We start from the raw sequence: 55,523 nt of genomic DNA, 5'->3' as shown, positions 1-55,523 counted from the left end.
CTTCGGCGGCGTGCTGTTCTTCGGCCCGCTCCTGATGATCCTGTTCCGGAAGAAGTATCCCCGCTGGTGGTTCGACTGGAACCTGGAGCTGCAACGGTTCGCCAACCGGGTGACCGTCTACTTCGTCCTGATGGACGACCGCTACCCGGCCACCGACGACCAGCAGTCGGTGCGGCTCGACTACCTCTATCCGGGCGGGACGCTCAACCGGTTCCTGCCGATCGTCAAGTGGCTGCTCGCGATCCCGCACTACGTCGTGCTGTTCTTCCTGCACATCGGCGCGGTGGTGGCGGTCGTGGTCACCTGGTTCGCGATCCTGTTCACGGGCCGCTATCCGCGGGCGCTGTTCGACTACGTCGAGGGCGTGCTGCGCTGGCAGAACCGGGTCACGGCGTACGCGTTCACCCTGGTCACGGACCGCTACCCGCCGTTCCGCCTGGCCCCGTGATCGTCGGCGCCAGGCGGAACAGCTTCGTCTAGAGGATCTCCGTGACCGTGCCCGCGGCGACGGTGCGGCCGCCCTCGCGGACCGCGAACCCGAGCCCGACGTGCATGGCCACCGGCCGGCTCAGCTCCACGGTCAGGTCGACCGTGTCACCGGGCAGGACCATGGTGACCCCCTCCCCCAGCTCGATCGCCCCGGCCACGTCGGTGGTCCGGAAGTAGAACTGGGGCCGGTAGTTGGCGAAGAACGGCGTGTGCCGCCCTCCCTCGGCCGCGGTCAGCGCGTGCAGCCGCGCGGTGAACCGGGTGTGCGGCGTGACCGAACCCGGCGCCGCCACCACCTGACCGCGCTGGATCTGGTCGCGCTTGACGCCGCGGAGCAGGATCGCCGCGTTGTCCCCGGCCTCGGCCGTGGCCAGCGACTTGCCGAACGTCTCGAGCCCGGTCGCCACGGTCTGGAACGTGTCGCCGAGCCCGACGACCTCGACCGGGTCGCCGACCTTCAGCCGGCCGGCCTCGATCGCGCCGGTCACCACCGTGCCCCGCCCGGAGATCGTGAGCACGTTCTCGATGGGCATCAGGAACGGCTCACCGACCGCCCGCGGCGGCACCGGGACGTACCGGTCGACCGCGTCGAGCAGCTCCACGACGGACGCCGTCCAGCGTGGGTCGCCCTCGAGCGCGCCGAGTGCGGAGACCGGCACGACCGGCAGCTCGTCGCCCGGGAAGCCGTATTCCGAGAGCAGCTCCCGGACCTCGAGCTCGACCAGGTCGAGCAGCTCGGGGTCGTCGACGGCGTCGGCCTTGTTGAGCGCCACCACCAGGTGCGGCACGCCGACCCGGCGGGCGAGCAGCACGTGCTCCCGGGTCTGCGGCATCGCCCCGTCGAGGGCCGACACGACCAGGATCGCGCCGTCCACCTGCGCCGCGCCCGTGATCATGTTCTTCACGTAGTCGGCGTGGCCGGGCATGTCGACGTGCGCGTAGTGCCGCGTCGCCGTCTCGTACTCGACGTGGGCGATGTTGATGGTGATGCCCCGGACGATCTCCTCCCGAGCACGGTCGATGCCGTCGAAGGCCACGAACCGGTTGGTTGCCGGGTCGGCCTCGGCGAGCACCTTCGTGATCGCGGCGGTCAGGGTCGTCTTCCCGTGGTCGACGTGCCCCATCGTCCCGATGTTGAGGTGGGGCTTGGTGCGGATGAACTGGCTCTTCGCCATGGTGGGTTCAGTCCTCCTGAACTGGATGCAAGGAGGCGGGTTCGGACGTGCGCGGGCGGGCGCCACCCCGCGTCGGGGCCGCGTCGTGCTCAGCGGGCCGTGATGACAGTGAAACTCCGCGCCAGAACCGGGCCGGGACCAACCTCTCCCCGCGGGTTCTGCTGCTGCGGGAGGAGGTCAGAGATCAGCGCCGTCGGCGGCACACCGCAGGAAGAAACCTGCGGGCCGCGCGGGGCTGCTCGTGAACATGACCATCACGGTACGGCTCAACCACGCGACCGTCGAACGTATTCCGCGCGGGTGTGGAGGTAGCGCTGCTGGGGTGGGCTCATGGTCTTCGTCGCCGCGGTCAGGTAGGCCGCGCGGGCCGCCTCGTGGTCGCCGGAGAGCTCCAGCAGGTGGGCGCGGGCCGTGTGCCAGCGGTGGTCCGCCGCCAGGCGGTCGTCCTCTCCCAGCGGGTCGAGCAGGGCCAGGCCGGCCCGCGGGCCGTGCACCATCGCCACCGCGACCGCGTGGTTGAGCGCCACCATCGGGTTGTCGCCCTGGGCCAGCAGGATCTCGTAGAGCAGCACGATCTGCGGCCAGTCGGTGTCCTGCGAGCGCGGTGCCTCGTCGTGGATGGCGGCGATCGCGGCCTGGATCTGGTACGGCCCGGCCTCGCCGCGCGGGAGCACCGCCGAGATCAGCGCGACCCCCTCGGCGATCCGGTCGCGGTCCCAGCGCGCGCGGTCCTGCTCCGCCATCGGCACCGGCGTCCCGTCGGGCGCGGTGCGGGCGAGGCGGCGGGCGTCGGTCAACAGCATCAGCGCGAGCAGGCCGGTCGCCTCCGCGTCGTCCGGCAGCAACCGGTGCACCAGGCGGGCCAGCCGGATCGCCTCCGTCGACAGCTCGACCCGTTGCAGCGTCGGGCCGGTCGTGCCGACGTACCCCTCGTTGAAGATCAGGTAGAGCACGCGCAGCACCGCGGCCAGGCGGGCGGCGCGCTCCCCCGGCGGCGGCAGGCCGAACGGCACCCCGCTGTCCTTGATGGACCTCTTGGCCCGGGTGATCCGCCGGGTCATCGTGTCCTCGGGCACCAGGAACGCCCGGGCCACCTCCGCCGTGGTCAGGCCGCCGACCGCGCGCAGGGTCAGCGCGATCTGCGACGCCGGTGACAGGGCCGGGTGGCAGCACATGAACAGCAGCACGAGCGAGTCGTCGGTGGCCGGGCCGGGCGCCGGGACCGGCCAGGCGGCCACGACGTCCTCGCGGCCGCGGCGGGCCTGGTCGGCGCGGAGCAGGTCGGTCAGCCGGCGCGCGGCGACGCGGATCAGCCATGCCCGGGGGTTGTCGGGCACGCCCTCGGCCGGCCACTGCCGCGCCGCCGCCAGCAACGCCTCCTGCACGGCGTCCTCGGCGGTGTCGAAATGCCCGAAGCGGCGGACGACCGCGCCGAGGACCTGCGGCGCCAGCGAGCGCAGCAGGTCCTCCTGCGAGCGGTCGAGCCTCACTCGCCGAACTCGGGTGCCCCGGCGATCGGCCGCACGTCGACGTACCACTCGTTGGCGAGCTGCGCGCCCGCCGGGTGCGGGGTGTCGGCCAGCTTCGCGGCGATCTCCGTGGCCCGGTCGAAGCTGTCGCACTCGACGATCGTGTAGCCGGCCAGGACCTCCTGCGTCTCCGCGTAGGGCCCGTCGGTGACCACCGGCACTCCGTCGCGCAGCGAGACGCGGCGCGTGTGGACCGGCGCGGCCAGGCCCTGCCCGTCGACGAACTCGCCGGACTCGACGAGCTCGTTGTTCCACTTGGTCATGAACTCGTGCAGTGCCGCCAGGTCCGCCGGGGTCCAGGCGTGCTCGCCGGAGCCGGTCAGCATGTCGAAGTCGCGCTGCGAGCCGGTCAGCATGATCATGTATTTCATCGTCGTCTCCTCGGTGCGCGGCGCCCGCTCGGCGCCTCTCACCCGGGACGTCGGCGGCGCCTTCCCGCTCCGGACATCCTCCCGCAAACAAAAGAGAGCGGAGGGCCGTCGACCGACCCTCCGCTCCCGTGTGGGACCTGCACCGACCCGAGGGGCTACCCCAGGCCGTTCTTCATCGCCGAGATCAGCTCGCCGTTGCTGGTGTCGCCGGACAGCTCCCAGAAGAAGCCGCCGCCGAGGCCCTGGCCGTTCGCGTACGACATCTTGCCGCCGATGGTTCCGGGCGTGTCGTAGCTCCACCAGTTGCTACCGCACTTGGCGTACGCCGTACCGGCGATCGTCCGGTTTGCCGGGCAGGTGTTCTTGAGGACCTTGTAGTCCTCGGTGCCCGGCTCGTAGGTGCCCTGCGCGGGACCCGTCGCGCTGCCACCGGGCGCCTCCTGCGTCACCCCGGTCCAGCCCTTGCCGTAGAAGCCGATGCCGAGCAGGAGCTTGCTGGACGGGATGCCCTTGCTCTTGAGCTTCTGGATCGCCGCGTCGGCGTAGAAGTTCGGCGTCGGGATGCCGGCGTACGAGGTCAGCGGCGAGTGCGGCGCGGTGGGACCCTGTGCCGCCCAGGTGCCGAAGTAGTCGTACGTCATGGGCATGAACCAGTTGACGCTGTTCGCCGCGCCCGCGTAGTCGGTCGCGTCGATCTTGCCGCCGGCGCTGCCGTCCGCGGTGATCGCGGCGGTCACGAGAGCCGACGGGCCGAACCGCGAGCGCAGCGCGGCCATCACGTTCTTGAAGGCGTTCGGCCCGCTGGCGTCGCAGGAGAGACCGCACGCGTTCGGGTACTCCCAGTCGATGTCGATGCCGTCGAACACGTCGGCCCAGCGCGGGTCCTCGACCATCTGGTAGCACGACTCGGCGAACGCGGCCGGGTTCTGCGCGGCCTGGGTGAAGCCGCCCGACCAGGTCCAGCCGCCGATCGAGTAGATCACCTTGAGGTGCGGGTACATCCGCTTGAGCTTGCGGAGCTGGTTGAAGTTGCCGCGCAGCGGCTGGTCCCAGGTGTCCGCGACACCGTCGACGCTGTCCGCGGTCGTGTAGGCCTTCTCGTAGTCGGCGTACGAGTCCCCGATCGAGCACCGCCCGCCCGTGGTGTTGCCGAACGCGTAGAGGATGTGCGTCAGCTTGGCCGCGGACCCGCTCGTGTGGATGTTCTTGACGTGGTAGTTGCGGGCGTAGACGCCCCACTCCGCGAAGTAGCCGATCAGCTTCTTGCCGCCGGTCGGCGGGTTGGTCGGCGGGTTCGTGGGGTTGTTGGTGGGCGGGTTGGTCGGGTTCCCCGTCGGCGGGTTCGTCGGGTTGCCCGTCGGCGGGTTGGTCGGCGTGGTGCCGGTCGAGCAGGACGCGCCGTTGATCGTGCAGTTCAGCGGCGCCCGGTAGGCCCCCGTGCCGACATAGCCCCAGCTCACCGAGGCGCCCGGCGCCAGCGGGCCCATCCAGCTCTTCTTGACGGCGACGTAGTGGTTGCCGGTCCGGGTGACGTCGGCGTCCCAGAAGCTGCTGACCGTGGTGCCGGCGGGCAGGTCGAACTCGATCCGCCAGGTCGACAGCGCGGCCGACGAGCCGTTGGCCACGGTCACCCGCACCTCGTGCCCGCCGCCCCAGTCCGAGGTGGAGGCGAACGACGCGGTGACGGTGCCGGCGCCGAACGCGGCGGCCACCGGCACGGCAGCGGCGACGACCGCCGCCGCTACGCCGGCCCACAGGGCCCGGCGCACCGAGGTTCTCATAGGGCGTCTCCTTATTATTAGGAAACTTTCCAAATAGATGTTGATGAGACGCTACCCACCGGCCAACACCTCGTCAAGATGTGCATACATCGATTTCTCAAAGGATCACGGTGATCCAGTAACGTCACCGCCATGACAGTGCTCGACACCGAGATCGGTGCCCTCTCCGGCGGACCCGCCGACCTGAAGCAGTACGCCGGCCAGCCCGTGCTGGTGGTCAACGTCGCCTCGAAATGCGGCCTGACCCCGCAGTACGCGGGGCTCCAGAAGCTCTACGACACCTACGCCGACCGCGGGCTGGTCGTGCTCGGCGTGCCGTGCAACCAGTTCCACGGCCAGGAGCCCGGCAGCGCCGAGGAGATCGCCGAGTTCTGCTCGGTCAACTACGGCGTCACCTTCCCGCTCACGGAGAAGGTCGACGTCAACGGGGCCGACCGGCACCCGTTCTACGCGTCCCTCGTGGACACCCCCGACGCCGACGGCCACACCGGCGACGTCCGCTGGAACTTCGAGAAGTTCCTCGTCGCGCCCGACGGCACGGTTGCGGCGCGATTCGGCCCGCAGGTCGCGCCGGAGGCACCGGAACTCGTCGCGGAGATCGAGCGCCACCTCCCCTGACGAGCGTGGGAGCGGTCCCGGTCATGAGATCGAGTCACGAGATCCGCTCGGGGGACGCCGTTCGGGGCGGGCCGTCGTGCCGACGGGGGACGCAGCGGTTGTCCGTCCGGACATGATCCGTGCATTGTCAGAATTTTCCACCTTTCAGGACTTGCGGTCCGGTCCGACTGACGGGACTCTGTTTCGCGTGCTGCGATCCTCGTCCGCAGGAGGAGATTTCATGATCTGTGCGCGTCCCGCCCCCCACGCGCTCCGCCGGTTGGCCGCCGCCGCCGGCGCCGTCCTCATCGGCGCCGGCCTGACGGCCGCGATCGCCAGCCCCGCTTCCGCCGAGGCCGGCGTCGGCTACGTGCGCCTGGCCCACCTCTCCCCCGACACCCCTCCGGTCGACGTCTATGTCGACGACGCCAGCGGCAAGATGAAGGGCCTCAAGTTCGACGCCGTGCCCTACGGCGTCATGTCCGACTACCTCGCGGTGCCGCCCGGCACCTACGCGGTCTCGATGCGCAAGGTCGCCGCCGACCCCAAGTCGCCACCGGTGCTGACCGAGGACGTCACGGTGACCGAGGGCAGCGCGCACACCGTCGCGGGCACCGGCCGGTTCGCCGAGCTCGGGCTCGCGGTGATCACCGACGACATCTCCGCGCCGCCGGCCGACCAGGCGAAGATCCGCGTGCTCCAGGCGTCCGTGAAGTCGCCGGTCCTGGACATCAAGACGACGGGCGGCCAGGAGGTCGGCGACGGTCTCAAGTTCGCCACCACCAGCGACTACCGCGGCGTCAAGCCCGGCAACTGGACCCTGGACCTCACGCCCGAGGGCGGCGCCGCCGCGACCAAGGCGCGCTGCGACCTGTCCGGCGGCACGACCTACTCGCTGCTCGTGCTCGACGGCAAGGACGGGCTGACCACCGACCTCAAGGTCGACGCCAAGGCCGGCGAGATCACGCCGCTCGGCGGCGTCGAGACCGGTGCCGGCGGCACCAGCGGCGGCGGCGCCGTGGCCCTGGTCGCCGGGCTCGGGCTCGTCGCGCTGGCCGGCCTCGTCGGCGCCGGCGCGCTCGGCCTGCGCCGCCGGGCCCGGCGCACCTGGTAGGCGGCATGGGCGAGGTCGGCGACCGGTCAGCTCCGGCGGTGGTCAGGCACCGCTGGCGCTGGGCGGCGCCGGCCCGCCGGGGCACCGCGTGGGGCCTGACCCTGACCGCGCTGACCCTGTGCGCGGCCGCCGGCACGACGCTCGGTCTGGCGGCGGGTGGCACCGGCGCCCCGGCGTCCGAGGCGCGCTGGCTCGCCCGGCACTGCGCCGACTGCCTGCGGCCCGTCGAGGTGGCCGCGGCGGTCGACCCGCTCGCCGCCCTGCCGCCACCGTCCGAGGTGCGCATCCCGCGGGTCGGCATCCGGTCCACGCTGGTCGGCCTCGACCTCGACGGCACGGGCGAGTTGGAGGCACCGGCCGACTACGGCAAGGCCGGCTGGTACGAGCGCGGCACGCGGCCCGGCGAGCGGGGCCCGGCGGTGATCGCCGGTCACGTCGACTCGCACCGCGGCCCGGCCGTCTTCTACCGCCTGCGCGACCTGCGCCCGGGCGACACCGTCGAGGTGCGGCGCGGCGACCTGTGGGTGCCGTTCCGGGTGGTGCACACCGACCGCTACCCCAAGGACAGTTTCCCCACCTCGAGCGTCTACGGCGCGACACCCGGCGCCGAGTTGCGGCTGATCACCTGTGGCGGCGAGTTCGACCGGGGCAAGCGGTCCTACCGCGACAACGTGGTGGTCTACGCGGTGGACGCGCGCGTGCCGTCGCTGCCGGAGTCCAAGGGCGACGGGCCCACCGCGTGGCAATGACGCACGCCGCTCGTTGACCATCTCGTGCTGCCCGACCTCACCCGCTTCGCCGTGCACCGGGAGGCGACCGACGTCGACCTCGACGGCACCGTCCTGCCCGGCCTGTGCGCGACGTTCTACCGCCGCGCGGCCGGGACACGGACCGAGTCCGTCGGCGTCTACCGCTACGCCGGGGTCGAGGTCTTCATGGCCTGGGGGTACGTGGACGAGGCGCACTGCCGGTTCACGGCGTACGCCGGCACGCACGGGTGGGGCGCACCGCGCCGGGGCTGCCCCTCCGTCGACGCGGTGCGCGACCAGTTGGCCACCCTGGGGCCGGTGCCCTCTCCCGACCGGAGCCATGTGTCGGCACCAGGGACCGCGAATCCCCGGTCATGGCCCCGGCGTTCCCCGGATGGGGCACCGGTCCCGGGCCCGGGCTAGTCGACCGGCGCGGCGGCGGGTTCCGCTACGGTCGGGCCCGCGTGGGCGGTGGCGAGCCGCCGCACGGTTACGAGCGAGAACAACGTCAGGGTGAGCGCGCCGGCCAGCGCGACGGCGTGCCAGACCGGGTCCAGGACCTGCGTGAACCCGAGCACCGCCACCGGTAGCTGGACGATCGCGACCAGCGCCACGAGGGCGGGCCGGCGGCCGGACCAGAGGTACGCGGTCCACAGCGGAGCCGTCACGACGCCGAGCGTCAGCACGTCGAGCGCAGCGTGCGCGTAGGGGTCGACGACGCCGGCGTGCGCGAAGGCGGAGGCCGGTGCGGCGATCCAGAGAGCCGCCGCGGTGGCGGCGACAACAGTGGCGAGACGTCGCATGGCCGTACCTCCCTGCAACCGGGGATTCACCATCTGTAATGACGGTAAGGCCCGGCAGCGGAGGTACGGAAGGCTCAGTGGCGTGAATGAATCACCACGAACGTGTGCTCAGGAGTTCTGTTCAGCGAGTTCACGCGCCCGGTCACGGGCCGCCTCGAGGGCCGCGAGCAGGGCCGCGCGGACGCCGTGGTTCTCCAGCTCGCGGATCGCCGAGATGGTGGTGCCGGCCGGCGACGTGACCGCCTCGCGGAGCTTGACCGGGTGTTCGCCGGAGTCGCGGAGCATCACCGCGGAGCCGATCGCGGTCTGCACGATCAGGTCGTGCGCCACCTGCCGCGGCAGGCCGAGCAGTATGCCGGCGTCGACCATCGCCTCGACCAGCAGGTAGAAGTAGGCCGGGCCGGAACCCGACAGCGCGGTCACCGCGTCCTGCTGCGACTCCGGCACCCGGATGGTCCGGCCGAGCGGCTTGAACATCTCCTCGGCGAGGGCCAGATGCGCGCCGTTCACGTGCGGGCCGGCGGAGATCGCGGTCATCGCCTCGTCGACCAGCGCCGGCGTATTGGTCATCACCCGCACGATCGGCACGCCGTCCTGGAGCCGCTTGGCGAAGAAGCTGGTCGGCAGGCCCGCGCAGAGCGAGATGACCAGCTTGTCGCCGGGCACCTTCGGGCCGATGTCGGCCAGCAGGGCGGAGGCGTCCTGCGGTTTCACCGAGATCGCCAGCACGTCGGCCTCGGCGACCGCGGTGAGGTTGTCGACGACGCGGACGCCGTACCGCTCGCGCAGCTCGGCGGCCCGTTCCGCGCGCCGCGAGGTGGCGAGCAGCCGGCCGACGGGCCAACCGGCACGCAACAACCCGGAGAGCATCAGCTCACCGATCTTGCCCGCGCCGATCACGGCGACCGTCTTGTCCGTCATGGCTGCCCGCCCCCTCGTGACGATGTCGGCTCAGCTGCCGAAGAACACCTCGGCCTCGGTGTAGCGCTCCAGCGGCACGGTCTTGAGCTCCTTGGTCGCCTCGACCAGCGGCACCCGGACCACGTCGGTGCCCTGGAGCGCGACCATCTTGCCCCAGTCGCCGTCGTTGACCGCGTCGATCGCGTGCAGGCCCAGCCGGGTCGCGAGGACCCGGTCGAACGCGGTCGGCGTGCCACCGCGCTGGATGTGGCCGAGGACGACCGTGCGGGCCTCCTTGCCGGTCTTCGCCTCGAGCTGCTCGGCCAGCCACTGGCCGATGCCACCCAGACGGACGTGGCCGAACGCGTCGAGCTCCTGGTTGTGCAGGACCATCTGGCCGTCGAGCGGCTGGGCGCCCTCGGCGACGACCACGATCGGCGCGTACTGGTGCTGGAAGCGCTTCTCGACGTAGCCCGCGACCTGCTCGATGTCGAAGTTGCGCTCCGGCAGCAGGATCACGTTGGCGCCGCCCGCGAGGCCGGCGTGCAGGGCGATCCAGCCGGCGTGGCGGCCCATGACCTCGACGACCAGCGTGCGGTGGTGACTCTCCGCAGTGGTGTGCAGGCGGTCGATGGCCTCCATCGCGATGTTGACCGCGGTGTCGAAGCCGAACGTGTAGTCGGTCGCGTTCAGGTCGTTGTCGATCGTCTTCGGCACGCCGACCACCTGCACGCCGAGGCCGTGCAGCTTGGTGGCGACGCCCAGGGTGTCCTCGCCGCCGATCGCGACCAGCGCGTCGACGCCCATGGCGCCCAGGTTGTTCTTGATCTGCTCGACGCCGTTCTCGATCTTGAACGGGTTCGTCCGGGACGAGCCGAGGATGGTGCCGCCGCGCGGGAGGATGCCGCGGACCTCGGGGATGCCCAGGGGCATCGTCAGGCCCTCCAGCGGACCGCGCCAGCCGTCCCGGAAGCCCACGAAGTCGTGGCCGTAGGTGGAGACGCCCTTGCGGACGACCGCCCGGATCACCGCGTTCAGACCGGGACAGTCCCCGCCGCCGGTAAGCACGCCGATTCGCATGATCTGCTCATCCTCCTGATCGCGATCCTCGCCCCAAAGGGCATATATGGCCAGAAAGCCCCAGGATCTGTGATCGGCGTCGTTGCCGGCCCGGGGCGGGCCGCCAACTGCGCACTGTAGTCGTCGGGCAAAACGGCTACCAGCGCGACCCACCCACCGCGAAGTGAACTGTCAGGGTCGGGCCGGTGCCCGCATGGCCTGCCAGCGGGCCAGGTTGTGCCGGGCGTCGGCGAGCGCGTCGTGCTGGTCGGCCGGTGCCGGCGGTAGCGGCGGTTTGCCCAGATCGTCCCAGAGCTGGCGGAGCTCCTTGGTGAACCGGGGAATCACCCGCGGCAACGCCGGCATCGCTCCCCAGAGCTGGGCCAGCACCACGTGGTCGTACGCGGCGTACCAGGCCCACAGCTCGAGGGAGCCGCCCGGGCCGCCGCCGCGCAACGGCTCCACCAGGAACTCGTAGAGGTCGTCGCGGATGCGCTCGCGCGACCGCCATGCCGGATCGGCCGGCGACGGCAGCTTGTCGAGCACGTTGCGGCGTACCCAGGGCACGGCCCGTGAGCCGTCGAACTCGGTCGACACGGCGTAGAACTCGCGCCCGTGCTCGTCGACCACGCCGATCGAGACGAGGTCGACCGTCAGGCCGTCCTCGATGAACTCACAGTCGTAGAAGTAGCGGTAGGTCATCGAACTACATCCTGGCCCATCGACCGTCCGGTTCGTTACCGTGCCCGGTCATGACCTTCTCGATCGTGGCGCGGTCGGCCGACGGGCACTCCCACGGCATCGCCGTCGCCAGCAAGTTCCTCGCCGTCGGCGCCGCCGTACCGGCCGCCGAGGCGCAGGTCGGAGCCGTGGCGACGCAGTCCTACGCCAACCTGGCCTACCGGCCGCAGGGGCTGGCGCTGCTGCGTACCGGCGTGGACGCGGCCGGCGTGGTCGCGGGCCTGACGGCCGCCGACGTCGGGCGGTCCCAGCGCCAGGTCGGCGTGGTCGGCGCGACCGGTGACGGCGCCACCTTCACCGGCGCCGACTGCCACGACTGGGCGGGCGGCGTCGCCGGTGACGGGTTCGCGATCCAGGGCAACATCCTGGTCGGCCCCGAGGTGGTCGACCGGATGCGGGAGGCGTGGCTGGCCGCGGACCCGTCCGCACCGCTGGCCCGGCGGCTGCTGGCCGCGCTGCGGGCCGGCGACGAGGCGGGCGGTGACAAGCGGGGCCGGCAGAGCGCGGCGCTGCTCGTGGTCGCCCGCGGCGAGGGCTACGGCGGCACCAGCGACGTCGTGGTCGACCTGCGGGTCGACGACCACGCCGAGCCGGTGCCCGAGATGACGCGGCTGCTCGACATGCACGAGCTGCTGTTCGGCAAGCCCGACCCGGCCACCCTGATGCCGCTGGACGGGCCGCTCGCGGCGGAGGTGCGCGGCCGGCTGGTCGCCGCGGGCCACGAGGGCGCCACCCTGGACGACGCGCTGGCGAGCTGGGCCGGGGTCGAGAACCTCGAGGAACGGATCGTGCCCGGGAAGATCGACCCGCTGGTGCTCGCGCACCTACGAGGGGTCTAGGGCCGGACGGGTGGCGGCCAGGGTCGCCCGCGACCCGTCGTCCCTGGGGTCGGCGGCGAGGCGGCGGGCCGCGGCGTCGGCCCGGGTCGCCCAGTGGAAGCGGAGCAGCACCGGCAGCGCCGCGTCGATCTCGTCACGGTGCACGGTGCCCGTCGCGGCGTACCCGTCGACGAGCTCCTCCGTGCCGAGGTCACCGGCGTGCGTGACCGCGGCGGCGAGGTCCGCGACCAGCGGCCCGTGTGCCGCGGGACCCCAGCTCACCACGCCGGTGCGGCCCGTCGCCGGGTCGAGGCGGAACGCGGCGGCCCACGGGCGGCCGTGCAGCACCCCGTAGGTGAGCCGGTCGGTGACGCACAGCCGGGTCAGCGCGGCGTAGGCGGCCGAGACCGCGGCGCGCACCCACGGCTCGACGTCGAGGTGCGGCGCCTCGGGGCGGACGCGGTGCCAGGGGGCGAGCCCGGCGTGCGCGAAGCCGTCCATGCCGGCGTGCAGCCGGGCCAGCGCGTCGCCCCACCACTGCTGGTCGATGGGGTCACCGGCGGCCAGCGGCCGGCCCGGCGGGCAACGGACCAGGGCGTACGCCGCTCCGTCGTGCTCGGACACGAAGGCACCGGACAGCGCGCGGACGGGCTCTCCCGCCGCGACGCCGCGACCGGCGAGATGACAGGCGGCGGTCAGGCCCGCCTCCAGCCGCATCCGCTTGCCGAGCGGCACCCGGGTGACCAGGTGACACGCCTCGGCGATGCGGGCCACCCAGGTGGTGGCCGCGGTGCCGCCGAGCGCCACCGGGTCGAGGCGGTCCGGCACGTGCTGCCATCCGCCGCGCAGGGCCGCGAGCGCGACCGCGTCGTCTGCCACGGCGGGGATTATCCGCCGCCGGGGGCCGCGCGGTCCGGGAAATGGGCGAACGGCCGGAAGAGACACCCCCCAGTGATCTCTTCCGACCGGTCCGCCCCGCGCCCCCCTGATGGGCCCGCCCCTCCCCCGTCCGGCCCCCACCAGCAGCGGGTCTGGCAGTCAGCCTGCCCGTTCGGACAACACGGGACTGTCACGGAAGCGATTTCAGGGGTGTACAGCACGCGACAGGAGCGACATGATCTGATGTGTTGACCGCGCCGGCTGAATGGGTCGGTCACTGGGATGTGTCCAAATAGCCGGGGAGGGGTCAGGGCCGTGGAGGGTCGCCTGCCAGATCCTGGCGACGCTCTGACCGGGGTCGAGCTGTTCGCCGGGCTCGAGCCTGAGGTGCGGCAACGCGTGATCGCCGCCGCCGTGCCCCGCACCTATCGCAAGGGTCAACTGCTGTTCGTCGAGAACGATCCGGGTGAGTCCCTGATCGTGTTGCGCCGGGGCGCCGTCGCCGTGTTCGTCACCGCGCCGACGGGCGAGCGGGCCGTGCTCTCCGTCGTCCGTCCACCCGGCACGCTCGGCGAGGTCTCGCTGCTGGACGCGTCGACCCGGTCGACCTCCGCCGAGGCGATCGAGGACTGCACCGCGCTGGCGCTGTCCCGCTCCGCGTTCATGGAGCTGGTGCACTCGAACCCGCGGATCCTCGACGCCGTGATGCGCTCGCTCGGCGCGCTGATCCGACGGCTCACCGAGCAGAACGCCGACCACGTCTTCCTCGACCTGCCCGGGCGGGTGGCCAAGACGCTGGTCCGGCTGGCCGGCGAGAGCCAGGCGCCGATGATCACCATCGAGCTCAACCAGAGCCAGCTCGCCGAGATGGCCGGCGGCTCGCGGCAGAGCGTCAACCAGGCGATCGGCTCGTTCGCCAACCGCGGCTGGCTGCGCACCGAGGGCCGGCGGATCGTCGTCACCGACGTCGCCGCCCTGCGCCGCCGGGCGGGCATGCCCGACCGCTGACACGAAGAAGGCCCCCAGCGCCACGCGCCAGGGGCCTCGTCCGGTTCGTTCAGTTGGCGGGCGGCGCGGTCGGGCCCATCCAGCCGTCCGGCTTGGTGTCCTTGGGCGGCGCGGTCGGCCCCATCCAGCCCTGCTCCTTGGCCTCCTTCGGCGGCGCGGTCGGCCCCATCCACTCGTCGGGCTCGGCCGCCGGCGGCTCCTCGTGGGTCGGGCCCATCCAGCCCTGCGCCTTCACGTCGTCGCCGGCCACGACGCCGTCGGCCTGCAGCTGGGCCAACGTCGCGGCGTCGACGTCGACGCTCGCCCCCGCGGCGTGCTCGACCCCGGCCTGGTCGGTCCAGTCCTTCTCCAGCCGTACGTGCACCATCGATTCCTCCTGTCGTGAATGGATCTCGGCCGCGGCCGACTCTACCGACGGCCGGCCGCTATGGACTGTCCGCTAGCCAACAGGACAGTTCCTGACAGTGCCCGGGCGCGCGTAGGCTGCGAAGCCCTTGACCGGGACAGAAGTCGCTAGGAGTGTCGCCATCCCCGCCGCCTGCACACGCTGTGGCCGGACCCCCGCCGAGAACGACCGGTTCTGCGGCGGCTGCGGTGCCGAGCTGGCGCCGCCGTGCGGCCAGTGCGGCCGGCCCATCCCCTCCGACGCCGCCTTCTGCACCAACTGCGGCACCGCGCGGGCGGGTGGCACCCGGGCCGAGGTGGGCAACGGTGACCAGCAGGAGGACCGCCGCCGGGTCAGCGTGCTGTTCGTGGATCTCATCGACTTCACGCCGTACGCCGAGCGGTCCGACCCGGAGCTGGTCCGGGCGATGCAGACCGGGTTCTTCTCCGCCGCGCGCCGGGTCGTCGGGCAGTACGGCGGCGTCGTCGAGAAATACATCGGCGACGCGGTGATGGCGTTGTTCGGCGCACCGGTCGCCACCGAGACCGACCCGCTGCGCTGCGTGCGCGCCGGCCTCGAGCTGCAACGGGTGCTGTCCCGGTTCGCGCCGGACGGCGCCGACGCCGCGGGCCTGCGGTTCCGGGTGGGCGTCGTGACGGGCGAGGCGCTGGTCGACGTCGCCGCCGCCCGCGACGGCGGGCAGGCGATCGTCGCCGGCGACGTGGTCAACACGGCGTCGCGGCTGCAGTCGGCCGCGCCGCCCGGCGGCGTGCTCGTCTGCGGCAACACCTACGCGCTGACCAAGGACACCGTCCGCTACCAGGAACAGCCCGCGGTCACGTTGCGCGGCCGGTCCACCGCGACAGAGGTCTGGCTCGCGGTCGCGCCGCTGCGCCGGCCGCACGTCGACCGCGAGCCCGACGCCACTCCGCTCGTCGACCGCGAGCACGAGCTGGGCCTGCTGGTCAACGCGCTGCACCGGTCGCTGCGCGAGCGCCTGCCCCAGGTGGTCACCATCTTCGGCCGGGCCGGCATCGGCAAGAGCCGGCTGGTCCGCGAGCTGCTCAAGCACGCCGAGCGACTGATCGACGAGCCGGTCGCCTGGCGCACCGGCCGCTGCCCGCCGTTCGGGGAGAACGTCGCGTTCGCCGCGGTGGCCGACATCGTCAAGGCCGAGGCCGGCATCCTCGACACCGACCCGGCCGCCACGGCCGCCCAGCGGTTGACGAAAGCCGTGTCCGATCTGGTCGGTCCCAGCGAGGCCGACCGGCTGATCGACGCGCTGCGACCCCTGGTCGGCCTGCCCGCGAGCCGGCTCGCGGCCGAGGAGGCCGAGTCGGCCTGGCGCCGCTTCCTGGTCGCGCTCGCCGGCCGCCGGCCGACCGTGCTGGTCTTCGAGGACCTGCACTGGGCCGACGAGAGCATGCTGCGGTTCGTCGAGCTGCTGGGCGCGTCCGCCCGGGACGTCCCGCTGCTGCTGCTCTGCACCGCCCGGCCGGAGCTGATCGACCGCCACCCGGGCTGGGCGACCTCGCTGACCAGCTCCCTGACCATCACGCTGCCGCCGCTGCGGGCCACCGGCATCGCCACGCTCTACGCGCACATGTTCGGCCAGGCGGCGTTCTCCGCCGACATGCTCAGCCCGCTGGTCGAGCTCGCCGACGGCAACCCGCTCTACGCGCACGAGTACGTGCGGATGCTGATCGAGCAGGGCGCCCTGCGCCAGTCGGGCCGGGGCTGGTCGCTGGAGAAGCGCCTCGACCTGCCGATGCCCGACAGCGTCCACGCGGTCATCGCGAACCGGCTCGACCTGCTCGACCCCAAGGACCGCACGGTGCTGTTCGCCGCGTCCGTGGTCGGCATGGTGTTCTGGCCCGGGGCGGTGGCCGCGGCGCTGGGCCGCAACGTCGAGTCGGTCGAGCGCTCGCTGCGCCGGCTGGAGCAGCGCGACTTCGTGCACGAGCAGGCCACATCCACGATGGCCGGCCAGCAGGAGTTCCGGTTCGGGCACGTGCTGGTCCGCGACGTCTGCTACCAGCGGCTGCCGCGCACCGAGCGGGTGGCCCGGCACGAGCGCACGGCGGAGTGGCTCGACGCGCTGTCCCGCGGCCGCGACACCGACCTGGCCGAGGTGCTGGCCCACCACCGCTGGGCGGCCCACGAGATCGCCCGTACGCTCGGCGTCGACCCCGCCCCGTTCGCCGGCCCGGCCCGCGAGGCGCTGCACCGGGCGGCCCGCCGCGCGTACGCCCTGCACGCCCTCGACGCGGCCACCAACCACGTCGAGCGGGCGATCGCGCTGGCCGACCAGTCCGACCCCGGTGGCCGCCTCCAGCTCGAGCTGCTCCGCACCGAGATCTCGTTCTACCGCGACCGCGGCGAGTTCCTCAGCGGCGGCGGGCCCGACCAGCTCGTCGCGCTCGCCGACCGGCTCTACGCGGAGGGCGACGCCGCCGGTGCCGCGCGCGCGTGGACCTTGCTCGGCCAGGCCGCCTGGCTGCGCGCCGACCGCCGGGCCGCCCTGTCCTGCCTCGACAAGGCGGTCGAGCTGTTCGACGGGGTGGACGACACGACCGAGAAGGCCGACGCCTACGCCGAGCTGGGCCGGCTGCACATGCTCAACTACGAGCGCGACCCGGCGATCGCCGCGGCCACCGCCGCCGCAGAGATCGCGCAGCGGCTGGGCAGTGTCGAGACCGAGACCAACGCCCGGATCACCATCGCGATGGCCCGATACCAGGCCGGCGACCGGGGCGCGCTGGCCGAGCTCTACGAGGTGACCGAGTTCTGCCGCTCCCACGGGCTGCTCGCGCTGCCCCGGGCCGTCCAGAACCTCGGGTACGCGCTGAGCGAGGAGGGCGACTGGGCCCGGTCCCGGGAGCTGGTCTCCGAGACCGTCTCCGCGGTGCCCGCCGGACACACGCTCAACACGGCCTTCTCCGCCGACGCGATGCGGGCCTACTTCGGCGGCGAGTTCGACCGCCTGCTGGCCGCCGCCGACGCGTTCGTCGACACGCCCGAGGGGCGCTGGGACATCCAGGTCCGTGGCCTGCGGGCCAGCCTGCGGGTGCTGCGCGACCAGCCGGTGCCGGCGGTCGGCGAGACCGACGACGTCGGCGACGCGCTCGAGTTCGCCCGGGAGAGCGGGTTCTACCGGCCGCGGTGGACCACGCTCGGGCTGGCCGCCCAGGTCCGCGCCCTGCAGGGTCGCACCGAGGAGGCCGGCGCGCTGCTCGACGAGCTGGCCGAGTCGTGGTCAGCCGTGCCGGCGCTGGCCAGCGGCGAGTGGGTCTCGGCGGCGGCCTTCGCGGCGGCGCTGACCGGCCGCGACGCCGCGATGCGGGTGCGCGGCATGCTCGACCGGGTCACCCACCGCACGCCCTGGGCCGAGGCGGCGCTGCGGACCGTCAGCGCGGCGCTGGCCACGGCCGGCGGCGACGAGGGCCGGGCGGGCCAGCTCTACGCGGCGGCGGCCGCGATCTACAACCAGGTCCCGGCCGTCACCGACCGGATGCTGGCCCTGGCCCTGGCCGCCCGCAGCTTCGCCGGCGCCGGCGAGCAGGCGGCGGCGGAGGTGGCGCTGACCGAGGTGCGGGCGTTCGCCAACCGCAACCGGGCGCCCGGCCTGCTCCGGCTGACCGGCGTGGAGACGCCCGAGGCGACGCTGGCGAGCTAGGCGGCGACGGCGGTGGGCGGGTCCGACGCCTTGGCCGGGTTCGGCACCCGCGCGGCCGCGTTCTTGGCCTTCTGCGCGTAGATGTCGACGTACTCGCGGCCGGACAGCTCCATCAGCTCGTACATGATCTCGTCGGTGACCGCCCGCTCGACGAACCGGTCACCGGCCATGCCCGCGTACCGGGAGAAGTCGAGCGGCTCGCCGAACCGGATCCGGACCCGCTTGATCTTGGGGAACACCGTGCCCGGCGGCTGGATCTCGTCGGCGTTGAGCATCACGACGGGGATGACCGGGGCGCCGCTGAGCAGGGCCAGCCGCGCGACGCCGGTCTTGCCGCGGTAGAGGCGGCCGTCCGGCGACCGGGTGCCCTCCGGGTAGATGCCGGCCAGGTTGCCGGCGCGCAGCACGCGCAACTGGGTGTCGAGGGCGGCCTGGGCGGCCCGCCCGCCGGACCGGTCGACGGGGATCGTGCCGGTGCCGACGAAGAACATCTTCACCAGCCAGCCCTTGATCCCCTTGCCGGTGAAGTATTCGGCTTTGGCCACGAATGTGACTTTCCGCCGGACCTCCAGCGGCATGAAGATCGAGTCGGAGAACGACAGGTGGTTGCTCGCGATGATCGCCGGACCCGTGGCCGGGACGTTGTCGCGTCCCTCGACCACCGGGCGGAAGAGCATGCGCAGCCACGGGCCGAGGATCACGTACTTCAGCAGCGAGTACAGCAACCGCCGGTCCTTTCGGGTCACGCCTTCCCTGTCGCGTCCTGGACCAGACGCTACGACATCGAGCCTACGAAGCGCGTACGCCATGCCACAACGGACTACTGGAAGGGGCGGGGGTCGTGTCACGATTGGCGGCACGGCGCGCGGGCGACCCCCGGCGCGCAGTCAGGAGGGGATGCGGTGTCCACGGGTGGTGCCCGCCGTGGCCGGCGGGACAACGGACTCGACGCGGCCGACTTCGCCGTGGCCGGCGACGTCGACCCGCGGGTCGGCGAACACCTGCTCGAGGTGCTCGGCGCGGGCGGCATCGCCGCCTACCTGCAGCCCTCGTCCGACCTCAACCCCGTGACCCGCACCACCACGGTGCCGCCGCGCCCGATCGACCGCCTCTACGTCGACAGCGCCCACCTCGAGACCGCCCGCGGCTATCTCGCGCAGCTGTCCGCCGAGGAGGAGCCGCCGCCGCGCACCAACGGCCACGATCCGGACGTCGAGGCCGCCTGGGCGAAGATCGTCGAAGGCTGGGACAAGGAGCCCGACACCACCCCGGCGTGGCCGGCGTCGGAAAACCTGCCGGACGCCACCGCCGGCACGCTGGCCGCCCCGACGGACCCGACCCGCGCGATCGACCCACCGGCCGCGGCCCCGACCCGCCGCCCCTCGGCCGCCGACTTCTCGGGCGTCTCGCTCGACCCCCGCGCGAGCGACGGCCCGAGCCTGCTCGACGGCCTCGACACGTTCGGCAACGATCTGCCGGGCGAGCCGACCGACGACGAGGGCTACACGCCGCCGCCCCCGCCACCACTCCCCCGCATCTCGAAATACGCGGTGGCGGGCCTCCTGGGCATCGTCCTGGGCTTCGTCCTCTTCCTGTTCCCGACGCTGCTCCCGATCGACCGCACGATCGTCACGGTCGCGGGCTTCCTGGCCATCCTGGCGGGCTTCGTCACCCTGATCTCCCGCCTCCGCCACGGAGACGAAGACGACGACTACGACCCGGACGACGGCGCCAAGGTCTGAAGGCGCTGAAATTCGAAGCGCCTTTCCGCTCGGGTCCGCCTGGGGCGCGACCGTCGCTCCCGCCAGACAACGCTCCGCGTCGCTGCGCTGCCACGTCCGCGGTGGCCTGATCCCACCGCGCGTGGTGGTCGCTGTCGCGACCTCAGCCGAGATCTTGGTAGATGGATGCGGGCATGGCCGCATCCATCTACCAAGATCCGGCCGGGGTTCTCGGTGACCCGGTGCGGGCCCGGCAGCGGAGCGGTGTCTGGCGGGAGCGACGGTCGTGCCCACCGCGGGCCCGAGTAAATCCTCTATTTTGCGCAAAGTGGACAGTTGGGCTACCCGCGACACGCCCTGTTGTAATCGTCGCGTAACGTGGCGTCAGTAGGAATTGGTGACTGTCTTTCGCCACCGCTCGAGCGGAGCCTGCTGCCCCATGCGTAGAAGCGCGTTCGTGGTCGTCGCCCACCGTCTGCCCGTTGATGACAGCGTCGCGCCTGACGGCGCCTGTGAGTGGCGGCGGTCGCCCGGCGGGTTGGTCAGCGCCCTGCATCCCATCCTGCGCAAGAGTCCCGCGACCTGGGTCGGTTGGGCCGGCCAGACCGGGCCCGCCCGGCTCGTGCCCGACCTCGACGGCGTGCAGATGCACTCCGTGCCGCTCAGCGCGCAGGACATCGCCGCGCACTACGAGGGGTTCGCCAACGCCACCCTGTGGCCGCTCTACCACGACGCGGTCGAGCAGCCCGTCTACCACCGGCGCTGGTGGGAGGCCTACCAGCAGATCAACCAGCGGTACGCGGAGGCCGCCGCCGCCCTGGCCGAGCCCGGTGCCACCGTGTGGGTGCAGGACTACCACCTGCAGCTCGTTCCCGGCATCCTGCGCGACCTGCGGCCCGACCTCACCATCGGGTTCTTCATGCACGTGCCGTTCCCGCCACCGGAGCTGTTCATGCAGCTCCCCCGCCGCGCCGAGTTGCTGCGCGGCATGCTCGGCGCCGACCTCATCGGCTTCCAGCGCGCCCAGGCCGCCCACAACTTCGCGCAGCTCGCCGTCAAGGTGCTGGGGCTGCAGGCCAGCGACCGGCGGATCGCGATCGACGACCGGATCGTCCGTGTCGGCGCGTTCCCGGTCTCCATCGACACCGCCGACATGGAGTCGCTGGCCGCGAGCCCAGCCGTGGTCGCCCGGGCCCGGCAGCTCCGCGCCGATCTCGGCGACCCCCGGCACGTGATCCTGTCGGTCGACCGGATGGACTACACCAAGGGCATCGAGCAGCGGCTCAAGGCCTACAGCGAGCTGCTCGACAGCGGCCAGGTCAAGGTCCGCGACTCCGTGCTGGTGCAGGTCGCCGTGCCGGCGCGGGAACGGGTCGAGCACAACAAGGCGCTCCGCGAGCGGGTCGAGCGCGAGGTGGGCCGGATCAACGGCGAGTACGGGCGGGTCGGCGAGCCGGCCATCCACTACCTCAACCAGCCGTTCGACCGCGCGGAGCTCGCGGCGCTCTACCGGGTCGCCGACATCATGGCCGTGACCCCGCTGCGCGACGGGATGAACCTGGTCGCGAAGGAGTACGTCGCCTCCCGGGTCGACGACACGGGCGCCCTGGTGCTCAGCGAGTTCGCGGGCGCCGCCGCCGAATTCACGCAGGCCTACCTCTGCAACCCGCACGACCTCGACGGCCTGAAGGCGGTGCTGATGCACGCGACCAAGGCCGCACCGGACGACGTCGAGCAACGGATGCGGGCGATGCGGGCCCACCTGCGCGTGCACGACATCCGCGCCTGGGCCCGCTCCTACCTCACGGCCCTCGACCGCACAGGCGACCTCGCCGCCCGCCTCACCAAGGTCTAGAGCCCGCCGCGGCGGATGACGTCGCGGTACCAGAAGGCGCTGTCCTTCGGGGTGCGCGTGAACGTCGCGTAGTCCACGTGCACCAGGCCGAACCGCTTGCCGTAGCCCAGCGCCCACTCGAAGTTGTCGAGCAGCGACCAGGCGAAGTAGCCGCGCAGGTCGACCCCCGCCGCCATCGCCTCCTGGGCGGCCGCCAGGTGGGTGCGCAGGTAGTCGATCCGCTCCGGGTCCCGCACCCGCCCGTCCACCACCGTGTCCACGAAGGCGGCGCCGTTCTCCGTCACGTACAACGGGATCGGTCCGTAGTCGGCGGTCACCCGCACCAGCATGTCGCGCAGCCCGGTCGGGTCGATCGGCCAGCCCATCTCGGTCCTCGGCCCGGGCATCTCGTGGTGCACGACGCGGCCACCGGTCGGATACGGGCTGCCGTCGTCGACCGGCGACGCGGCGGCACCGACCAGATCAGGCTGGTAGTAGTTGACCCCGAGCGCGTCCAGCGGCGCGCTGATCGCGGCCAGGTCCCCGGGCTGCACGAACGCCCAGTCGGTCACGCCGGCGGTGTCAGCCACGATGTCGGATGGATACTCACCGCGCAGCACCGGGTCGAAGAAGATCCGGTTGAGCAGGCCGTCGATCCGCCGGGCCGCGTCGAGATCGGGCTCCGCCGTCGAGACCGCCCGCACCGTGCCCCCGTTGAGCGCGATGCTCACCTGGGCTCTCGGCGATGACGAACGCAGCTCGGGTACGGCGAGCCCGTGCGCCAGCAGCAGATGGTGCACGGCGGCGAACAGGTCGGCGCGCCGGCCGGGCGCGTGCACGCCCGTGCCGTAGCCGAGGAACGCCGAGCACCACGGCTCGTTGACCGTGTTCCACATCGCGACCCGGTCGCCCAACTTGGCGCTGACCGTGGCGGCGAACTCCGCGAAGCGGTACGCGGTGTCGCGATTGGTCCAGCCGCCCGCGTCCTCGACCCACTGCGGCAGGTCGAAGTGGTAGAGCGTCGCCACCGGGCGGATGCCGCGGGCCAGCAGCGCGTCCACGAGCCGGTCGTAGAAGCCCAGGTCGGCGGCGCGAGGCCAGGCCACGGAGAAGCGGTACGCGGTCAGGCCGAGGTCGGCCATCAGCGCGACGTCGGCCTCCCACCGGCGGTAGTGGTCGGCCGCCCCCTCGCCGCTGTCGCCGTTGACGACCTTGCCCGGCGTCGCGGCGAAGGTGTCCCAGATGGACGGGACGCGGCCGTCGGCCGTAACCGAACCCTCGATCTGGTAGGCCGCGGTCGACGCTCCCCACCAGAACGTCGCTGGAAACCCAGTCAACCCGAATCACCCCTTGGAGAGCGCTCTCCGAAACGCCCTCCAGAGTCCGGTACGACCGATGTCCTGTCAAGAGCGCACGCCTTGACATCGATGAATGTCGGGCGCAACACTGCCAACCACTGGAGAGCGCTCTCCAACAGAGCACCGTCCCCTCTCCGGAAAGGCAGCCCCGTGAAACCTCGCCTGCTCACGGCCCCTGTGGCCGTCGCGCTCGGCCTCACCTCGATAGCGGTCGCCGCGCCCGCGGCCACCGCCGCCGACGCCGTCATCTCCCAGGGCAAGCCCGCGGTCGCGTCGTCCGCGCAGGGCGCCGACCTGCCCGCCGCCGCCGCCGTCGACGGCAACACCGCGACCCGCTGGGGCTCGGCCTGGGCCGATCCACAGTGGATCCAGGTGGACCTCGGCGCGACGGCCACCGTCACCCAGGTCACCCTCAACTGGGAAGGCGCCTCGGCCCGCGCCTTCCAGATCCAGACGTCGCCGAACGGCACGACCTGGACCGACGTGTACGCGACCACGACCGGCCCCGGCGGCGTCCAGACGCTCGCCGTCACAGGGTCGGGCCGCTACGTCCGGATGTACGGCACGGCCCGCAACAGCGGCTACGGCTACTCGCTGTGGGAGTTCCAGGTGCACGGCACGTTCGGTGGCACCGACCCGAACCCGGGCACCTGCGGCACCACCGACGCCGCGCGCGGCCGGCCCGCCACGGCCTCGTCCGCCGAGGGCGCCGACGTCGGGGCCGCCATGGCCGTCGACGGCAACACGGGCACCCGCTGGTCGAGCGCGTTCAGCGATCCACAATGGATCCGGGTCGACCTCGGCGCGCCCGTCGGCGTCTGCCGCGTCGTGCTGACCTGGGAAGGCGCGTACGCCCGGGCCTTCCAGGTCCAGACCTCGACCGACGGCAACAGCTGGACCGACGTGTACGCCACGACCACCGGCACCGGCGGCACGCAGAGCCTGACCGTGACCGGCACGGGCCGCTACGTCCGGATGTACGGCACGGCGCGCGCCACCGGCTGGGGCTACTCGCTCTGGGAGATGCAGGTGTTCACAATCGGCGGCCCGGGTCCCGACCCCGATCCCGACCCCGGCACCTGGCAGACCGTCTGGAGCGACGACTTCACCGGCGCCGCCAACACCGCCCCGTCGGCGGCCAACTGGCTGGTTCGCACGGGCACGCAGTATCCCGGCGGCGCGGCCAACTGGGGCACCGGCTCCGTCGAGACGGCCAGCGCGGCCAACGTCACCCTGGACGGCGCCGGCCGGCTCGCCATCCGGGCGACGCGGGACGGCGCCGGCGCCTGGACCTCCGGCCGGATCGAGACCCAGCGGGCCGACTTCGCGCCGCAGCCGGGCCAGCTCACCCGGTTCAGTGCGGTGCTCAAGCAGCCCGACGTCGCCAACGGCCTCGGCTACTGGCCGGCGTTCCGTGCCACGGGTGCCGCGTTCCGTGGCAACTACACCAACTGGCCCGGCATCGGCGAGACCGACATCATGAGCGGCGTCAACGGGCGGAGCCAACTCTCGCAGACGCTGCACTGCGGCACCGCGCCCGACGGGCCGTGCGCCGAGTACAACGGCCGCACCGGCGGGCTCGCCTCGTGCACCGGCTGCCAGACCGGCTACCACGAGTACAGCCAGGTCATCGACCGCACGAAGACCGACGAGGAGATCCGGTTCTACCTCGACGGCCGGCAGACCTGGATCGTGCGGGAGAGCCAGGTCGGCGTGGCCGCCTGGCAGGCCGCCGTGCATCACGGCTTCTACCTGCGCTTCGACCTCGCGATCGGCGGCCTCTACCCGAGCGGGATCGCCGGCTTCACCGTCCCGACGCCGGACACCACCTCGGGCGGCGTGCTGAGCGTCGACTCGGTCTCCGTGGCCCGGTCCACGGGCACGACGCCGGCCGCGATGACGGACCCGCCGGTGCCGGCCGGGCCGAGCGTCGTGCGGGTCACCGGCACGCAGGGCAACTGGCAACTCCAGGTCAACGGGGCGCCGTGGGAGGTGCGCGGGCTCACGTACGGTCCGCCGCAGGGTGCGGCCGACGGTTACATGCGGGACCTCAAGAACGCGGGAGTCAACACCATCCGGACGTGGGGTGTCGACGACGCGCAGACGCCGGTGCTGCTGGACACGGCGGCCCGGCACGGGATCAAGGTGATCGTCGGGCACTGGCTCAACCAGGGTGCCGACTACGTCAACGACACCGCGTACAAGAACGCGGTGAAGGCCGAGATCGTGGCTCGGGTCAACGCGCTCAAGGGCCGCGCGGGCGTGCTGATGTGGGACGTCGGCAACGAGGTCATCCTGACGATGCAGGACCACGGCCTGGCGGCCGATGTGGTCGAGGCGCGGCGGGTGGCGTACGCGCGGTTCGTCAACGAGGTCGCGGTCGCGATCCACGCGGCGGACCCGAACCACCCGGTCACCTCGACCGACGCGTACACGCACGCCTGGACCTACTACAAGCCGTACTCGCCGGCCCTGGACCTGCTGGCGGTCAACTCCTACGGCGCGATCGGCGGGGTCAAGGCCGACTGGATCGCGGGTGGCCACACGAAGCCCTACATCGTCACCGAGGCCGGGCCCGACGGCGAGTGGGAGGTGCCGGACGACGTCAACGGCGTGCCCGACGAGCCGACCGACCTGGAGAAGCGGGCCGGGTACGCGGCGAGTTGGGCGGCCATCAAGGCGCATCCCGGCGTCGCGCTCGGTGCGACCGAGTTCCACTACGGGCTGGAGAACGACTTCGGCGGTGTGTGGCTCAACGTGACGACCGGCGGCTGGCGGCGGTTGGGCTTCCACGCGCTGCGGCAGGCGTACACCGGGCAGCCGTCGGCCAACACGCCACCGGAGATCACGTCGATGACCGTCGGCGCGCAGACGGCCGTGCCGGCGGGCGGGACCTTCCCGGTGTCGGTCGCGGCGACCGACCCGCAGGGCGACCTGATCCGCTACAACCTGATGTTCAGCGACAAGTACGTCACCGGGGGCACCGGATTCTCGAACGTCTCCTTCACCGAGACCGGCCCCGGTGCGTTCAGCGTCCGGGCGCCGGAGCAACTCGGCGTCTGGAAGGTCTACGTGTACGCGTTCGACGGGCACGGCAACGTCGGCATCGAGCAACGGTCGTTCAAGGTCGTGCCGCCGACCGTGCCGGGCACCAACCTGGCCCGGGGCCGCCCGGTGACCGCGTCGTCGTACCAGCCGACCGGGACCAACGGCCCGCAACTGCCGGCGTACGCGGTGGACGGCGACTACACCACGCGGTGGGCGAGCGAGTGGGTGGCGACGGCCTGGGCGCAGGTCGACCTCGGCTCGGTGCAGTCGTTCAACCACGTGCAGCTCGCGTGGGAGGCGGCGTACGCGTCGGGTTACCAGATCCAGACGTCGAACGACGGCAGCACCTGGACGACGGTCTATTCGACGACGAGCGGGAACGGCGGCTTCGACAACCTGGCGATCTCCGGCACCGGGCGCTACGTCCGGATGAACGGGCAGGTCAGAGCGACCGGCTGGGGCTATTCGCTGTGGGAGTTCGGGGTCTACCGCTGACCCCGGCGCAGGGTGGCGGGCGCTGCGGTGCCCGCCACCCTGTTAGCCTACGGCTGCGGAGAGCGCTCTCCGCCTGACCTGGAGAACGCGAGAGTGACCACAGACAACGCACGCCTGCCGACGCTGGAGGACGTGGCCCGGCTGGCGGGCGTCTCCCGCGCGACCGTCTCCCGGGTGATCAACGGCATCCGCAACGTCAACCCCGAGCTGCACGAGGTCGTCTGGAACGCGGTGAACGCCACCGGCTACGTCGCCAACCGCGCGGCCCGCTCGCTGGTCACCCGGCGCACCGGCACGATCGCCCTGGTCGTGTCCGACTCCGAGAGCCACGACGACGACCCGTTCATGAGCCGGTTCTTCAGCGACCCGTTCTTCGGCCGGGTCGTCGGCGGCCTGCTCAGCGCGCTGCGGCCGGCCGGGGTCCAGCTCGCCCTGCAGATCGTCGGCGCCGACCAGGCCCGCGCCCGGCTGGTCGGCGACCTGCGACAGGGCCAGGCCGACGGGTCGATCGTGCTCTCGCTGCACCCCGGCGACACGCTCCCCCAGCTCATCGCGGACGCGGGCCTGCCCGGCGTCGTGATCGGCCGCCCGGCCCGCCCGGTGCCGCTCAGCCACGTCGACGTGGCCAACGACCGCGGCGCGGCGCTCGCCGCCGACCACCTGGTGGCCCGCGGCCGGCGCCGGATCGGCATGATCACCGGCCCGGTGGACGTGCCGGCCAGCGTCGACCGGATCGCGGGCTTCACGAGTGCGATGGCCCGCCACGGCCGGTCCTACGTGCCGGCGGTCGCCGGCAACTTCACCCACGAGAGCGGCGACCGCGCGATGCGCGAGCTGCTCACCGACAACCCCGACCTCGACGGCGTCTTCGTGGCCAACGACCTGATGGCGCAGGGCGCGCTGAGCGTGCTGCAGGAGCTGGGTCGCGCGGTGCCCGACGAGATCGCGGTCGTCGGTTTCGACGACAGCAGCGCGGCCCTGGCGGCCCGCCCACAGCTCACGACGGTGCGCCAGCCGCTGGAGGACATGGCCGCCGAGGCGGCCCGCCTGCTGCTGGCCCGCGTGGACGACCCGTCCCTGAGCACGACCTCGATCGTCTTCGAGCCCACCCTGATCGTGCGCGCGACGACCTGACGCCGCGCACCCCTGCGGCTTACTCGCCGCCCTTCTCCAGCCAGTCGAGGATCGCGTCGACCGGTTCCTGCCAGCGCGTGTCGAGCATCAGGTCGTGGCCCATGCCCGGGAAGAGCAAGGGCGCACCGCCGTAGCGGCGGGCCACCTTGTCGAGCGCCGACCGCGGCACCACCCGGTCGTCGGGTGTGCCGACCACCAGCACCGGTGGGTCGCCGACCGGGTTCTCCGGTGCGCGGGCGCGCAGCAGCTCCCACTGGGCGCGCGCCGAGGCGTGGCCGATCCGGCGGGTGTAGTCGCGGGCCAGCGGCTCCGGCAGGTCACGGCCGAAGAGCTGCCGGCGGCCCAGCCGCAGCCGGCCGCCGAACGCCGCCGGCAGCGTGCCGAACAGGTTGCGGCGCAGCGCCAGGCCGAGCGTCGCCCAGCCGCCGAACACCGGCGCGGCCAGCACGCCGGCCCGGGCCGGGTAGCGGGCCAGCGCGTGCGCGACCACCAGCGCCCCGGCGCCGTGGCCGACCAGCACCGCCTGCCGCGGCAGGCCGGCCGCGACCTGCACCACGTCGTGCGCGTACGCCCGCAGGGTCGCCTTCGGCGCCGGCTCGCTGGATCCGTGGCCGCGCGGGCTGACCGCGTGCGCCGCGAAGCCCCGGCTCGCGGCGTGCTCCAGCCAGTGCTCCGCGTACGCCCAGGCCCCGTGCCCGAAGCCGGGGACGAACAGCACCGGCGGCCGCGTGTCGTCGGCGACCTCCGGGGTCGCGGTGAGCAGCTCGCGGCGGGCCGGCGGCACCGGGGAGGCCCAGTCCCGCGTCCGCATGATCCGCACAGAACTCATCGCGTGCTCCTTGCCGTCCGCACCGAGCTCATCGCGTGCTCCTCGAAGCCACGGCCGTCGCCGGGGACAGCTCGTCGAGGGCGCCCTGCAGCGCCCGCAGGTAGTCGAGGTGGCTCACCTCGAACCAGTGCCGGGTCGAGTCCTTGACCCGCGCCCGGTTCCAGCGCTTGCCCACGTCGGCCGAGGCCCGCGACCAGAACGCCGCCGCCCGCTCGAGGTCGCGGTCGCGCAGCCGCAGCCAGCGCGCGATCAGCACCGTCTGCCAGTGCACCAGCGGGAACAGCCCCGAGTCGGGCTGCAGCAGGCCCGCGACCGCCAGCGTCGGGTGCTCGCGCGGGAACGCGTGCAGGTAGAGGGTGGGCCGGCCGTGCTCGTCGGCGCCGAGGATCTCGGGCGACAGGAACTCGAACCGCGGCAGGTAGCCGGTGGCGAAGACGACCAGGTCGGGCTCGACGTGCCGGCCGTCGGACAGCTCGACCGAGCCGCGGTGGAACCGGCGCACGTCGGGCACGGGGGTGATCGTGCCGTGGCCGAGGTGGTAGATGAGCTGGCTGTTGGAGATCGGGTGCGTCTCGAAGACCTTGTGGTCGGGCTTCGGCAGCCCGAACCGGGTCTGGTCTCCGACGGTCAGCCGCAGCGTGCGGGCGGCCAGCCACTGCCGCAGGCCCAGCGGCAGCTTGGCGAGCCCGTCGTTGACCTGGTCGGCGGGGCGGCCGAGCAGGTACTTCGGCAGGTACCAGTAGCCGCGCCGGGTCGAGTGCCAGGTCTGGGACGCGGCCGTGGCCGACTCGACCGCGATGTCGCAGCCGGTGTTGCCGCCGCCGACCACCAGCACCCGGCGCCCGCGCAGCTCCTTGGGGTCCTTGTAGGACGAGGCGTGCATGGTCTGCCCGCGGAACTCGTCGAGCCCCTCGAAGGCCGGCTCCTTCGGTGCCCAGTTGTGCCCGTTGGCGATCACCACGGCGAGGTAGCGGTGGGTCCGCTCGGAGCCGTAGCCGCCGGTGCTGCGCGTGGTCACGTCCCAGCTCGTGTCGCCGGCCGGCTCGACCCGGACCACCTCGGTGCCGAACCAGACGTGCGGCCGCAGGCCGAAGTGGTCGGCGTAGCGCTCCAGATAGGACAGCAGCTGGCTGTGGTGCGGGTAGTCGGGCCAGGTGTCCGGCATCGGGAAGTCGGGGAACTGGGTGAACGGCTTCGACGAGATCAGGTGCGTGCCGGCGTAGACCGGGCTGCGGTCGTGCCGCCAGTTCCACGCGCCCCCGACGCCGGTCTCCCGCTCGTAGCAGTCGACGCCGAAGCCGTGTTCGCGCAGGTTCTTGACCGCGGCGAGGCCGCTCGGGCCGGCACCGATGACGCAGACGGTGTCACGCCGGTCGTAAACCGGCCGGCCGTCACGCCAGAGGGTCGAGGAGGGGTCGGTGGGGGTGGACACCGGACGATCCTTCCGACTTCACCGGCGTTCTGTCTAGTCCAGCCCTACTTATCGGGAATCACCAGATCGACGGCGATCGGCAGGTGATCGCTGGCCCGGCGGGCGGTCGGCGTGTCGACCACCTGGAACCGCGTCACCTCGACCCGCTTGTCGACGAAGACACCGTCGATCGCGCGCCGCGGGCCCGAGGCCGGATGGGTCGGCGCGGTGCCCGCGATCTGCAGGCCGTCGGCCACCGCCGCCCAGGTCGGGTCGCCCGGCTCCGCGTTGAGGTCGCCGGCCGCGACGACCGGCAGGTCGTACGCGCGCATCTCGGTCCGCCAGGCCGCCGCCTGCGTCGGCCGCACCGCCGGGTCCGTCGACAGGTGCGACCCCGTCACCACGAACCGCGCACCCGGCACCGCGCAGGTGGCGAACACCGCGCCGCGCGCGTGGTGGCCGGGCAGCACCCGGTAGCGGACGTCGCGCGTCTCCAGCACGCGTACCCGCAGCGTGGTCAGCACCAGGTTGCCGAGCGACCAGAGCCCGCCACCGCCGACCACCATCCGCAGCCGGTCGGCCAGCGCCGCGTTCTTCTGCCGCCAGCGGAACCGGCGGGCGCCCTCCTGCACGACCAGCACGTCGGGAGCCAGGTCGGCGACCACGGTGGCGAGCGCGCCGAGGTCGTCCTTGAAAGAGTGGATGTTGTACGAGACGACCCGCACGCGCGCGGTCATCGGCGCCGGGCCAGGTCGGCGGCGCCCACGAGGCCCGCGCCGTTGCCCAGCTTCGCGACCCGCAGGTCGGCGACCGGCCAGCGGCCGCGCTGCGCGAGCGACTCGCGGTAGGACTCCCGGGTCGGGCCCATCAGCAGCTCACCGGCGTCGACCACGCCACCGCCGACGACCAGCACCTGCGGGTCGAGCACCTGCACCATGTCGGCCAGGCCCATGCCGAGCCACGTGCCGAGCTGCGCGAACGCCTCCCGGGCCACCTCGTCGCCCTCCTGCGCGGCGGCGGTGACCATCGGCCCGTTGACCCGGTCGGGGTCGCCGCCCGCCAGCCCGAGCAGGCGCTGCGCCCGGTGCGGCTCCTGGCGGGCACCGGCCCGGGCGAACCGGACCAGCGCGTTGCCGCTCGCGTACTGCTCGATGCAGCCGAGCCGGCCGCAGCCGCACAGGTGGCCGCCGGGCACCAGACCCATGTGGCCCAGCTCGGCGGCGATGCCGTTGGTGCCCCGGACCAGCTCACCGCCGAGCACGATGGCGCCGCCGACGCCGGTGCCGATCGTGAACATCACCATCGAGTCGTCGGCGTCGTGCGCCGCGCCGTAGCGGAACTCGGCCCAGGCCGCCGCGTTGCCGTCGTTCTCGACGATGACCGGCAGGCCGATCTTGTCGCTGACGTAGTCGCGCAGCGGCTCGTCGCGCCAGGCGATGTTGGGGGCGAACAGCACGGTCGAGCGGGTCGCGTCGATCCAGCCGGCCGCGCCGATGCCGACCGCGGCGGCCGCCGGGTAGGCGGCGGCCAGCTCGGCGGCGACCTCGACGATCGTGTCCCGGGTGCCCGCGACGTCCTCGGCCGGCGTGTTCCGCCGGATCGTCGTCAGGACCGTCCCGTCGGCCTCGACCACCCCACCGGCGACCTTGGTGCCCCCGACGTCGACTCCGATGGTCAGCGTCACCGCTGCCGCCTCCTCTGCTGTGCTGCTGTGCTGTCGGACGAGACGCCTGCGCTCAGGCGTCGTCCGACCGTGGCGCCGGCGGCGCCGTTCGCTTCACGGCCTTGCGGGCCATGGGCTTGGTCGCCTTGACCGGCGGCGCGACCTCGTCGTCGGCTGCCCGGCCCGCGGCGGTGGCCGCCGCCCAGACGTCACCGGCCGCGGGGGCCGGTGCAACATCATCGCGGGTACGGGTGGCCGCGCGCCAGATCTCGTCGTCGGAGAACCGGGGCGTGGGCGGGGCCGGCGGCTGCTCCTTGACCGAGGTCGAGCTGTTCACGGCCCGCAGCAGGCTGGCCACCCCGGCCGCGAAGTCGCCCGCGCCGGTGGCGAGCCGCTCGGCGAACTCCGGGCTCGGGTCGCGCAGCGCGACGATCACCCGGCAGATGGGGCAGACGCAGCACTCGGCGCTCCCGGTCGCGAGCTTCGCACCGCCGGGGCGTCCCTCGGACGGGTGATGGCCCGCGCCGAACGCGCTGCCGAGCACGTCGGTCAGCGAGCCGAGGGCGCCGAGCCCGGCCGCGAGGCCGGGGCCGTCGTCGGCGGCCCGGCGCGCCATGGCGAGCACGGAGACGACGAGGCGCTCGGCCTCGCCTCGGGCGGAGGATGGGTCTGCCATCGGGTTCCCTGTCGGATTAGGTGCGGGCGGGTCAGGAGCGCGGGTAGAGCGACTCGACCCGGCCCTTGAGCTGCTTGAGCGCGGCATCCATGATCATTTTTTCGGCCTTCTTGCGGAACATGCCGAGCATGCCCACCGCCAGGTCGACCTCGAGTGTGTAGGTGACCACGCAGCCGTCGCCGGACGGGTCGATGTCGTACGAGCCGTTCTGGGTGGTCTGCATCTTCGACGGCGCCACGAGATGCCATTCGATGCGCGAGATGTCCTCGGCGTACTCGTATTGGAGGGTGTATTCGTCCATCAGCACACCGGCGTCGATCACGAACCGGACCTGGCTCGCGTAGCCGTCTTCGTATTCCTCCACCACTTCGGCCGACTTCATCGCCGTCGTCCACTCCGGGTAGCGCACGAAGTCGCAAATCACCGCCGCGACCTGCGCCGGGGTCGCGGCGATCTCGATCGACTGGGTGGATGAGTCCGCCATGTGGGGCAGGCTACCCCTTTGCGCCGTGCCGACCGGCTGACGGCTCGCTGGTCCCCCGGATCGGACTCGATGTCGATACGGGTAGGTTGCATTTAGCTGATCGCGTTCTGTAGGAGGCCAGGTGCGCGAATTCTCCGTACCCCCGGTTGTGACGGTCGGGGACGCGGCAAACCTGACCGATCCGGTGTGGGACAACGCCGCGGCGGCACCCGACGCGGTGCAGTTCCGCCGCCGGCGCGACGGCACATGGGTCGATGTCACCTGCGGCCAGTTCCGCGACGAGGTCGTCGCGCTGGCCCGTGGCCTCGTCGCGGCCGGCATCCAGCCCGGCTCGCGGGTGGGGCTGATGAGCCGCACGCGGTACGAGTGGACGCTGGTCGACTACGCGATCTGGTCGGTCGGTGCCGTCACCGTGCCGATCTACGAGACCTCCAGCGCGGAACAGGTCGGCTGGATCCTCGAGGACTCGGGCGCGGTCGCGCTGTTCGTCGAGACCGACGCGCACGCGCTGGTGGTCGCCGGCATCCGGGCCGACCTGCCGACGCTGACCGAGGTCTGGCAGATCGATGCCGGCGACCTCGACCAGCTCCGCGAGCGGGGCGCGACCGTCGACGCGGCCGTGATCGAGGAGCAGCGGCGCAGCTCCACCGCCGACGACATGGCCACGATCATCTACACCAGCGGTACGACCGGGCGGCCCAAGGGCTGCGTGCTGACCCACCGCAACCTGCTCTCCGACATCGTCAACGCGGTGCCGGTGCTGCCCGACCTGTTCCACCAGGGCGGCTCCACGCTGCTCTTCCTCCCGCTGGCGCACTCCTTCGCCCGGCTGATCCAGATCGGCATGGTGCAGGCCCGCGCCACCATGGGCCACCTGCCCGACACGAAGACGCTGGTCGACGACCTCAAGGAGTTCCAGCCGACCTTCCTGCTCTCGGTGCCCCGGGTGTTCGAGAAGGTGCACACGGCCGCCCAGCAGCGGGCGATCGCCGGCGGCAAGGGCGGCGTCTTCGCCAAGGCCGAGCAGACGGCGATCGCCTACTCGGAGGCGATGGACGGCGACGGCCCCGGGCTCGGCCTGCGGATGCAGCACGCGCTCTACGACAAGCTGGTCTACGGCAAGCTGCGGGCGGCGCTGGGTGGGCGGTGCACCCGGGCGATCTCCGGCGGCGCGCCGCTGGGCGCCCGGCTCGCGCACTTCTTCCGCGGCATCGGCGTCACGGTCTACGAGGGCTACGGGCTCACCGAGACGTCGCCGGCGGTCGCCGCCAACCTGGAGAGCGCCACCCGGATCGGCACCGTGGGCCGGCCGCTGCCGGGCGTCACCGTCCGCGTGGCCGACGACGGCGAGATCCTGGTCAAGGGTCCGCTGGTGTTCCAGGGCTACTGGCGCAACCCCGAGGCGACCGCCGAGGTGCTCGACGAGGACGGCTGGTTCAGCACCGGCGACCTGGGCGAGCTCGACGACGACGGCTTCCTGTCGATCACCGGCCGGAAGAAGGAGATCATCGTCACCGCCGCGGGCAAGAACGTCGCCCCGGCCGTGCTCGAGGACCGCATCCGGGCCCACCACCTGGTCAGCCAGGCGCTGGTGATCGGCGACCGCGAGCGGTTCATCGCCGCGCTGGTCACCGTCGACCCCGAGGCGCTGCCGCGCTGGCTCGAGTCCGTGGGCCTGCCGACCGACACCCCCGTCGACAAGGTGCGCTCCGACGACCGGTTGCGCGCCGAGATCCAGACGGCGATCGACGACGCCAACCGGGCCGTCTCGCAGGCCGAGGCCATACGGGAGTTCCGCATCCTGCCCGCCGACTTCACCGAGGCGACCGGGGAGCTGACGCCGTCGATGAAGGTCAAGCGCAGCGTCGTGCTCAAGGGGCACCAGGCCGAGATTGACGAGATCTATCGCCGATGACCCCGGAGGCGCCCCCACCCACCACTCCGATCCGCGCCCACCCGCTCGCCGTGGCCGCGCGGATCGTCATGCTCGCGCTCGTCGCCGTCCTGGTGCTGCTCACCACGCAGGAGCTCGACCAGCTGTGGTGGGTCGCGCTGCTGATCGTCGCGGGGCTGCCCGCGGTGATCGCGCCCCGGCACCCCGTGCTCGCCCCGCTCGGCCGGTTCGCCGAGGTGATCATCGTGGGCATCGGGGCCAGCCAGGTCGCCGAGCACGCCGCCGGCAACGCGCTCGGCCAGGGCATCGGCGCGCTCGCGCTGCTGCCTTATCTCTCGGTGCCGCTGACCGTCACGGCCCTGCGCCGGCGGTCGCGGGAGAGCGCCGCGCTGCTCGTCACGGCCACCCTGGCGCTCGTCGTCGGCGGCGCGATCAGCTCGACCGGGGGCGAGCCCCTGATCGGCAAGCTCGGCTACCTGGTCGTCTCGGCGCAGTGGCTGATCCTGGCGTCGCTCGGCACGCTGGCCGCCTCGACGCTCCAGCGGATCATGCAGCAGCGCGGGGAGGCCGGACGGCCGCAGCCCTACGCGGAGGCGACCCGGCTGCTGACCCAGCTCCGCAGCGTCGCCCGGCAGCTCCCGGGCGCCACCCTCGACCCGGGCGGCATCTCGGAGCACCTGCTGGAGGAGCTGCGCGGGGTGGCCCGGGCCGAACGGGCCGCGGTGCTCTCGGCCAGCGGCGGCGGGCGCCTGGTGGTCCTCGCGCAGGCGGGCGTCGACCGGGTCGACTGGGAGACGAGCCTCGACGCCGACTCCGCGATCGCCGAGGCGTGGGCGAGCCAGCAGCCGTACACCGCCAACCGGTCGCAGGCCCGCTCGCACCGTAGGGGTGACGTTTCCGCGCTGGTGGTGCCCCTGGTGGCGGGTGTGCGTACCGTCGGATTGGTGATCATCGAGGCGGACGCCGCGGGTGCCTACCCGCCCGCCGTGGTGCAGGAGGTGACCGGGCTGACCGGTCCCGCCGCACTGCGGCTGGAGGCGGCGCTGCTCTTCGACGAGGTCCGCTCGCTGGCCACCAACGAGGAGCGCCAGCGGCTGGCCCGGGAGATCCACGACGGGGTCGCGCAGGAGCTCGTGATGGTCGGCTACGGCATCGACAACGCCCTCGCCACGCTGCCCGACGAGGCCAAGGAGACGGCCGAGGAGCTGCGGACGCTGCGCGGCGAGGTGACCCGGGTGATCACCGAGCTGCGGCTGTCGCTGTTCGAGCTGCGGTCGGAGGTCGACCGGCACGGTGGGCTGGCGGCGGCGATCTCCGAGTACGCGCGGACGGTCGGCGCCTCGGGTGGCCTGCGGGTGCACGTCACGCTCGACGACACCACCGCCCGGCTGCCCGCCGCCACGGAGGCCGAACTGCTCCGGATCGCACAGGAGGCGATCACGAATGCCCGAAAGCACGCCGGAGCGACTAATCTGTGGGTCTCGTGTTCCATCGATCCCCCGTACGCCCAGATCGAAGTGTCGGATGACGGTCAGGGCATCGCTGACCAGCGGCCGGACGGCCGCTACGGCCTTGCGATCATGGCGGAGAGAGCGGAACGTATCCGAGGCCGTTTGGAGATCAGTCCGCGTAGCCCGTCCGGCACGACCGTGGCGGTGGTAGTCGGCACGTCACCGCGGCGCGATAGCGTGCGCGATAGCGTCACCGCATCTGAAGGGGAGTAACCCGAGCATGACGACCAGCCCATCGCCGACCACGCGCACCAAGGTGCTCCTCGTCGACGATCATGACCTCATCCGCAAGGGACTGCGGCACGCGTTCGAGCGCGACCGTCAGTTCGAGGTCGTGGGCGAAGCCGCCACCGCCGCCGAGGGTGTGCGCCAGGCGGGCGCGCTGCAGCCCGATGTCGTGATCATGGACCTGCGGCTCCCCGACGGCAGCGGTCTCGAGGCCACCCGCGCGCTGCGCAAGTCGAGCGCGACGATGGGCATCGTGGTCCTCACCATGTACGCGGGTGACGACCAGCTCTTCGGTGCGCTCGAGGCGGGCGCCAGCGCGTTCGTCCCGAAGACCGCCCCGGCCGACGAGGTCGTCGCCGCCGCCCGGCACGCCGCGTCGTCGCCGTCGGCGTTCACCGCCGCCGACCTCGCCGAGGCCATGAAGCGCCGGCTGGCCCCGTCCGGCCCGCAGCTCTCCCCGCGCGAGGGCCAGGTGCTCCGCCTGCTGGCCGACGGCATGTCGGTCGCCGGCATCGCCAAGCAGCTCTTCGTCAGCGAGTCGACCGCCAAGACCCACATCTCGAAGCTGTACGAGAAGCTGGGCGCCGCCAACCGGGCGCAGGCCCTGATGACGGCCCTGCGCCTCGGCCTGCTCGAAGCCCCCGACGCGCCGAAGTTCTAGCTAGTCGACCGGCACCCGGGCGGCCATGGGTCGTCCGGTGACGCGGCGTGCGGCCAGATAGAGCTCGCAGCCGAGGCAGAGCCCGAACGCGCTGTTGAGGAACGCGGCGGCCAGCCCGAAGGCCGCGGCGACGATGCCGACCGCTGTCGCACCCGCGACATAGGCGATCGCCGCGGTCAGGGCGAACACGAAGCCGACGGCCTGGGCGAAGCGCACCGGCTCGGCCGGCTCGCGCTGCGTCGGCGGCGCCAGCCGCGGCGCCACGACGGTGCGGAAGACCAGCGCGTACGGGCCCTTGCGCGGGTCGACGGCCGTGATGGCGAAGATCACCGCCTGGGCCAGGGCGAGCCACCAGGCGCCGGTCACCAGGACCAGCACGAAGACGATGGCGGTCAGGCCGGCGGCGAACCGCGGGCCACGGGGGTCGAGCAGCATGGTTCCCACCTCGGGTGTCGTCGTCGGGGCCGGCGTCGGGTCGCTGTGGGTCAGCGACAGAGGCTGGCGGCGAGACGCCCGTGGTCGACCGTGCGGCGGCGGGTGAGCTTGTCGTTCATCAGGCGGCCCGGTCGAGCAGCGGCGCGATCGCGGCGAGCACCTGCGGTTTGGCCGGCACGCCGCCGGCCCGCGAGACGATCCGGCCGCCGGCGACGATCAGCGTGGTCGGCGTGCGCCAGATGTCGAGCGCCCGGACGGCGTCGAGGTGGCTCTCGGCGTCGACCTCGAGGTGGGTGACGCCGTCGACCAGGCCAGCGACGTCGGCCAGCACCCGCCGGGTGACCCGGCACGGCGCGCAGAAGGCCGACGAGAACTGCAGCAGGGTGACCGGGGTGGCCGGGTCGACGCCGAGCGCGCGCAGGGTCCCCTCGGACGCGGGATGCGCCTCGTCGGCGGCCAGCGTGGCCGGGCGGTCGTCGCTGGGCAGCGGGCGTGGTGCGGCCGGGTCCATCGTCATCGGGCCGTCGGCGACGGGCCGCAGGCGGCCGTCGCTCCGGTTGCGCCAGACACCGAAGACGGTCGCCACCGCCAGCACGGCGACGGCCACCACGAGTCCGGTGACGGCGGAGGAACCCACGTCACAAAGGTGCCACGGATCACCCGGGCGGCGCCATGACATGGCCCACGTCCGCATAGGGTCGTCGATCGTGATTGAGCCGGATTTCGTGACCTCCACCCGCGCCTCCTACAACACGATCGCCACCGGGTACGCCGAGATGTTCGGCGACGAGCTGAAGCAGTGGCCGCTGCACCGCCACCTGCTCACCTGGTTCGCCGAGATCGTCGGCGACGGCCCCGTCCTGGACGTGGGCTGCGGCCCGGGCCGGACCACCGGCTACCTGCACGGCCTCGGTGTCGACATCGCCGGCGTCGACCTGACCCCCGGGTTCCTGGAGATCGCCCGGGCGGAGAACCCGGACATCGTGTTCACCGAGGGCTCGATGCTCTCCCTCGACCAGCCGTCGGAGAGCCTCGCCGGCCTGCTCGCCAACTACTCGCTGATCCACATCCCGGACGAGGTGCTGCCGGAGGTGCTGGCCGGCTTCCACCGCGTGCTGCGCCCGGGTGGGCACCTCTGGGTCGCGTTCCAGGTCGGCGACGAGCCCCGGCACCGCACGGAGGCCTGGGGCCACACCATCGACCTCGTCTTCCGGCGCCGCCGCCCCGAGGCCGTGGAGGCCCTGCTCTCGGCGGCCGGCTTCGACGTGCGGACCCGGGTGCTCCGCGAGCCCCAGGGCGACGAGCTGACCCCGCACGCCATCCTGGTCGCCCGCAAGCGGCCCACCTCCGACCTGGACTGATGTCGATATCATCTCCCGCATGGTGCGCCGGCGGTCCCTGCTGCTCGTCGCGGGCGGGCTGCTGGCGGGCTGCACGCGGGGGCACGAGGTCGACGAGGTCGAGCTGAGGCTGGCGACCGGGCCCGCCGGTGCGGTCTACCGCCGCATCGGCGGGGCGCTGGCCCAGCACATCACGCAGGAGGTGCCGGGCGCGACGGTGACCACCGTGCCGAGCGGCGCGTCCACCGACAACATCCGGATGCTGCGCGCCGGTGACGTCCACCTCGGACTCTCCAGCGTGGACGCCACCATCACCGACGACGGCAGCGCGCCCGCGGGCATCTCGGCGGTGTGCCGGCTCTACGACAGCTACCTGCACCTCGTGGTGCTGGCCGGCTCGCCGGTCGACGACCTGCGCGACCTCGACGGCCGGACGGTGTCGCTCGGCGCGCACGACTCCGGCACCGAGTTCACCGCGCGCCGGGTGCTCGCACTCGGGCCGGGGCGGATCGAGGGGCGCAGCATGAGCCAGGCCGAATCGGCCGCGGCGCTCGGCACCGGTGGGATCGACGCGATGTTCTCGCTCACCGGCGTGCCGACACCGGCGATCACGGAGCTCGCGCAGCGGCAGCCGATCCGGATGATCCCGCTGGGCGAGCAGGCCGACCTGCTCGTGCGCGCCTACCCGGGGCCGTACGCGCCGGCCCGGATCCCGTCGACCGCCTACGCCGGCGTGCCGGCGACACCCACCGTCGCCGTGCCGAACGTGCTGCTGGCCCGCAACGACCTGCCCGACGACCTGGTCTACGCGATCACCGACACGATCTTCACCCACACGGGCGCGATCACCGCGGGCGGCGACGACGCCGAGGCGCTGCCGGAGGCGTGGCAGATCAACGTGCGCACGGGGATCTCCACGGCGACGATCCCCCTGCACCCGGGCGCGGCCGCCTGGTTCAAGGACCGCAAGCGCTAGTTGTCGGGCGACACGATCGGCAGGGTGACCAGCGCGGCGAAGCCGTGGCCGGTGCCGTCGGGGCGGGGCAGGCCGTCGGCCAGCCGCAGCTCGCCGCCGGCCGCGCCGATCAGGTCGGCGCAGATCGCGAGGCCCAGCCCCGTGCCGGGGACGTTCTGGTGCCGCGGCGACCGCCAGAACCGCCGCACCGCCTTGCTCCGGTCGGCCGCGGCCAGGCCCGGGCCGTCGTCCCGGACCGCGATCGTGACCACCTCGCCGGCCGCCTGGGCGCCGACCTCGACCCGCCCCGCGCCGACGAACCGCAGGGCGTTGCTGATCAGCTCGTCCAGGATGCTGCCCAGGCCGCCCGGCGGCTCCAGCAGGCGCAGTCCCGGCGGCACGTCGACCACCAGCGTCTGCCCCGCGGTCGCCGTCAGCGCCCGCCACCGGTCGACCCGGGTGGCCAGCACCGCGTCGAGGTCGACCGGGGAGGCCGTGCGCATGCTCTCCATCCGCGCGCTGGCCTGCAGCGAGTTGAGCATCCGCTGCATCGCCTTGAGCTCGTCGACCGCGATGTCGAACACCGGCTCGCCGCCGCGCACGAGGTGCGGCCGCAGGCTCTCGACCGCCAGCCGCAGGCTGGTCAGCGGGTTGCGGAGCTGGTGGGAGGCGTCCGAGACGAACGCCCGCTGGCGCTGCACGGCGTTTTCCACCGCGTCCATCATGGTGTTGAACGAGCCCGCCAGCCGGCGCAGCTCGACCGGGCCCGCCTCGGCGTCGGCCCGGGTCGTCAGGTCGCCGCGGGAGATCCGCGAGGTGGCCGCGTCGAGCTCCCGGACCGGCCGCAGCACCCAGGCCGACACCGGCCAGGCCACGGCCGCGAGCGCGATCAGCGGCAGCAGCCCGAGGCCCGCGAGCCGGGCCCAGCGCACGAGGATGCGTTCCCGGGTCTCCGACAGGTCGGAGATGGCCACCACCGCGCCCACGACCTCGCTGTCGCGGCCGACCGGCTCCGCGACCACGAGTGCCGAGTCGGCCCAGGGCATCCACTCCCCCGACGGCTCGGACCGGGCCCCGGCCAGGGCGGCGGTGACGATCCGCGGCAGCGCCGGCTCGGAACGGGCCGCCTCCTGGTAGGCCCCGGAGGGGGCGAGCAGCACCGTGCCCGCCGTGTCGATCAGCGCGACGGGGATGCCGTACAGCTCGTGGTAGCGGATCAGCTCCTGGCGGAGGGCCTCGGTGCGCCCGGTCGAGAGCGCGGTCTCGGCCAGCGAGGCGAACCGCCCGACGTCGTTGAGCCGGTCGACGTAGGTCTCCTGCATCTCGCGCTCGGCGACGGTGACGGAGAGCGGCACCCCGAGCGCGGCGACGAGCAGCACCGCGAGGGGCACGAGGACGACGAGCAGGCGACGATGCACGGCCGGGTCAGCCGATCAGCTCCGACTGGTCGGCCGCGAGCCGGTAGCCGACGCCGTGGACCGTCCGGATGTGCACCGCCGCGCCCACCTTGTGGCGCAGCGCCGCGATGTGCGTGTCGAGGGTGCGGCTGGACGACTCCCAGGCGGCGCCCCAGATCTGGTCGAGGATGACGTCCCGGCTGACCACGTCGGGCGCGCGCCGGGCCAGCAGCAGGAGAAGCTCGAACTCCTTGCGGGTCAACGGCACCGGCGCGCCGTCGACGGCCACCTCGCGGGTGCCGACGTCGATCCGCATCGGCCCGACGACCAGCGACTCGGCCGGGTTGCGGGCGGCCCGGGCGGCCCGGGTGCGGCGCAGCACCGCCTCGATGCGGGCGAGCAGCTCCTGGACGCCGAACGGCTTGACGATGTAGTCGTCGGCCCCGGCGCGCAGCCCGCGGACCCGCTCGTGCTCCTCGGACCGGGCGGTCACCGCGATGACCGCGGTCTCCGGCTGGTCGCGCAGCCGGCGGATCACGTCGAGCCCGTCGCCGTCGGGCAGGGCCAGGTCGACCAGGACCACATCGGACGGTTCGAGCCGGACGGCCTCCGCGGCCGTGGCGATGCGGTGCACCTCGAAACCGGCCTGGGTCAGCACGGTCACCAGACCACGGGCGACCCGGTCGTCGTCCTCGATGACGGTGATCCGCATACCGAATTGTATGGCCGCCGCGCGTACCCGCAGAGCCCCGCAGTTCTTGGGATTTCTTTGACACCATCGCCGCTCCCGCCGGTCGAGGATAGGGCCACTCCCGCTCCATATAGACGCACATGCGCTGATGAGGAGGCCGCGATATGCGAAGGACCAGAGCCGCGACGATCGCCGCGATCGGCGTGCTGTCGCTGGTCGCCGCCTGTTCCGACAACGGCGGTGGCGCCAGCGGCGGCGGAAACGCCGGCAGCAACTATCCGGACCAGAACATCACGATCGTCGTGCCGTTCAGCGCGGGCGGCCCGACCGACACCGTGACCCGCATGATCGCCGACCCCATGGCCAAGAAGCTCGGCGGCAAGGTCGTCGTGCAGAACGTCGAGGGCGCGGGCGGCACGGTCGGCGCGGGCGAGGTGGCCCGGGCCGAACCGGACGGCTACACCGTGCTGATGCACCACATCGGCATGTCGACGGCGCCCGCCCTCTACGCGGACCTCGGCTACAAGCCGCTCGAGGACTTCGAGATGGTCGGCCTCGTCACCGAGGTGCCGATGACCATCGTCGCGAAGAAGGACTTCCAGCCCGCGACGCTGCAGGACCTCGTCACCTACGTGAAGGCCAACGCGAGCAAGGTCACGCTGGCCAACGCCGGCATCGGGGCCGCGTCGCACCTGTGCGGGCTGCTGTTCCAGACCGCGACCGGCACGAAGCTGCAGGAGGTCCCGTACGAGGGCACCGGACCGGCGCTGACCGACCTCGTCGGCGGCCAGGTCGACTTCATGTGCGACCAGACGACCAACACCAGCGGCCAGATCGCGGCCGGCAAGGTCAAGGCGTACGCGGTGACCACGCCGGAGCGGGTGAAGAGCCTGCCCGACCTGCCGACGACGGCCGAGGCCGGGCTGCCGAACCTGCAGGTCAGCGTCTGGCACGGGCTCTACGTGCCGAAGGGCACGCCGGCCGACGTCGTGCAGAAGCTGACCGAGGCGCTCAAGGTGGCGCTGGCCGACCAGGCCGTCGTCGACCAGATGGCCAAGCTCGGCACCGCGCCGGTGTCGGCCGAGGACGCCACGCCGGAGGCGCACCGGGCCAAGCTCGAGGAGCAGTTGGCCACCTGGGCGAAGGTCATCGGCGACGCCGGGGTCAAGGCCTCCTGAGGTGGAACGCCGCCGGTCCGTCCCGGACGTCATCGCCGGGGCACTGTTCGTCGTGATCGGTGGCGCGTTCGCGGTGGGGTCGCTCAGCTACTCGCTGGGCACCCCGCTGCGGATGGGCCCCGGCTACTTCCCGCTCGCGGTCGGCGTCATCATGGCCGCGCTCGGCCTGGCCATCGTCGTGAAGGGCCTCGTCGCCGGCGAGGACATCACGTTCGGCGCGATCCCGTGGCGGGCGGTGGCCGCCATCGTGGTCGCGGTCGTGTTCTTCGGCTTCACCGTGCGGCGCCTCGGTTTCGTGCCGACGTCGTTCGTGGCCGCGTTCCTCACCACGCTGGCCAGCACCCGCGTGCGGCTGCTCACGGCGCTGGCCGTGGCCGCCGGGCTGACGCTGGCCGCGACGCTCATCTTCGTCGTCGGACTCCAGTTGCGGATCCCCCTCTGGGGCCCGTGGCTGGGCCTCTGACGCGGCACCCGGATTGAGGCATGGACCTTCTCGACAACCTCGCGCTGGGCTTCTCGACCGCCTTCCTGGTCCAGAACGTCCTCTACTGCTTCGTGGGCGTGCTGTTGGGCACGGCGGTCGGCGTGCTGCCCGGCATCGGCCCCACGGCGACGGTGGCGATGCTGCTGCCGATCACCTTCAGCTTCGAGCCCGTGACCGCGCTGATCATGCTGGCCGGCATCTACTACGGCGCGCAGTACGGCGGCTCGACCACGGCCATCCTGATCAACCTGCCCGGTGAGTCGTCGGCGGCGGTGACGGCGCTGGACGGGCACGAGATGGCCCGCCAGGGCCGGGCCGGCCCCGCGCTGGCCGCCGCCGCGATCGGCTCGTTCATCGCGGGCACGGTGGCCACGGTCGTGCTGGCCGTCGCGGCGCCGCCGCTGGCCGAGGTCGCGCTGAAGTTCGGCCCGGCCGAGTACTTCTCGCTGGTGCTGCTCGGCCTGGTCGTGTCGATCGCGCTCGCCCGCGGCTCGGCGCTGAAGGCGCTGGCGATGATCGCGCTGGGCATCCTGTTCGGCACGGTCGGCCAGGACATCTACACGGGCGCGCCGCGGTTCGTGTTCGACCAGCGTGAGTTGTACGGCGGCATCGACTTCGTGTCGGTGGCCGTCGGCATGTTCGGCGTGGCGGAGATCTTGCGCAACCTCGAGAACGAGCACACGCGTACGGCCATCGTCAGCAAGGTGAAGAACCTGTGGCCGACGGCCGAGGACCGGCGCCGGATCATCGGCCCGATCGCCCGCGGCACCGGGCTCGGGTCCGCGCTCGGCGTGCTGCCCGGCGGTGGGCACGTGCTGGCTTCGTTCACCTCGTACGCGGTCGAGAAGCGCATCTCGAAGCGCAAGCAGGAGTTCGGCCGCGGCGCGATCGAGGGCGTGGCCGGCCCGGAGTCGGCGAACAACGCGGCCGCGCAGACGTCGTTCATCCCGCTGCTCACGCTGGGCCTGCCCGCCCACCCGGTGATGGCCCTGATGGTCGGCGCGTTCATCGTGCACGGCATCACCCCGGGCCCGAACGTCATCAACGACGAGCCGGCGCTGTTCTGGGGCCTGATCGCCTCGATGTGGATCGGCAACGTGCTGCTCGTCCTACTCAACCTGCCGCTGATCGGCATGTGGGTGCGGATGCTGCGCATCCCGTACGCGGTGCTGTTCCCGATGATCATACTGTTCGCGGCGATCGGCACGTACTCGCTGAGCTTCAACGCCTTCGACGTCTACGCGATCGCGTTCTTCGGCATCCTCGGGTACGTCCTGATCAAGTGCGGCTGCGAGCCGGCGCCGCTGCTGCTCGGCTTCGTCCTCGGGCCCCTGCTGGAGGAGAACCTGCGCCGCGCGCTGATCATCTCCCGCGGCGACGCCACGGTCTTCTTCACCCGCCCGATCTCCGTAGCCCTGCTGATCGTGGCCGTGCTCTTCCTCGTCGTCTCCGTCCTCCCGACCATCAGCCGGCGCCGCGAGGAGGTGTTCGCGGAGGACGACTAGCCGCCCAGCAGCAGCAGGTCGCTCAGGCAGAAGGCCGAGCCGGCCGCCGGCAGGTGGGGCTGCCAGTCCGGGTCCTGGCTCAGGTAGCTCGCGTGGTCGGCCCGCAACAGTCCGATCAGGACCTCCGCCACGATCCGGCCGCCGACCGGGCCCAGGCGGTCGCCGTCGCCGCGGTGCTCGGCCTCCTTGAGGATGTAGAACCAGAGCGGGGTGCCGGTCGGCCAGTCGTGCGCGAGCTCCTCGTCGCTCAGCGGCGGCTCGTCCAGCAGGTCGGCGACCTCCTCGCCGCTGGGCAGGCCCGTGGTCTCGCCGCGGAGCAGGTCGCGCACCGCGAGCGAGCGGTAGGCCGCCGTGTCGACGGCGCCGGTGACCTGCTCGGGCAGGCCGATCAGGCTGGCGGCGAGCTTGCCGTCGAGCCGTTTCGCGCGCTGCGCGGGCGGGTGGCCCGGGACGTCGAAGATCCGCGTGAGGTCCAGCCGGCGGTCGGCCGGCAACGGCCCGAACCCGACGAGGTCCGGGAAGAGCGGCACCGCCGGGCCGCCCACGACGAGCTGGTACGTGTGCCGGATCTGGCCGTGGCCGTAGCGGTAGGCGGCGTCGGCGAACTCCAGCGGGATGTACGCCTGCCCGTGCTTGGGCCGAAACCACCGGCCGCCGTCCCGCAGCACCTCCTCGACCAGCGGCGCACCCACCAGCCGCGGCAGGAAATCGTGCACGACGATCCACTGGTAGTGCGCGGTCAGCGCGTTCCGCGCCGTGTCGAACACCTCGCCCTCCGGGACGCCGCGCTCGCGCAGGACGTCGACGATCGCGTTGTGCGCGCGCAGCAGGGCCACGTGCAGGCTCAGCGAGAACAGGTGCACGTCGTTGCGGGGGTCGCCGATCAGCGCCACCCCCTGCTGGTTGCGCGGCACGTCGCCGCCGTCCGGGCCGAGCAGGAACTTCGCCGGGTCGTCGACGTCGAACAGGAACGGCGACCCGATCGGGCCGTCCGAGTAGAGGATCTCCAGGTTGAGCATCGGCGCCCGGGCGTTGCGCAACGCCTCGGTGGCCACGCCGCCCGCGATCGGTGACCGGTCCGCGGTGAGGTCGTGGGCCACCAACTGGCCGAAGAAGGGCCAGCCGGCGGCCTCGGTCGCGTCGTCGGCCTCGGCGTTGAGCTCGTCCAGCGTCGCGGCCGCGTCACAGACGCCGCCGTCGCCGCCGGCCCGCATCAGCACGTGCGGGTCGGAGGCCAGCGGGTCGAGCTCCCGGAACATCCGGCCGTAACGGGCCGGTCCGGTGGGCCGGTCGACCGCGCGGGTCGGGCCGAGGCAGTGGTCACGCGCGACCGCGTGGGTGCCGTGCCGATGCTGCGGGGCGGACATCTCTTTCCTCCGTGCTGTGTCGTGCGGGCCGGGCGTCAGCGTCGGGAGCCGTCGCGGCCCGGCCATTCGAAGAAGCGGATCTGGCCGAGCGTCGCCTCGCCGTCCGGCAGCAGGGTGCGCTCGTCGAGCTCCGCCCCGAAGTACCGCTCGTCGGGGTCCGCGACCACGGTCCGGTCGTCGCCGCGCAGCGGCAGGGCCTCGCGGAAGAACTCGTCCATCCGGTACTGCTCGGGGCCGGCGACCTCGACCGTCGTGTTCAGCGGCGGGCCCGCCGCGACCTTCGCCACCGCGGTGGCGACGTCCTCGCTGGCCATCGGCTGGAACAGCACCGGCGCGAAGTGCACGGTGTCGCCGTCGGTGCCGGCCTTGGCCATGGCGCCGACGAACTCGAAGAACTGCGTCGCGTGCACGAGCGAGTAGGGCACGCCCGAGTCCTTGATCAGCTTTTCCTGCGCCTGCTTCGCCCGGAAGTAGCCGCTGTCCTGCAGCCGCTCGGTGCCGACCACCGACAGGGCGAAGTGGTGACCGACGCCCGCGTCCTTCTCGGCCGCGAGCACGTTGCCGGTCGACGTCTGGAAGAACTCCATGACCGCGTCGTCCTCGAACGACGGGGAGTTCGACACGTCGACCACGACGTCGGCGCCGTCCAGCGCCTCCGCGAGACCTTCGCCCGTCAGCGTGTTCACGCCGGTGTTGGGCGCCGCGGCCACGGCCTCGTGGCCCTGCCCTTCGAGCTTGGACACGACCTTCGACCCGATCAGGCCCGTACCGCCGATAACCACGATCTTCATGACAAACCTCCTGGTCGCGGTGACGCTGGTTTCAGGTGCGGTACCAGCTATGACAGAACAGCCGTCGGGCCCGCGACGGGTCGTTGGGCAAAAAAGTGACCGCCGAATCGGCCTGCGGACCACACGGGTCGCAGGAGCCGTCAGGAGTCCACCGAGATGCGCTGGCCGCCGATCACCGCGAGCAGGCGCAGCTTGTCGGCGCTCGCGGTGCCGGGCGCCGCGGTGTGCACGACCAGTTGCTGCGACTGGTCCGGGTCGACGAGCCGCTGGCAGTGCAGTTCGAGCAGCCCGACCTCCGGGTGCTGCAGCCGGACCGGGCCACAGTACGGGCCGGCGACCGGGTGCTCGCGCCACAGCGCGGCGAACTCCGGGCTGCGGGCCAGCAGGGCGTCGACGATCGTCCCGGCCCGGGACCCACGACCGGTCCTCGTGTACGACTCGTGCAGGTCGGCCACGATCAGCCGGGTCTGCTCCGGCCGGTCCTCCACGGGATGGATCAGGCGGGTCGCCGGGTCCGTGAACCAGCGGTAGTGCTTGCTGCGGGCCAGCCCGGTGTGCCCGCTCTCGTCGCCCAGCAGCGCCACGGACAGCGGCGTCTGCAGCAGCGTCTCGCCGAGGTGCGAGACCACCTGGGCCGGCGCGTCCCGCAGGCCGTCGAAGATCCGCAGCATGCCGGGGTTGACGTAGCCGCTGTCCGCGGCCCGCGGCGGCGTCGCGTAGCCGGCGAGCCGGAACAGGTGGTCCCGCTCCTCGAGCGAGAGCCGCAGGCCGCGGGCGATCGCGGTGAGCATCTGCTCGGAGGGGTGCGGACCGCGCGGCTGCTCGAGCCGCGTGTAGTAGTCGATCGACATGTCGCTGAGCACCGCGACCTCCTCGCGGCGCAGCCCGCGGGTGCGCCGGCGCCGGCCGCGGGGCAGCCCGACGTCCTCGGGCTGCACCGCCTCCCGACGGGTGCGCAGGTACTCGGCCAGGCGCGCACGGTCCACTGTGGTCTCCCTTACCTACCGGCCAGCTCGAGGGAGTAGTCCCAGAGCCGGGCGGCCTGCGCCGCGTCCCGCGCGGTGCGGTAGACGGACAGCTCGGTCGGGCCGCCGGTGAACTCGCCGAAGCCGTCCGGCCCGTAGAGGCGGCCGCCGCGCGCCTGCGGGCTGACCGCGGCGTACAGGATGGGCAGGGTGCCCTGGTCGACGTGGTGCACGAGCACACCCCAGCGGGCGAGCCGCGTCATGATCGCCTCGTGCGGCGCCCGCTTGGCGCGACCCAGGTTCGGGCCGGCGGCGTACAGGCCCGTCAGGGTGGTCCCGGGGTGGGCGGCGTTGCTGGTGATCCCCCAGCCGCCCGCCTCGCTGCGGCGGTCGAGCTCGAGGGCGAACAGCAGGTTGGCCAGCTTCGACTGGTTGTACGCGCGGACCGGCGAGTACTTCCGCTCGCCCTGCGGGTCGGTCCAGTCCAGCTTGCCGTGCTTGGCGGCGGCGCTGGTCACGGTCGTCACCCGGGCGTGGCCGGCCCGCAGCAGGGGCAGCAGGCCGAGCGTGAGCGCGACGTGCCCGAGGTAGTTCGTGCCGAACTGCAGCTCCAGGCCGTCCGCGGTGGTGTGCCGGGTGGCCGGCGCCATCACGCCGGCGTTGTTGACCAGCAGGTCGATCGGCCGCCCCTCCTCGTCCAGCTCCCCGACCAGGGCGGCCACGGAGTCCAGCGAGGCCAGGTCCAGGGTGCGCACGGAGACGCGGGCGGCGGGCAGTTCCCGCCGGATGCGGTCGAGGGCCGCCAGGCCCTTGGCGGCGTCGCGGACACCGAGCAGCACCTCGGCGCCGCCCTCCGCCAGCCGGGTGGCCAGGCTCAGGCCGAGGCCGCCGCTCGCGCCCGTCACCAGGGCGAGGCGGCCGGTCAGGTCCGGCACGCGGAATGTCGTCTCGTTCTTCACCACAGCTCCCAGGTCGGTCGGGCTTCGCTCCCACGGTGACGCGGGCCGCGGTGCCCAACCATGTGTCGCCGGTACAAGGCTCAGCCCTGCCAGCGCCGCAGCTTGGGCGGGCTCAGCACGACCCAGACGAGCAGGACGCCGGTCTCGACGATCGTGACGGCGACCAGCGCGACCGCCCGGCCGCCACGGCGCAGCGCCAGACCGGCGCGACCGTTGACGGACGCGACGGTCACCTCGACGTCCGCCTGGTCACACGTCAGCCAGGTGAGCAGCCGGGCGACGCCCGCCGCGCCGTGGACGGGGTGGACGGGGGCCGGCACCAGCCCACCGCTGTCGCAGACGGCGACGGCGTCCGGGTCCAGGGCGGCCCGCACCGCGGCGACGTCGCCCAGCCGGCAGGCACGGGCGAGCCCGCGGAGGACGTCGTCGTGCCGGTCGGACATGCCAGCTAAGACCGGCTGACACCCGCGTTTGTGACGTGGCCGTTCTTGTCGGGGTTGACGAACCAGAGCACCTGGTCGATGCCGTCGGCCGAGGCGCTGACCGTGATCAGGCCGTACACGTCGCCGTCGCGGCGCAGCACGGCCGAGGCCTGCCCGTTGGTCTGCGCCCAGGACACCTCGGTGCCGTCCCAGAACCAGGTCATGGCGTGGAGGAACTTCGCCACCCGCGGCGCACCCTCCAGCCACTTGCGCGACACCTGCGCCCGGCCGTTGCCGTCCGCCACGCTGGTCACGTCGGCCGCGAAGAGCCGCTCCAGCGCGGTCATGTCGCCGGACCGGGCGGCGGTGATGAAGGAGGCCAGCAGCTCCCGCTGCGCGGCGGAGCTGACCGGAGCGCGCTTGTCGCTCGTCACGGCCTTGCGGGCGCGGCTGACGAGCTGGCGCACCGCGGGTTCGTTGGACCGCAGGATGTCGGCGATCTGCGCGTACGGGTAGTCGAAGGCCTCCCGGAGCACGTACGCCGCGCGCTCGTTGGGGGTGAGCTTCTCCATCAGCATCAGGGTGGCGAACTGCAGGGCGTCACCGCGCTCGGCCCCGAGGTAGGGATCCGCGCTCGTGTCGACGGGCTCCGGCAGCCACGGGCCGACGTAGGTCTCCCGGCGCGCCCGGGCCGACTGGAGCGCGTTGATCGCCAGCCGGGTCGTCGTCGTGGCCAGGAACGCGGCCGGGTTCTCCACGGCGGCGCGGTCGTAGGTCTGCCAGCGCAGCCAGACGTCCTGCACCAGGTCCTCGGCCTCGCTGGCGCTGCTGAGCATGCGGTAGGCGATGCCGAACAGCCGGGGCCGGACCGCCATGAAGACGGCGGCGGCCTCGTCCAGGTCGTTCTCGGTGTTCACACCGGGCTCCGCCATCACTTTCGCCCCCGTCACGCCGCGGTCGCCTCGCCCCCATCCTCTGCCCGCCGGGCCGCGATCACCAACGCGGGGTGGGGATTCGACCTGTGGGCTTTCGGACGACCTGTGGGCCGGGGCACAGCGGGTCACAGATCCCGGCGCCGTCCTGTCTGGGCTGGTGAACGCACACCCGAGCAGAAGGAGAACACCATGAAGCCCACCGTCGTCCTCGTGCATGGCGCCTTCGCCGAGTCCGCGAGCTGGAACGGCGTCGTCGCGCGCCTGCGGGAGCGGTCCGTCGACGTCGTGGCCGCCGCGAACCCGTTGCGGGGGCTGGCCGGTGACGCCGCCTACGTCCGCGACGTGGTCGCGTCGGTCGACGGGCCGGTGGTGCTCGTCGGGCACTCGTACGGCGGCATGGTCGTGACCGCGGCGGCGGCCGGGAACGAGCAGGTGGCCGGTCTGGTCTACGTCTGCGCGTTCGCCCCCGACCAGGGTGAGTCGGCGTTCGGGCTGTCGACGAAGTTCCCGGGCAGCACGCTGGGCGAGGCGGTCGACGCGCACCTGGTGAGCACCGGCGGCGTGGAGCTCGTGATCCGTCCGTCCGCCTTCCACGCGCAGTTCGCCGCCGACGTGCCGGCCGCGCAGGCCGCGCTGATGGCGGCGACCCAGCGCCCGGTCACCCAGGACGCGCTGACCGCGGGCCTGCCGACGGACCAGCCGGGGTGGAAGACGATCCCGTCCTGGTTCGTGATCGGCGACCAGGACCGCAACATCCCCGCGGAGCTGCAGCGCTTCCTGGCCGCGCGGGCGGGCGCCAAGGACGTACGCGAGGTCGCGGGCGGTTCGCACGCGCTGAGCGTCTCCCGGCCCGACGTCGTGACGGAGTCGATCCTCGACGCCGTCGCCGCTGTCTCGGCCTGACCTTCCCCCGTCCTTGCGCTCAGGCCGTCGGGTGCGGCCCGTGGCAACGCTGCCGCGGGCCGCGCCCTCCCCTTCTCTTTCATGAAAGGCGTCGGCATCGAAGGGAAAGGTCTCGGCGGCGCTGCCGCGGTGCTGTGGATCGTGCCCGACCGGCGCATCGACCGGGCGGTGCACGACGGGCACCACGCGTGACGCGGCGGTGGTAACGTCGCGCCCGCTGGAGGGGGCGGTGTGGGCACTTCCGTCGAGACGCAGGCGTTACGGGGCGCGGCGCGGGCCTATCAGGAATACGGCCGGCAGCTGCGGTCCGACGTGGACGCCGAGCTGGTCCGGTGCTCGATCCCGAGCACCGCGATCCCGACGCCCGACTGCGGTTTCACGGCGACCTACAGCGCGGCCTACACCGCCGCGGACCTCGGCGCCCGGGCCTGCGCCGACGTGTTCACCGCGGTCGGCGACGCGCTGACCCGGGTCGCCAACCACTACGAGGACCAGGACGCCGAGAACGCGCGGCTCTTCGGCGACCGGCCGATCCCGGCGCCCGCGTTCCCCACGCCCCGGGAGATGTCGACGGCTCCGTCCGGTTCCGAGATCGCCCGGTTCGCCGCCGCCGAGGGCGGGATCATCATCGCGCTGGAGGCGGCCACCGTCGGGCTGATGGTGGCCGCCGCCGCGGTGCCGGCGCTGTTCGTCCACTTCGCCGGCATCGCCGCGCTGGCGCTGCTCAAGGACCCGCTCCCCTACTTCACGGCCGCCGAGGGCTGGGGCGCGATGGAGCGGCACCTCGCGCTGGCCGGCGCCCAGGTGCTGCCGCTCGCCGAGCGGGTCGTCAACGAGGCCAAGTGGGAGGGCGCCGGCGCCGACGCGTTCCTCAACTTCGTCTCCAACCAGTTCGACCCGGCCGTCAACCAGCTCTCGGCGCTGGTCAGCGAGCTCAAGAACCAGTGCATGACGATGGGCGTCGTGATGTCGGCGGCCGACGTGAGCTACCTGATCGGCACGGCGATCATCACGTACGGCCTGGCCGCCGCCGTGATCAACCCGGAGCCGCTGACGCGGCAGGCGCTGGGTTGGACGCTCTCCACGCAATACGTGCTGGAGGTCGGCGCGCTGATCGTCGAGGTCGCCGGCACCGCGGCGGCGGTCGCCCTGACCAACGGCGGCATCGCCACGGAGACCGCGAAGCTCAACGGCTACTTCGGCACCGAGAGCCGCGAGATGACCGTCAACTCGGCGGCGCTCACCCCGCAGCGGATGACCGAGATCCAGACCTGGGAGCACGGCGGATGGACCAACGCGAAGGTCCCGGACCCGGCGGGCCGGCGATGACCGACGACCTGACCGCACAACGCCGGCGCACACAGGCCGAGATGACGGTGACGCTGGGAGTGGCGTTCCTCGTCTCCTGCTTCGCGGCCTACGTACTGCTCCGGCTGTCGGCGGTGGCCGGGTTCGTCCTGGGCGGTGTGGCGCTGGCGCTCGCGGTGTTCGGCGTCGCGCGCGTGCACCGCTACCCGACCGCCGAGCACCGGGCCCGGTTCGCCCCGGGCCAGCTCGGCAGCTTCCGCGCGCTCACCTGGAGCCTGGCCCTGATGACGCAACTGCCGGCGTTCATCGCGGCGACCGTGTGGTGGGACCGCTGAGCCATGCAGGACTTCATCGCGCAATTCCTGGAGACGAGCGAACGCTACTACCGCAGCGACGCGGGCCCGGAGCGCCTGCGCGCGGCCGCGGTTGACTTCCGGACGGGCCTGCAGGAGTTGATGAGCCGGACGGTGTCGGCGACGGACGCCCAAGGCTACGTGTCGGCGACGGTGTCGCTGGGCGGCAAGCTGGAACGCACCTACATCTCCCCGCAGGCGCAACGCGACCTCGGCGCGACTGATCTGGCGGCCGCGTGCCAGGAGGCGATCGCGGCGGCCCGCTCCGCCGCGGCTGCGGAGTTCCAGGAGTCGGTGGGCGAGTTCCCGGCGCGCTTCACGGACGTCGACCCTGTCGCGTTGATCCGCCGGGGTCGACTATGACGGACCCGCATGCCCTGGCCGAGTCGCTGCGGGGCCTGGTCGACGACCCGGCGGCGCTGCAGCACCGCCTCCGCACGGTGATTGAGTCGGTCCACACGGAATCCTTCACGGGCACGGCCCTCTCGGGCGGCGTGGTGGCCACGGTCGACGGGTTGGGCGCGCTCCGCTCGATCGAGATCGCGACGACGACAAAACGGACAACCGACAACCTGACCCTCGGCGACGCGGTGACGTCGGCGGTCCACGCGGCCGAGCAGACGGCCCGCACGGCCCTGGTCTCCCGCGTCCTGGAATCAGCCCTCACGGCGCGCTACGGCGCGGTCATCGACGCGGCCCGCATCCGCCGCTTCCTCCCGGACTGACCGCGGCGGTCGCGTCGCGAGCTCTACGCCGCTTTGCCCCCGCCGCACGCGCGGAGCACGCCCCGAACGCGGCACGCGCAGAGCACGCCCCGAACGCGGCCGGGCGCGCAATGAGTCCCAGGCCCGCGCCCAGCTGCGCTCATCAGCCGCACCGAGCGTCGGAGCCGACGATCGCCGACGCCGTCACCCAGCGACTGCCGTGTTCCGGCTTCTGCGGCGCTTACGGATGGCCCCGGCCAGCCGGCAACCGCCATGCACCCCACCGGGCGGCTGCCGGGTGCGTGACGCTTCTACGGGGTGAGGAGGGCGCGCATGCGGGTGGCCTGGGTCTGCCAGCGCCAGTCGCGCTCCACCCAGGCGCGGCCCGCCTTGCCCATGCGGCGGGCCAGGTCGCGGTCCGCCAGGAGGGTGGCCACGCGGTCGGCGATCTGGGTGGTGTCGCGGCCGTCGACGACGTAGCCCGTCTCGCCCTCGCGGACCGCGTCCGGGGCGCCGCCCGAGTCGCCCGCGACGACGGGGAGGCCGGTGGCCGAGGCCTCCAGGTAGACGATGCCGAGGCCCTCGACGTCGAGGCCGGCGTTGCGGGTGCGGCACGGCATCGCGAAGACGTCGCCCGCGGCGTAGTGGGCCGGTAGCTCCTCCCACGGCACGCCGCGGGTGAAGACCACGTGGTCGGCGACGCCGACCGATCGGGCCAGGCGGCGCAGGCGGTCGTACTCCGGGCCGCCGCTGACCAGCAGCAGCAGGGCGTCCGGGACCGTCGCCCGGATCGCGGGCAGCGCGCGGATCAGGGCGTCCTGGCCCTTGCGCGGCACCAGGCGCGACACGCACACGACGACCGGGCGGTCGCCGATGCCGTAGCGGGCCCGGACCGCGCTGCCGTCGACGCCCGGGTGGAACGCGTCGACGTCGACGCCGGGCGCCAGCCGCCGCAGGTCGGTCAGGCCGTGCAGGGCGCGCTCCAGGCGGGTGCGCTGGTAGTCGGTCAGGTAGGTGACGACGTCCGCGCCGCGGGCGATGCGCTTCAGCAGCGCGCGGGCGCCGGGCAGGGCCGCCCAGCCGACCTCGTGGCCGTGGGTGAGTGCGACCACGCGGGAGATCCCGGCGCGGCGGCGCAGCCCGTCGGCGAGCAGGCCGAGGGGCGCGGCGGCGCCGAACCAGACGGTGTCGCACTCGTGCGCGCGGGCGATCTCGGCGGCGCGCCGGGCGACCTTCCGCGTCGGCAGCAGCACCCCGGTCGCCTCGCGGACCACCTCGAACGGCTGGTCGGCGTCGAACTTGTCGGCGCCCTTCCAGGTCGACGCGTAGACCACCACCGAGCCAGCCGGCTGCCGCACCGCGAGTTGGTGCACGAACTTCTGGATGCCGCCGGGGCGGGGCGGGAAGTCGTTGGTGACGAGCAGGGTGCGGCTCAACGGTCGGGCCTTTCGCCGCGGGCGTACGCACGGGCGGCCGCCATGCGCTCCACGGTGGACGGATGGGACGCGCCGTAGAGGTATTCCCAGCGCGGCGGGTCGGGGTCGCCGAGGTTGACCGACGACAGGCGGGCCTGCATCGCCTCGAACGTACCGGGGTCGTTGGTCAGCGCGAGCGCGTGCGCGTCGGCCCGCGCCTCGGTGCGCCGGGAGAGCAGCGCCTGGGCCGGCGCGGAGAGTACGCCCACGACCGCGACCACGGCGACCAGCAGCGCGAACGCGCGCGGCTCGGCGATCGAGGTGACACCGGCGCCGCGCAGCAGGCTGGTCCAGCCGCCGAGCAGGAACAGGCCGACCACCCCGAGCGCCGCGCC

The 55,523-nt window shown here is 72.9% G+C and carries 55 protein-coding genes (2 of these 55 only partly in view); 25 read left to right on the top strand and 30 right to left on the bottom strand.

All coding sequences use genetic code 11. The features are described 5' to 3' along the window. Positions 1-448, top strand: the 3' portion of a protein-coding gene (locus Asi02nite_RS06985) for a DUF4389 domain-containing protein (RefSeq protein WP_203711320.1). It extends 203 nt beyond the left edge of the window; 448 of the gene's 651 nt are visible here — the last part of the coding sequence; its start codon lies beyond the left edge, outside the window; the stop codon is at positions 446-448. 28 nt (positions 449-476) lie between these two features. Here Asi02nite_RS06985 and tuf read toward each other — a convergent pair whose 3' ends face one another. The 4 genes from tuf to Asi02nite_RS06965 form a co-directional block, all read right to left on the bottom strand. After that, positions 477-1,664, bottom strand: a complete 1,188-nt coding sequence (tuf, locus tag Asi02nite_RS06980; protein WP_203711319.1) for an elongation factor Tu — start codon at positions 1,662-1,664, stop codon at positions 477-479. A gap of 266 nt (positions 1,665-1,930) precedes the next feature. Next, positions 1,931-3,154, bottom strand: coding sequence for an RNA polymerase sigma factor (locus Asi02nite_RS06975; protein ID WP_203711318.1), 1,224 nt, complete (start codon positions 3,152-3,154; stop codon positions 1,931-1,933). Continuing rightward, positions 3,151-3,564 (bottom strand): YciI family protein, encoded by a 414-nt coding sequence (locus tag Asi02nite_RS06970; protein WP_203711317.1) that lies wholly within the window; start codon positions 3,562-3,564, stop codon positions 3,151-3,153. The genes Asi02nite_RS06975 and Asi02nite_RS06970 overlap by 4 nt, the downstream gene beginning before the upstream one ends. A gap of 155 nt (positions 3,565-3,719) precedes the next feature. Continuing rightward, a complete protein-coding gene (locus tag Asi02nite_RS06965) occupies positions 3,720-5,345 on the bottom strand; it encodes a glycosyl hydrolase family 18 protein (protein ID WP_203711316.1) in 1,626 nt (541 codons plus the stop codon). Positions 5,346-5,477: 132 nt separating this feature from the next. Between Asi02nite_RS06965 and Asi02nite_RS06960 the strand changes: the two genes are divergently transcribed. The 4 genes from Asi02nite_RS06960 to Asi02nite_RS06945 all read left to right on the top strand — a co-directional run bounded on the left by Asi02nite_RS06960 (position 5,478) and on the right by Asi02nite_RS06945 (position 8,228). Beyond that, positions 5,478-5,963 (top strand): glutathione peroxidase, encoded by a 486-nt coding sequence (locus Asi02nite_RS06960; protein ID WP_203711315.1) that lies wholly within the window; start codon positions 5,478-5,480, stop codon positions 5,961-5,963. A gap of 220 nt (positions 5,964-6,183) precedes the next feature. Further along, on the top strand, positions 6,184-7,056 hold the full coding sequence (locus tag Asi02nite_RS06955) for a DUF4397 domain-containing protein (protein WP_203711314.1): 873 nt from the start codon (positions 6,184-6,186) through the stop codon (positions 7,054-7,056). 5 nt (positions 7,057-7,061) lie between these two features. Continuing rightward, positions 7,062-7,805 (top strand): class F sortase, encoded by a 744-nt coding sequence (locus Asi02nite_RS06950; RefSeq protein WP_203711313.1) that lies wholly within the window; start codon positions 7,062-7,064, stop codon positions 7,803-7,805. Positions 7,806-7,829: 24 nt separating this feature from the next. Further along, positions 7,830-8,228, top strand: a complete 399-nt coding sequence (locus tag Asi02nite_RS06945) for a hypothetical protein (protein WP_203711312.1) — start codon at positions 7,830-7,832, stop codon at positions 8,226-8,228. Here the strand turns inward: Asi02nite_RS06945 and Asi02nite_RS06940 are convergent. From Asi02nite_RS06940 to Asi02nite_RS06925, 4 genes are all read right to left on the bottom strand, one after another. Further along, positions 8,225-8,608, bottom strand: a complete 384-nt coding sequence (locus tag Asi02nite_RS06940) for a hypothetical protein (protein WP_203711311.1) — start codon at positions 8,606-8,608, stop codon at positions 8,225-8,227. The genes Asi02nite_RS06945 and Asi02nite_RS06940 overlap by 4 nt on opposite strands. A 108-nt stretch (positions 8,609-8,716) precedes the next feature. Next, entirely contained in the window at positions 8,717-9,529 is an 813-nt protein-coding gene (gene proC / locus Asi02nite_RS06935) for a pyrroline-5-carboxylate reductase (RefSeq protein ID WP_203711310.1), read from the bottom strand. A gap of 30 nt (positions 9,530-9,559) precedes the next feature. Next, complete coding sequence (locus Asi02nite_RS06930; protein ID WP_203711309.1) at positions 9,560-10,588, bottom strand: 6-phosphofructokinase; 1,029 nt, start codon at positions 10,586-10,588, stop codon at positions 9,560-9,562. 171 nt (positions 10,589-10,759) lie between these two features. Beyond that, a complete protein-coding gene (locus Asi02nite_RS06925; protein ID WP_203711308.1) occupies positions 10,760-11,269 on the bottom strand; it encodes a polyadenylate-specific 3'-exoribonuclease AS in 510 nt (169 codons plus the stop codon). Between the two features lie 50 nt (positions 11,270-11,319). Between Asi02nite_RS06925 and Asi02nite_RS06920 the strand changes: the two genes are divergently transcribed. Continuing rightward, complete coding sequence (locus Asi02nite_RS06920) at positions 11,320-12,147, top strand: DUF1028 domain-containing protein (RefSeq protein ID WP_203711307.1); 828 nt, start codon at positions 11,320-11,322, stop codon at positions 12,145-12,147. Here the strand turns inward: Asi02nite_RS06920 and Asi02nite_RS06915 are convergent. Then, entirely contained in the window at positions 12,133-13,005 is an 873-nt protein-coding gene (locus Asi02nite_RS06915; RefSeq protein WP_203711306.1) for a phosphotransferase enzyme family protein, read from the bottom strand. The genes Asi02nite_RS06920 and Asi02nite_RS06915 overlap by 15 nt on opposite strands. A 315-nt stretch (positions 13,006-13,320) precedes the next feature. On the opposite strand from Asi02nite_RS06915, the gene Asi02nite_RS06910 reads away from it, so the two are divergent. Further along, the gene (locus tag Asi02nite_RS06910) at positions 13,321-14,013 is read left to right on the top strand and encodes a Crp/Fnr family transcriptional regulator (RefSeq protein WP_203700828.1); all 693 of its coding nucleotides are present in this window, start codon (positions 13,321-13,323) and stop codon (positions 14,011-14,013) included. Positions 14,014-14,062: 49 nt separating this feature from the next. On the opposite strand, the gene Asi02nite_RS06905 is transcribed toward Asi02nite_RS06910, so the two are convergent. Further along, entirely contained in the window at positions 14,063-14,380 is a 318-nt protein-coding gene (locus Asi02nite_RS06905; protein WP_203711305.1) for a hypothetical protein, read from the bottom strand. A gap of 127 nt (positions 14,381-14,507) precedes the next feature. On the opposite strand from Asi02nite_RS06905, the gene Asi02nite_RS06900 reads away from it, so the two are divergent. Then, positions 14,508-18,074 (top strand): adenylate/guanylate cyclase domain-containing protein, encoded by a 3,567-nt coding sequence (locus Asi02nite_RS06900; RefSeq protein ID WP_239126538.1) that lies wholly within the window; start codon positions 14,508-14,510, stop codon positions 18,072-18,074. Here the strand turns inward: Asi02nite_RS06900 and Asi02nite_RS06895 are convergent. Next, the gene (locus tag Asi02nite_RS06895; protein ID WP_203711336.1) at positions 18,071-18,799 is read right to left on the bottom strand and encodes a lysophospholipid acyltransferase family protein; all 729 of its coding nucleotides are present in this window, start codon (positions 18,797-18,799) and stop codon (positions 18,071-18,073) included. The two genes, Asi02nite_RS06900 and Asi02nite_RS06895, sit on opposite strands and share 4 nt — an antisense overlap. A gap of 177 nt (positions 18,800-18,976) precedes the next feature. Between Asi02nite_RS06895 and Asi02nite_RS06890 the strand changes: the two genes are divergently transcribed. After that, positions 18,977-19,816, top strand: coding sequence for a DUF308 domain-containing protein (locus tag Asi02nite_RS06890; RefSeq protein WP_203711304.1), 840 nt, complete (start codon positions 18,977-18,979; stop codon positions 19,814-19,816). 418 nt (positions 19,817-20,234) lie between these two features. After that, positions 20,235-21,650, top strand: a complete 1,416-nt coding sequence (locus tag Asi02nite_RS06885; RefSeq protein ID WP_203711303.1) for an alpha,alpha-trehalose-phosphate synthase (UDP-forming) — start codon at positions 20,235-20,237, stop codon at positions 21,648-21,650. Here the strand turns inward: Asi02nite_RS06885 and Asi02nite_RS06880 are convergent. Continuing rightward, entirely contained in the window at positions 21,647-22,966 is a 1,320-nt protein-coding gene (locus Asi02nite_RS06880) for a GH1 family beta-glucosidase (protein WP_203711302.1), read from the bottom strand. The two genes, Asi02nite_RS06885 and Asi02nite_RS06880, sit on opposite strands and share 4 nt — an antisense overlap. Positions 22,967-23,137: 171 nt before the next feature. On the opposite strand from Asi02nite_RS06880, the gene Asi02nite_RS06875 reads away from it, so the two are divergent. Both Asi02nite_RS06875 and Asi02nite_RS06870 read left to right on the top strand, forming a co-directional pair. Continuing rightward, a complete protein-coding gene (locus Asi02nite_RS06875) occupies positions 23,138-26,530 on the top strand; it encodes a galactose-binding domain-containing protein (RefSeq protein ID WP_239126537.1) in 3,393 nt (1,130 codons plus the stop codon). Between the two features lie 93 nt (positions 26,531-26,623). Next, positions 26,624-27,664, top strand: a complete 1,041-nt coding sequence (locus tag Asi02nite_RS06870) for a LacI family DNA-binding transcriptional regulator (RefSeq protein WP_239126536.1) — start codon at positions 26,624-26,626, stop codon at positions 27,662-27,664. A 19-nt stretch (positions 27,665-27,683) separates the two neighbouring features. Here the strand turns inward: Asi02nite_RS06870 and Asi02nite_RS06865 are convergent, their stop codons facing one another. From Asi02nite_RS06865 to Asi02nite_RS06840, 6 genes are read right to left on the bottom strand one after another with little or no spacing between them, the layout of a single operon-like run. After that, a complete protein-coding gene (locus Asi02nite_RS06865; RefSeq protein ID WP_203711300.1) occupies positions 27,684-28,493 on the bottom strand; it encodes an alpha/beta hydrolase in 810 nt (269 codons plus the stop codon). Positions 28,494-28,521: 28 nt separating this feature from the next. After that, on the bottom strand, positions 28,522-29,925 hold the full coding sequence (locus tag Asi02nite_RS06860) for a flavin-containing monooxygenase (RefSeq protein ID WP_203711299.1): 1,404 nt from the start codon (positions 29,923-29,925) through the stop codon (positions 28,522-28,524). 44 nt (positions 29,926-29,969) lie between these two features. Then, a complete protein-coding gene (locus Asi02nite_RS06855) occupies positions 29,970-30,641 on the bottom strand; it encodes an endonuclease/exonuclease/phosphatase family protein (RefSeq protein WP_203711298.1) in 672 nt (223 codons plus the stop codon). Beyond that, positions 30,638-31,588, bottom strand: coding sequence for an ROK family glucokinase (locus Asi02nite_RS06850; protein ID WP_203711297.1), 951 nt, complete (start codon positions 31,586-31,588; stop codon positions 30,638-30,640). The genes Asi02nite_RS06855 and Asi02nite_RS06850 overlap by 4 nt, the downstream gene beginning before the upstream one ends. Before the next feature lie 52 nt (positions 31,589-31,640). Then, positions 31,641-32,243 (bottom strand): hypothetical protein, encoded by a 603-nt coding sequence (locus Asi02nite_RS06845; RefSeq protein WP_203711296.1) that lies wholly within the window; start codon positions 32,241-32,243, stop codon positions 31,641-31,643. Between the two features lie 31 nt (positions 32,244-32,274). After that, entirely contained in the window at positions 32,275-32,727 is a 453-nt protein-coding gene (locus tag Asi02nite_RS06840; RefSeq protein ID WP_203711295.1) for an SRPBCC family protein, read from the bottom strand. 121 nt (positions 32,728-32,848) lie between these two features. On the opposite strand from Asi02nite_RS06840, the gene Asi02nite_RS06835 reads away from it, so the two are divergent. The 3 genes from Asi02nite_RS06835 (at position 32,849) to Asi02nite_RS06825 (ending at position 37,021) form a co-directional block, all read left to right on the top strand. Next, on the top strand, positions 32,849-34,642 hold the full coding sequence (locus Asi02nite_RS06835; RefSeq protein ID WP_203711294.1) for an AMP-dependent synthetase/ligase: 1,794 nt from the start codon (positions 32,849-32,851) through the stop codon (positions 34,640-34,642). A gap of 68 nt (positions 34,643-34,710) precedes the next feature. Next, the gene (locus Asi02nite_RS06830; RefSeq protein WP_203711334.1) at positions 34,711-36,345 is read left to right on the top strand and encodes a sensor histidine kinase; all 1,635 of its coding nucleotides are present in this window, start codon (positions 34,711-34,713) and stop codon (positions 36,343-36,345) included. Positions 36,346-36,352: 7 nt separating this feature from the next. Continuing rightward, the gene (locus Asi02nite_RS06825) at positions 36,353-37,021 is read left to right on the top strand and encodes a response regulator transcription factor (protein WP_203711293.1); all 669 of its coding nucleotides are present in this window, start codon (positions 36,353-36,355) and stop codon (positions 37,019-37,021) included. On the opposite strand, the gene Asi02nite_RS06820 is transcribed toward Asi02nite_RS06825, so the two are convergent. Both Asi02nite_RS06820 and Asi02nite_RS06815 read right to left on the bottom strand, forming a co-directional pair. Then, positions 37,022-37,456 (bottom strand): DUF4395 domain-containing protein, encoded by a 435-nt coding sequence (locus Asi02nite_RS06820; protein ID WP_203711292.1) that lies wholly within the window; start codon positions 37,454-37,456, stop codon positions 37,022-37,024. A 118-nt stretch (positions 37,457-37,574) separates the two neighbouring features. Further along, complete coding sequence (locus Asi02nite_RS06815) at positions 37,575-38,093, bottom strand: thioredoxin family protein (protein ID WP_239126535.1); 519 nt, start codon at positions 38,091-38,093, stop codon at positions 37,575-37,577. A 70-nt stretch (positions 38,094-38,163) separates the two neighbouring features. On the opposite strand from Asi02nite_RS06815, the gene Asi02nite_RS06810 reads away from it, so the two are divergent. Next, positions 38,164-38,817 (top strand): class I SAM-dependent DNA methyltransferase, encoded by a 654-nt coding sequence (locus Asi02nite_RS06810; protein WP_239126534.1) that lies wholly within the window; start codon positions 38,164-38,166, stop codon positions 38,815-38,817. Positions 38,818-38,836: 19 nt separating this feature from the next. Further along, on the top strand, positions 38,837-39,772 hold the full coding sequence (locus tag Asi02nite_RS06805; protein WP_203711289.1) for a TAXI family TRAP transporter solute-binding subunit: 936 nt from the start codon (positions 38,837-38,839) through the stop codon (positions 39,770-39,772). On the opposite strand, the gene Asi02nite_RS06800 is transcribed toward Asi02nite_RS06805, so the two are convergent. Both Asi02nite_RS06800 and Asi02nite_RS06795 read right to left on the bottom strand, forming a co-directional pair. Continuing rightward, positions 39,769-41,169, bottom strand: coding sequence for a sensor histidine kinase (locus Asi02nite_RS06800; RefSeq protein WP_203711288.1), 1,401 nt, complete (start codon positions 41,167-41,169; stop codon positions 39,769-39,771). The genes Asi02nite_RS06805 and Asi02nite_RS06800 overlap by 4 nt on opposite strands. Before the next feature lie 7 nt (positions 41,170-41,176). Further along, positions 41,177-41,860, bottom strand: a complete 684-nt coding sequence (locus tag Asi02nite_RS06795) for a response regulator transcription factor (RefSeq protein ID WP_203711287.1) — start codon at positions 41,858-41,860, stop codon at positions 41,177-41,179. 143 nt (positions 41,861-42,003) lie between these two features. Between Asi02nite_RS06795 and Asi02nite_RS06790 the strand changes: the two genes are divergently transcribed. Genes Asi02nite_RS06790 through Asi02nite_RS06780 form a run of 3 tightly spaced genes read left to right on the top strand, consistent with a single transcriptional unit; the run spans position 42,004 to position 45,006 of the window. Beyond that, positions 42,004-43,017, top strand: coding sequence for a tripartite tricarboxylate transporter substrate-binding protein (locus Asi02nite_RS06790; RefSeq protein ID WP_203711286.1), 1,014 nt, complete (start codon positions 42,004-42,006; stop codon positions 43,015-43,017). Between the two features lies 1 nt (position 43,018). Further along, the gene (locus tag Asi02nite_RS06785; protein ID WP_203711285.1) at positions 43,019-43,480 is read left to right on the top strand and encodes a tripartite tricarboxylate transporter TctB family protein; all 462 of its coding nucleotides are present in this window, start codon (positions 43,019-43,021) and stop codon (positions 43,478-43,480) included. Between the two features lie 20 nt (positions 43,481-43,500). After that, positions 43,501-45,006: a tripartite tricarboxylate transporter permease gene (locus Asi02nite_RS06780; protein ID WP_203711284.1), complete on the top strand. Its 1,506-nt coding sequence runs from the start codon at positions 43,501-43,503 to the stop codon at positions 45,004-45,006. Here Asi02nite_RS06780 and Asi02nite_RS06775 read toward each other — a convergent pair. From Asi02nite_RS06775 to Asi02nite_RS06750, 6 genes are all read right to left on the bottom strand, one after another. After that, a complete protein-coding gene (locus Asi02nite_RS06775; protein ID WP_203711283.1) occupies positions 45,003-46,373 on the bottom strand; it encodes a peroxidase family protein in 1,371 nt (456 codons plus the stop codon). The genes Asi02nite_RS06780 and Asi02nite_RS06775 overlap by 4 nt on opposite strands. Before the next feature lie 35 nt (positions 46,374-46,408). Further along, complete coding sequence (locus tag Asi02nite_RS06770; protein WP_203711282.1) at positions 46,409-47,164, bottom strand: SDR family oxidoreductase; 756 nt, start codon at positions 47,162-47,164, stop codon at positions 46,409-46,411. 140 nt (positions 47,165-47,304) lie between these two features. Next, positions 47,305-48,150, bottom strand: a complete 846-nt coding sequence (locus tag Asi02nite_RS06765; protein ID WP_203711281.1) for a helix-turn-helix transcriptional regulator — start codon at positions 48,148-48,150, stop codon at positions 47,305-47,307. Positions 48,151-48,161: 11 nt separating this feature from the next. Beyond that, entirely contained in the window at positions 48,162-49,088 is a 927-nt protein-coding gene (locus Asi02nite_RS06760; protein WP_203711280.1) for an SDR family oxidoreductase, read from the bottom strand. Positions 49,089-49,168: 80 nt separating this feature from the next. Next, positions 49,169-49,531 (bottom strand): sigma-70 family RNA polymerase sigma factor family protein, encoded by a 363-nt coding sequence (locus tag Asi02nite_RS06755; protein WP_203711279.1) that lies wholly within the window; start codon positions 49,529-49,531, stop codon positions 49,169-49,171. A 5-nt stretch (positions 49,532-49,536) separates the two neighbouring features. Continuing rightward, a complete protein-coding gene (locus Asi02nite_RS06750) occupies positions 49,537-50,427 on the bottom strand; it encodes a sigma-70 family RNA polymerase sigma factor (RefSeq protein ID WP_239126533.1) in 891 nt (296 codons plus the stop codon). A 207-nt stretch (positions 50,428-50,634) separates the two neighbouring features. Here Asi02nite_RS06750 and Asi02nite_RS06745 point away from each other — a divergent pair, with 207 nt between their 5' ends. The 5 genes from Asi02nite_RS06745 to Asi02nite_RS06725 all read left to right on the top strand — a co-directional run bounded on the left by Asi02nite_RS06745 (position 50,635) and on the right by Asi02nite_RS06725 (position 53,734). Next, on the top strand, positions 50,635-51,348 hold the full coding sequence (locus tag Asi02nite_RS06745) for an alpha/beta fold hydrolase (protein WP_203711278.1): 714 nt from the start codon (positions 50,635-50,637) through the stop codon (positions 51,346-51,348). A gap of 231 nt (positions 51,349-51,579) precedes the next feature. Continuing rightward, positions 51,580-52,677: a hypothetical protein gene (locus tag Asi02nite_RS06740; RefSeq protein ID WP_203711277.1), complete on the top strand. Its 1,098-nt coding sequence runs from the start codon at positions 51,580-51,582 to the stop codon at positions 52,675-52,677. Continuing rightward, positions 52,674-52,991: a hypothetical protein gene (locus tag Asi02nite_RS06735; protein WP_203711276.1), complete on the top strand. Its 318-nt coding sequence runs from the start codon at positions 52,674-52,676 to the stop codon at positions 52,989-52,991. Before Asi02nite_RS06740 ends, Asi02nite_RS06735 begins: the two co-directional genes overlap by 4 nt. A 3-nt stretch (positions 52,992-52,994) precedes the next feature. Then, positions 52,995-53,372 carry a YbaB/EbfC family nucleoid-associated protein gene (locus Asi02nite_RS06730; RefSeq protein WP_203711275.1) on the top strand — a complete coding sequence of 126 codons (378 nt, stop codon included), beginning with the start codon at positions 52,995-52,997 and terminating at the stop codon, positions 53,370-53,372. Beyond that, the gene (locus Asi02nite_RS06725) at positions 53,369-53,734 is read left to right on the top strand and encodes a YbaB/EbfC family nucleoid-associated protein (protein ID WP_203711274.1); all 366 of its coding nucleotides are present in this window, start codon (positions 53,369-53,371) and stop codon (positions 53,732-53,734) included. Before Asi02nite_RS06730 ends, Asi02nite_RS06725 begins: the two co-directional genes overlap by 4 nt. 290 nt (positions 53,735-54,024) lie before the next feature. Here Asi02nite_RS06725 and Asi02nite_RS06720 read toward each other — a convergent pair whose 3' ends face one another. Together Asi02nite_RS06720 and Asi02nite_RS06715 are read right to left on the bottom strand one after the other, a co-directional pair. Further along, positions 54,025-55,149: a glycosyltransferase family 4 protein gene (locus Asi02nite_RS06720; protein ID WP_203711273.1), complete on the bottom strand. Its 1,125-nt coding sequence runs from the start codon at positions 55,147-55,149 to the stop codon at positions 54,025-54,027. Further along, a protein-coding gene (locus tag Asi02nite_RS06715) for a M48 family metallopeptidase (protein WP_203711272.1) crosses the window boundary here: on the bottom strand, positions 55,146-55,523 show its 3' end. 888 nt of this gene lie beyond the right edge of the window; 378 of the gene's 1,266 nt are visible here — the last part of the coding sequence; its start codon lies off the right edge, out of view; the stop codon is at positions 55,146-55,148. Before Asi02nite_RS06715 ends, Asi02nite_RS06720 begins: the two co-directional genes overlap by 4 nt.

It is taken from the genome of Asanoa siamensis (assembly GCF_016862555.1).
Lineage (GTDB): Bacteria > Actinomycetota > Actinomycetes > Mycobacteriales > Micromonosporaceae > Asanoa > Asanoa siamensis.
The sequence above is the reverse complement of the archived record's forward strand: the minus strand, read 5'-3'. Positions and strand labels throughout refer to the sequence as shown.

What these genes read in the sequence shown, in the direction of transcription:
- Asi02nite_RS06790 (WP_203711286.1), top strand. Translation starts at nt 42,004, where the DNA reads ATGCGAAGGACCAGAGCCGCGACGATCGCCGCGATCGGCGTGCTGTCG.
- Asi02nite_RS06955 (WP_203711314.1), top strand. Translation starts at nt 6,184, where the DNA reads ATGATCTGTGCGCGTCCCGCCCCCCACGCGCTCCGCCGGTTGGCCGCC.
- Asi02nite_RS06755 (WP_203711279.1), bottom strand. Translation starts at nt 49,531, where the DNA reads ATGTCCGACCGGCACGACGACGTCCTCCGCGGGCTCGCCCGTGCCTGC.
- Asi02nite_RS06950 (WP_203711313.1), top strand. Translation starts at nt 7,062, where the DNA reads ATGGGCGAGGTCGGCGACCGGTCAGCTCCGGCGGTGGTCAGGCACCGC.
- Asi02nite_RS06745 (WP_203711278.1), top strand. Translation starts at nt 50,635, where the DNA reads ATGAAGCCCACCGTCGTCCTCGTGCATGGCGCCTTCGCCGAGTCCGCG.
- Asi02nite_RS06770 (WP_203711282.1), bottom strand. Translation starts at nt 47,164, where the DNA reads ATGAAGATCGTGGTTATCGGCGGTACGGGCCTGATCGGGTCGAAGGTC.
- Asi02nite_RS06830 (WP_203711334.1), top strand. Translation starts at nt 34,711, where the DNA reads ATGCTCGCGCTCGTCGCCGTCCTGGTGCTGCTCACCACGCAGGAGCTC.
- Asi02nite_RS06885 (WP_203711303.1), top strand. Translation starts at nt 20,235, where the DNA reads ATGCGTAGAAGCGCGTTCGTGGTCGTCGCCCACCGTCTGCCCGTTGAT.
- Asi02nite_RS06855 (WP_203711298.1), bottom strand. Translation starts at nt 30,641, where the DNA reads ATGACCGCGCGCGTGCGGGTCGTCTCGTACAACATCCACTCTTTCAAG.
- Asi02nite_RS06925 (WP_203711308.1), bottom strand. Translation starts at nt 11,269, where the DNA reads ATGACCTACCGCTACTTCTACGACTGTGAGTTCATCGAGGACGGCCTG.
- Asi02nite_RS06865 (WP_203711300.1), bottom strand. Translation starts at nt 28,493, where the DNA reads ATGAGTTCTGTGCGGATCATGCGGACGCGGGACTGGGCCTCCCCGGTG.
- Asi02nite_RS06845 (WP_203711296.1), bottom strand. Translation starts at nt 32,243, where the DNA reads ATGGCAGACCCATCCTCCGCCCGAGGCGAGGCCGAGCGCCTCGTCGTC.
- Asi02nite_RS06840 (WP_203711295.1), bottom strand. Translation starts at nt 32,727, where the DNA reads ATGGCGGACTCATCCACCCAGTCGATCGAGATCGCCGCGACCCCGGCG.
- tuf (WP_203711319.1), bottom strand. Translation starts at nt 1,664, where the DNA reads ATGGCGAAGAGCCAGTTCATCCGCACCAAGCCCCACCTCAACATCGGG.
- Asi02nite_RS06775 (WP_203711283.1), bottom strand. Translation starts at nt 46,373, where the DNA reads ATGTCCGCCCCGCAGCATCGGCACGGCACCCACGCGGTCGCGCGTGAC.
- Asi02nite_RS06725 (WP_203711274.1), top strand. Translation starts at nt 53,369, where the DNA reads ATGACGGACCCGCATGCCCTGGCCGAGTCGCTGCGGGGCCTGGTCGAC.
- Asi02nite_RS06805 (WP_203711289.1), top strand. Translation starts at nt 38,837, where the DNA reads ATGGTGCGCCGGCGGTCCCTGCTGCTCGTCGCGGGCGGGCTGCTGGCG.
- Asi02nite_RS06930 (WP_203711309.1), bottom strand. Translation starts at nt 10,588, where the DNA reads ATGCGAATCGGCGTGCTTACCGGCGGCGGGGACTGTCCCGGTCTGAAC.
- Asi02nite_RS06960 (WP_203711315.1), top strand. Translation starts at nt 5,478, where the DNA reads ATGACAGTGCTCGACACCGAGATCGGTGCCCTCTCCGGCGGACCCGCC.
- Asi02nite_RS06795 (WP_203711287.1), bottom strand. Translation starts at nt 41,860, where the DNA reads ATGCGGATCACCGTCATCGAGGACGACGACCGGGTCGCCCGTGGTCTG.
- Asi02nite_RS06730 (WP_203711275.1), top strand. Translation starts at nt 52,995, where the DNA reads ATGCAGGACTTCATCGCGCAATTCCTGGAGACGAGCGAACGCTACTAC.
- Asi02nite_RS06970 (WP_203711317.1), bottom strand. Translation starts at nt 3,564, where the DNA reads ATGAAATACATGATCATGCTGACCGGCTCGCAGCGCGACTTCGACATG.
- proC (WP_203711310.1), bottom strand. Translation starts at nt 9,529, where the DNA reads ATGACGGACAAGACGGTCGCCGTGATCGGCGCGGGCAAGATCGGTGAG.
- Asi02nite_RS06735 (WP_203711276.1), top strand. Translation starts at nt 52,674, where the DNA reads ATGACCGACGACCTGACCGCACAACGCCGGCGCACACAGGCCGAGATG.
- Asi02nite_RS06905 (WP_203711305.1), bottom strand. Translation starts at nt 14,380, where the DNA reads ATGGTGCACGTACGGCTGGAGAAGGACTGGACCGACCAGGCCGGGGTC.
- Asi02nite_RS06820 (WP_203711292.1), bottom strand. Translation starts at nt 37,456, where the DNA reads ATGCTGCTCGACCCCCGTGGCCCGCGGTTCGCCGCCGGCCTGACCGCC.
- Asi02nite_RS06940 (WP_203711311.1), bottom strand. Translation starts at nt 8,608, where the DNA reads ATGCGACGTCTCGCCACTGTTGTCGCCGCCACCGCGGCGGCTCTCTGG.
- Asi02nite_RS06920 (WP_203711307.1), top strand. Translation starts at nt 11,320, where the DNA reads ATGACCTTCTCGATCGTGGCGCGGTCGGCCGACGGGCACTCCCACGGC.
- Asi02nite_RS06780 (WP_203711284.1), top strand. Translation starts at nt 43,501, where the DNA reads ATGGACCTTCTCGACAACCTCGCGCTGGGCTTCTCGACCGCCTTCCTG.
- Asi02nite_RS06965 (WP_203711316.1), bottom strand. Translation starts at nt 5,345, where the DNA reads ATGAGAACCTCGGTGCGCCGGGCCCTGTGGGCCGGCGTAGCGGCGGCG.
- Asi02nite_RS06825 (WP_203711293.1), top strand. Translation starts at nt 36,353, where the DNA reads ATGACGACCAGCCCATCGCCGACCACGCGCACCAAGGTGCTCCTCGTC.